The organism is Kribbella sp. NPDC023855 (assembly GCF_040639475.1).
GTDB lineage: Bacteria > Actinomycetota > Actinomycetes > Propionibacteriales > Kribbellaceae > Kribbella.
This window is the reverse complement of sequence record NZ_JBFAAA010000014.1, coordinates 1-57,671: the sequence shown is the minus strand read 5'-3', so window position 1 is coordinate 57,671 and position 57,671 is coordinate 1. Positions and strand designations below refer to the sequence as shown.

Below are 57,671 nucleotides of genomic sequence, written 5' to 3'. Positions count from 1 at the left end.
CCTACCGCTGGATCACGGCGAATTGGCTCAGCTCCGAGACCGGCCGCGTCCTCGACGCCGGCTGCGGCGAGGGGTACGGCGCGGACCTGCTCCGCCAGGCCGGGGCTGGGCAGGTTTTCGGTCTCGACTATGAAAGTACGACGCTTCGGCACGTGGCCAAGGCTTATCCACAGACCAATCTGGTCCAGGGCAATCTCGTCCAGACCGGGTTCGCGGACGACGCGTTCGGCCTGCTGGTCTCCTTGCAGACGATCGAGCACCTGTGGGAGCAGCCGCGGTTCATCGCCGAGTGCGCGCGGATCGCCGAGCCGGGCGCGATCGTGGTGCTGACAACGCCCAACCGACTCACATTTCCGAGCGGCAACTGGTACCACACGAAGGAGCTGACGGCGGCCGAGTTCACCGAGCTGGTCGAAGCCGATCTCGAGATCGTGGAAACGCTCGGGCTCTGGCACGGCGAGAAGCTGGCGGCGTGGGAGCAGCAGCACGGATCCTGTGTGGACGCGCAACTGGCGACGGATCACACCCGATGGTCTGCTGAGCTGGTCCAGCTGGTGACGGAGACCAGCCATGAGGACTTCGTGATCCGGGCGGGCGACCTGGACGACAGCCTCGACCTCGTCGTCGTCGCCCGCGCCCGGCTCAGATAGTACCGGCGAGATCGCGCCGGCCCCGGCGCACGTCGTACCGGGGAGGTCGGGCCGGGCACGGCTCACGTAGTACCTCGAGACCGGGCCGGCTTGCGACCGCTGCGGGTCAGGGGCGGATGAAGCGTTCGGCGATTTTGCCGATGATCAGGTAGACCAGGGCGGCGATGCCCCAGTTGACCAGCAGGGTGTTCTTCGCCGTTTCCAGCCGGAACAGGTCCTTGAACGGGCCGACCAGATCGTGGCCGCGCTCCAGCACCCACTTGACGATCTCGTTGCTCTGGTTCGCCTGGTCCAGGGCGGTGAAAAGGGCGCCCAGGGCAAGCACCGCGGCGGCGATCACGGCGACCAGCCAGACCAGCGACGCCACCAGGTTCCGGAAGCGCTTGACGCCCGAACCCACGGCGGACAAGGCGGATTTGCCCTTGTCGCTCGATGACGACACCACGGTCTTCTTCACCACGGCCGGCTTCGGCTTGGCCCCGTTGGCGCTCGAAACGGCCGGCGCGCTGGGCGAGGCCGGCTGGCGGGTGACGGGCTTGGTGACCGTCGTATCGTCCTGCGGCGCCTCGGCCGCTGCCTTCTCGCGGGCGCGCTGCTCGGCGACGATCTCCGCCGCCGTCTTCGGTTTCGCGGCCTTCGTCGCGGTCGTGGTCGCACCGCGGCCGGACGACGCCCCGGTCGCAGGCGTCTCCTCAGCCGCCGCGTCCGATGTCACCGCCTTCTCGGCATCGGCGGTCTTCGCCGCCTTCTCGGGTTGAGTACCCACGTCGTCCATCTCCTCAGCCGGGATCGGTTCCTCGTCCGTCGCCAGTGCCGGCACCGGCGGTTTCCTGCGTCGGTTGCCCGGGACCGGGCGCGGCGACAGTTTGCGCCGCACCCTCCAGATCGGGGCCGACGGCACTCCGTCCACTGTGTCCAACGTAGCCAGATCCGCACCATCAGTCACATCGACCGCCACGATCGGAACCGGATCGACCGCTCGGTGGCGCGCGTCGGTGAGCGAGCGGTCGGTCGCCGCCTGCCCCAGGGCCGACGGCTCGGTGGCCGGCAGGACGGACCGTACGGCGTCCGCGCCGGTCTGATCAGCCACGCTGCGTCTCCTCTTCGACGACTCCGGGGACATAGTGCCCGACTGGTGAGTAACTTGAGAACCCCCTGGTCGGATCTTCGTCGTCACCAGCTCTCTGTACCCCGTCGCGCGGGCTGGTGTCGGCGTCCTCAGTTGCTGGGTCTGCGGGGGTTGAGGTCCGCTGGATCGCGGCGGGATCCGCCGCGGTGGTTGAGCGCCGCTGCGGCGCAGAAGTAATTGGAGGTGCCGCGGGAGCAGGGGTGGGGAGGTGGCCGGATTGGAGGGTGGTGGTGGTTTGGGCGTTTGTTTCGGCTAGGTCGGCTAGGTAGGCGCGGCGGGGGGCGGCTGCTTCGTAGCGGGTTCTGCGGTCGGCTACTACGCGGGCGGGGATGCCGGCCGCGATCGAGTACGCCGGGATGTTGCCTCGGGCAACGCTGTTGGCGCCGATCACGGTGCCGCGGCCGATGTCGGTGCCGCGGGTGACGGTGACCTTGGTGGCCAGCCAGCAGTCGGGGCCGATGCGGACCGGGGACTTGACCAGGCCCTGGTCCTTGATCGGCAGGTCGAGGTCTTCGGTCTGGTGGTCGAAGTCGCAGATGTACGTCGTGTCCGCGATCAACGTCGAAGCGCCGATCTCGATGTCCAGGTAGCAGTTCACCGTCACGTCGCGGGCGAACACCACCTTGTCGCCGATCCGCAGCGTCCCCTCGTGCGCGCGCAGCCGCGTCTCGTCGCCGAGATGCACCCACTTGCCCAGGATCAGCCGACCGTGCCCCGGCCGCGCGACGATCTCCAGCTTCTTGCCGAGGAAGACGAATCCCTCGGTGATCACCTGCGGATGCCGCAGCTTGAACCAGGCGAACCGCCAGTACCGCTTCAGGTAGTACGGCGTCCACGCCCGGTGGCGCACCACCCAGCGCAGATTCGCCGCCGTCAGCAACCGCATCCGTCCAGTATGTACACCGCTACGGAGCGACACCTGTGATCGACACGTTGTAGTAGAGCTCATCAGGCACGACCTGAGACAGAACCTTGTCGACCTTCGACAGCTGCAGCCACGACTTGTACGCGAACATCCGCCACCCGAACCCGAGCTTCTCCTCCGGTACTGCGGCCTCGAACGTCCGGATCGGCCAGCCAACCCAAGCAGCCAGCAACTCTTCAGTGACAGTCCGTACGTCGACAGCTCCAGCGCGCAACGCCATCCGGGCCAGCGTGTCCGGGTCGAACGTGTGCAGGTCGACCACAGCCTCCAGCGCAGCGGCCCGGGACGACTCGTCGAGCTCGGACTGCGGCCGGCGCCAGTGCGACAAGGCGGGCAGCTTGGTGATGTTCGTGGTCGCCCACCAGGTCAGCCGGGACAGCCGTCGCGCCACGAAGTCGCCGTACCGAGTGGGCTCGCCGCAGATGACGAAGCGCCCGCCTGGCTTCAGGACGCGCAGCATCTCGCGGAACGCCAGCTCGACGTCCGGGATGTGATGGATCACCGCATGCCCGATCACCAGGTCGAACGTGTCGTCGTCGTACGGGAGCTTCTCCGCGTCGGCGACCTTGCCCTCGATCGCGAAGCCGAGCGTGTCCGCGTTGCGCTTGGCCGCTTCGACCATGCCCGGCGACAGGTCGGTGACGTGCGCCTCGGCCAGTACGCCGGCCAGCTTCAGGTTCAGCGTGAAGAAACCGGTACCGGCGCCGATCTCGAGCGACTTGCCGTACGGCCAGCCCTCGGAGCCGGCCACGTCGACGAACCGGTCGCGGGCGTACTCGACGCAGCGTTCGTCGTACGAGATCGACCACTTCTCGTCATAGGTCGACGCTTCCCAGTCGTGGTAGAGAACCTGGGCAAGCTTGTTGTCGTTCCACGCCGCCTCGACCTCTTCGGCGGTGGCAGCGGGCTTCGATGCTGACGTGGTCATTCAGATTCCCTTGAACTCGGCCTTGCCGGGGCCGTTCTCGACAAAAGACTTCATCCCGATGGACCGGTCCTCGGTGGCGAAGAGCGCGGCGAACTGCTGCCGCTCGATCTCCAGCCCAGTGTGCAGGTCGACCCCGAGCCCGGCGTCGATCGCCTCCTTGGCCGCCCGCAACGCAAGCGCGGCGCCACGGGAGAACTGCGACGCCCAGGCGACGGCCGCCTCATAAACCTCGGCCGACGGCACGACCTTGTCGACGAGCCCGATCTGCAGCGACTCGGCCGCGTCGACGAACCGGCCGGTGTAGATCAGGTCCTTGGCCTTGGACGGGCCGACCAGCCGGGACAGCCGCTGCGTGCCGCCCGCGCCGGGGATGATGCCGAGCAGGATCTCCGGCTGGCCGAGCTTGGCGTCGTCGGCCGCGATCCGGTAGTCGGCGCACAGCGCGAGCTCGCAGCCGCCGCCGAGGGCGTAGCCGGTGATCGCCGCGACGGTCGGCTTCGGGATCGCGGCGACCGCGGAGAGCGACGCCTGCAGCGGACCGGAGCGGCGGACCATGTCGGCGTACGACATGTCCGCCATCTCCTTGATGTCCGCGCCGGCCGCGAAGACCCGCTCGCCGCCGTAGATCACCACGGCGCGCACGTCGTCGTTCGCGGTCGCCTCCAGCGCGGCCGCCTTGATCTCGTCCTGGACCTGGACGTTGAGCGCGTTCATCTTCGGCCGGTCCAGCCGGATCGTGCCGACTCCGTCGGCCACCGTCAGGTTGACGAACTCGCCCATCACCAGCTCCTCGTGTCGTGTACTACCCGCGGGTCACATCCCCGGCACGGTACCGGACCAGTGCCCGCGCTTGTACTACGGGGAGGCCGGTCACACGTCGACGGGTTGGCCTGAAGCCACTGAGCGGCGAGCCGCGTCCACGATGCGAAGGGTGCGGAGACCCACCGCTCCGTCGGGCTGCGGGACGACCGCGGGCGCAGTACCGGGAACTGCCGGACCAGAGGCCCGTACTGCGGTGAGGAACTCGGCAAGCATCATCGCGTCGAGATCACCCCCGACCGGCAGGAACACCTCGCCCGACGCGTCGGTGCCCCCGACATGCGACTGGAACGGCGCGATCTCCACCGAACCGTTCGTCCCCGTCACCTGCAGTGTCACGCCACCCCACGTCGGCCCGTTGTCCGGCACACTCCAGGAGCAGTCGATCGTTGCCAACAGCCCGTTTTTGTAGGTGATCGTGACGAGCCCGCCGGTCTCCACCGTCACACCCTTGTCCTGGTGCAACACGTGGTTGGCGACGGCGTGCACGCGCGCAGCCTCCACCCCACCGGTCAGCCCGTCGATGAGGTCCGCACAGTGCACCGTGTGGTCAACCAGCGCTCCCCCGCCGGCCAGCGAAGCGTCGGTGAACCACTGCCGCTGCGCGTAAGGGATCTTCCCGTTATTCGTCCCGAGTACGGCGAAAACATCCCCGAGCCGCCCCGCGTCGACCGACGCCCGCAGCCGCCCGTACGACGGCGCGAAGCGCACCGGGTACGCCGTCATGAGGATCACCCCGGCCGCCTCGCAAGCAGCGAGCATCGCCTCGCCGTCAGCCACCTCGGTCGCCAGCGGCTTCTCGCACAGCACGTGAGCCCCGACCGCGGCGGCCCGTTCCACGAGTCCACGGTGCAGGGCGTTCTCCGAGGTCACGACCACAGCGTCGGGACCCCAGGCAAACAACTCGTCGTAAGAGTTGACATATGGCACACCGACAGCCGCGGCGAAGTCGGCGCCGCGCGGGCCGGCGTCAGGCGCCGCGGCACCGTCCGGATCCGACGACATCACCTCGATGTCAGGCATCGAGCCGAGCAGCCGCGCGTACGACGCAGCGTGGGTGTGGGCGAACGACGCCAGAGCTACCTTCAGAGTCATTTCGCCACTCCCGCCGGATTGAAAACACTCATGTCCACAGCCAGGCCGGTTTCCATCGACTCCCGCGCGGCCTCGGCCAGGTAGACGGCAGCCGCGCCATCGGCAGCGACGACCCGCGGCTCCGGACCACCCCTCAACGCAGCGGCGAGTTCACGCAACTGGGTCAGATATGGGCTCTCGTAGAGCGTCGACGACGGGATGAGCAGGTCTCCCCCAGCCGATCCCGCCTGCAGCTCCTCGGAGTACCCGGTGTCCTTGTCGGAGGTGTACTCGAGCACGCCCTCGGAGCCCGCGATCGAGAAGCCGGTCTTGAACGGCGTACCGACCGCGCCCCAGGTCGCTCGCAAGTGGCTGATCGCGCCACCCTCGTGCGTCAGCGTCACATGAGCCGCCACGTTGACCGGGCTGATTCCGTCCACGGTCGGCGGGCTCTGTACGGCGTACACGCTGGTCACCTCGCCGCAGAGCCAGCGGGCCTGGTCCAGGTCGTGCACCATCAGGTCCATGATCACGCCGCCCGAGCGCGCGACCTCGCGGTACCAGCCTGCGCCGGCCGGTGACGACGCCTGACGGAAGAACCGCGCGACGGCGACCTTGCCGATCTTCCCGGCGACCACAGCGGAGTGCGCTGCGACGTACTCCGGGAAGTACCGCACCACGTGCGCCGGATAGATCCGTACGCCGGCAGCGGCCGCCGCTGCGGACAGCTCGTGAGCGTCGGCGGCGACCAGCGCGAGCGGCTTCTCGCAGATGACGTCGCGGCCGGCCTTGATCGCGGCGAGCGCGATCTCCTTGTGCGTCGCGGACGGCGTGACGATGTCGACGAAGTCCACCGCGGCCAGCAGGCCGTCGAGGGTCGGCGCCACCTCCAGCCCGTACTGCGCCGCGAGTTCCGCGGCGCCCGCGGCCGAGTGCACCAGCACCCGCGCGCCCAGCGCCTTCCAGGCCGCGACGTGAACGTGCGCGATGTTGCCCGCGCCGATCAGCCCGACCGTCAGGTCAGAGTCAGACATGACTGTCCTTTACTTGAGTCCGGAGAAGGCTATGCCTTCGACGACGCGACGCTGCAGAACGACGAAGAGGATCAGGATCGGCAGCATGGCCATCAGCGCCGCTGCCATCATCACGCCCGGCGAGATGCTGCCCTGATATCCACTCAGGGTGGCGAGCCCGACCGCAAGGGGCATCTCATTCGGGGACGAGGTGACCACGAGCGGCCAGAGCAGATCGGCCCACGACGCCAGCACGGTGATGATCGCCAGCGAGATGAGCCCGGGCTTGGCCACCGGCAGGACGACCTTCCAGAAGGTCTGCCACGGGTTGCAGCCGTCCAGCCGCGCGGCCTCCTCCAGCTCGGCCGGGATCGACTTGAAGAACTGCATCATCAAGAAGGTGCCGAACGCGCTGAAGACGCCCGGCGCGATGATGCCCTGGATCGTGTTCAGCCAGCCGAGCTGCTGCACGATCTGGTACTGCGGGATCAGGTACACCTGGCTGGGCACCATCAGGATGGACAGGATCAGTCCGAGCATCAGGCCCTTGAACCGGAACGACATCCGGGCGAACGCGTAGCCGGCCATCGAGCACAGCACCAGCTGCCCGACCGTCCGGCCGACCGTGACCGCGACCGACACCCAGAACTGGTCCAGGAACGGCAGCCGGTCGAACACCTCGGTGAAGTTGCTCCACTCCAGGCCCTTCGGCAGCAGGTCCGGTGGCACCGCCTGGATCTCCGCGTTGCTGGAGAACGCCAGCTTCACCTGCCACAGGAACGGAAACATCATCACCAGGCTGCCGAGGACCAGGACCACGTGGGCCAGCCGGTTGCTGCCCAGCCGCTGCTGGTCGGCGCGCTTAGTCATAGGTCACCCACCTGCGCTGGAAACGGAACTGGAACAGGGTCAGCAGACCGACCACCAAGAGGATCAGTACTGCGACCGCGGCGGCGTACCCGCGATCGTTGCCGACGAACGCGGCGTCGTAGAACAGGAACACCAGCGACTGCGTCTTCGGCATCACCGGGTTGGTCGGCCCGAGCAGTGCGAACAGCTGGTCGAACAGCTGGAACCCGGCGATCGTGGTGATCACTGACAGGAAGAAGATCGACGGCGTCAGCAGCGGCACGGTGATGGACCGGAACTGCTGGGCCGAGCCGGCGCCGTCCAGCGACGCCGCCTCGTACAGCTCGGGCGGGATGCCCTTCAGCCCGGCCGACAACACGATCATGTTGAAGCCGATCGACATCCACAGCCCGAGCAGCGCGACCGCGATCAACGCGAACCACGGCTCGGTGATCCAGGACGGCCCGTCGACCCCGAACACGCCGAGCGCCTGGTTCAGGACGCCGTACTCGCCGTTGTAGATGATCCGCCAGACCAGTGAGATGGCCGTCGGCATCGCGACGTACGGGAGGAAGAAGAGGGTCCGGTAGACCATCGCGCCCTTCAGTCCCGGCCGGTTCAGCAGGCTCGCGAACAGCACCGCGAGCGGGATGCCGAGCAGGACGATCGCCGTGTAGACGACGGTGTTGACGATCGCCCGGTAGACCTCGGCGTCACCGACCAGCGTGCTGTAGTTCGCCGCACCGACCCAGGTCGCGCCACCGAACGGGCCGGTCTCGGTGAAGCTGTCGTACAGCGTCTTCACCAAGGGCCACAGGTAGAAGACCAGCACACCCAGGAAGGTCGGCAGGACGAAGAGCCACGGCCACTTACCGTCGGCCGAACGCGCCTTGCTCACTTCTTCTCTTTGCCCAGTGCCTCGTCCATCTTGGTCGCGATCTGCGGGGCGACCTCGGACATCGGCTTGTCACCACCGAACGCCGGTACCAGCTCGTCGGTCTCGAGCTTGTTCCAGACACCGGTGTCCTTCGAGACCGGGTACGGCTCGGCGTACTGCTCGGCGGCCTCGATGTAGGTCTTCAGGTTGTACTGCGGGGCGCTGTTGACGAAGTCGGTCTGCGTTCCCGTGTACGCCGGGTTCGCGGCGCCGGCCTTGGCCTGGATCAGAGCCGCGTCCTTGCCACCGAGGAAGGCCAGGAAGGCGGCTGCCGCCTCGGGGTTCTTCGACTTCGCGCTCATCACGTTGGCGATGCCGTGGATGACGGTCTTGCGGCCGCCGCTCGGTGCCTTCGGCAGCGGTACCACGGTGAAGTCGTTCTTGTGCGGCGACTTGAGCGCGGCCGAGACGACCCAGTTGCCGTTCCACATCATCGCGGCCTTGCCGTCGAAGAACCGGTCCTGGCTCTTCGTCTCGGCGTTCTGCGCCGCGTTCGGGGTGAAGCCGCCCTTGACCAGGTCGGACCAGAACTGCAGCGCCTCGATCGACTTCGGGTCGGAGTATCCGGACTTGCCGTCCTTGATCACGTACCCGCCGTTGCTCAGCATCGCCGGGTAGAAGTCGGACTGGTTGCCGAGCGTGTCACCGGTGGCCCAGATGCCCTTCGGCCCGAGCGCGGCCTTCAGCTTCACCGCGGCGGCCTTGTAGTCGTTCCAGGTCCACTCGGCAGTGGGCGGAGCGACCTTGGCGTCGGCGAACAACTTCTTGTTGTACCAAAGCGCGATCGTGTCGAAATCCTTCGGTACGCCGTACTGCTTGCCGTCGAGCGTGTAGAGCTCGTTCAGCGCCTTCGGGTAGTTGGCCGGATCGACCTGCTTGGCCTCGACCAGCCCGTCGAGGGTGGCGAGCTGCTTGTTCGAGGCGAACAGCTGGAAGTTCGGGCCGTTCATCCAGAACACGTCGGGCAGGTTGTCCGACGAGCCCTGCGTCTTCAGCTTGGTGAAGTACTGGTCGAAGGTGGCCAGCGAGATCGACACCTTCACGTCCGGGTACTTCTGGTTGAACGCCTTGACGATCTCCTGCATCGCGGGCTGCTGGTTGACGTCCCAGATCGCGTAGGTGAGGTCGCCCTTCACCTTGGCCGGGTCGTCGGGGACCTTGGCGGCTCCCTCGCTGCCGGAGTTGCCTCCGCAGGCGGTCAGGGCCAGCGCGGCGAGCGCGACCCCGGCTACGACGGACGAAATTCGCATACTGTCTCCTCGGGAAACCTGTTACCGAGCCGGTCCACATCACGTAATTTAGTAACGTTCCTACGTTTGTATCAGTGCGCGTCGGTGTTCGCAAGGCGCATCTCATGAACATAATCGTCATCGTTACGCTCATGTTGCGACTCCCCTGCGGCGTGTTTGACCTGTCATGGGCACAATGTGCCGGTGACCGAAGCCACCGCCGCCCCGAACGCGCTCGGCCCCACTCCCGATCCGGACTACCGGTTGGGCGCGGTGGTCCAGCCCGATGGCACGACGTTCACCGTCTGGGCACCCGCCGCCGAGCGGGTCGAGCTGACGCTGCTCGGCGATGACGGGAGCCAGCGCAACCTGGATCTCACCCACACCGGCGAGTACTGGACCGGGTTCGTGGGCGGAGTCGGGCACGGCCAGCGGTACGGGTACCGGGTGCACGGGCCGTTCGACCCGACCCACGGACTGCGGTTCAACCCGGCGAAGCTGCTGCTCGACCCCTACGCTCGCGCGGTCGACGGGTCGCTCGACTTCGGCAGCCCACTGATCTACGACTCCTCCCAAGGCGACTCGGCCGGGCACGTGCCGGTCGGTGTGGTCGTCGCCGACTCCGAGCCGCCGCCCCCGATCAGCCGGCCGGTCCCCTGGACCGAGACGGTGATCTACGAGCTCCACGTCAAGGGCTTCACCAAGCTGCACCCCGACGTACCGGAGCACCAGCGCGGCACGTACGCCGGTCTGGCGCACCCGTCCGTGATCAACTATCTGACCGACCTGGGGATCACCTCGGTCGAGTTGCTGCCGATCCACCACTTCCTGACCGAGCCGGCGATCGCCGCGCGCGGGCTGCCCAACTACTGGGGCTACAACTCGCTCAACTACTTCGCGCCGCACGCGCCGTACTCGTCGGCAGGGTCGTTGGGCGAGCAGGTGGCGGAGTTCAAGGCGATGGTGGCCGCGTTCCACGCCGCGGGCATCGAGGTGATCCTCGACGTCGTCTACAACCACACGGCCGAGGGCGGTTTCGACGGGCCGAGCCTGAGCTTCCGCGGGCTCGACAACCGGGCGTACTACCGGTTGACGCAGGGTGGCGCCATGTACGACGTCACCGGTACCGGCAACTCGGTCGACACGTCGCACCCGCAGGTCCGCCGGCTGGTGATGGACTCGCTGCGGTACTGGGTCGAGGAGATGGGCGTCGACGGGTTCCGGTTCGACCTGGCCGTGACGCTGATCCGCAACGAGCGGCACGAGGTCGACACGGTCAACCATCCCTTCCTCGCCGAGGTCGCGGCCGACCCGGTGCTCGGCCGGGTCAAGCTGATCTCCGAACCGTGGGACGTCGGCAATTTCGGCTATCAGGTCGGCAACTTCGGCATCCCGTGGTCGGAGTGGAACGGCAAGTACCGCGACTCGGTGCGCGACATCTGGCGCACCTCGTCGTACGGCGTACAGGACCTCGCCTACCGGCTGTCCGGCTCGAGCGACCTGTACGGCGACGACGGCCGGTACCCGTACGCGTCGATCAACTTCGTCACGGCGCACGACGGTTTCACCCTGCGCGACCTGGTCTCCTACAACCACAAGCACAACGAGCTGAACCGCGAGGACAATCGCGACGGCACCGACGACAACCGGTCCTGGAACTGCGGGGTCGAGGGCGAGACCGACGATCCCGCGGTGATCGCCTTGCGCAAACGCCAGATGGCGAACCTGATGGCGACGCTGGTGCTGTCGACCGGCGTACCGATGATCACCGCCGGCGACGAGTGCGGGCGGACGCAGCACGGCAACAACAACGCGTACTGCCAGGACAACGAGACATCGTGGTTCGACTGGTCGCTGCCTGCTGCCTGGCCGGATCAGCTGGCTCTGACGAAGAAGCTCTTGGCCCTGCGTGCCGCGCACCCAGCTTTGCGGCAGTGGCACTACTTCTCGGGTCAGCCCGTGGTTCCCGGTGGTCGCAAGGACCTGTCCTGGATCGCACCGCACGGCGGCGAGATGACCGAGGCCGACTGGCACGACGGCAACCTGCGCACCATCGGCATGTTCCTGGCCGGTGACGCGCTCCGCGGAACTGATGCCGAGGGCAACGTTCCGGTCGACAACTCGTTCCTGCTCGCCCTCAACGCAACGGCCGAGACCCGCGACGTCGTCGTACCGGACGCGTCGTGGGCACCGGCGTACGAGGTCGTCCTCGACACCAGCGGGAGCGGAGCGACCGAGGTCGAAGCCAACGCCGTCGTCCCGCTCGCCCCACGCTGCCTGGTGCTGCTGCGCGCGCTCTGATGGGTGATCGGATGCCGACGGAACTGGATCAGGTGGACCGGAAGATCCTCCGGCTGGTCGCCGCGCGCGGGCGGATCAGTCACGAGGAGATCGCGCGGACGGTGCACGTCTCCCGGCCTGCCGTTCATGAACGGGTCAAGCGGCTGGAGCAGCAGGGTGTCATCAAGGGGTATCGGGCGATCGTGGACTGGGCCGCTCTGGGGCTCGGCTTGTGCGCCTTCGTCTCGGTCCAGGCTGATCACGCGCGGCTGACCACGATCATCGGCCGGCTGTTCGAGGTGTCCACGCCGAACGCCATGGTGGAGGAATGCCATCGGGTGACCGGCCAGTGGTGCGCCTTGCTGAAGGTCCGCGCGGCGTCGACGCTGGAGCTGCAGCAGTTGCTCGACGCAATCATGTCCGTGGACGGCGTCCAGGAGGTCGTCACCACCATCGTGCTCAGCTCGGCCGAGGCGACCGGCTGACGATTCGTCGGCTTGCGGGTGGCGGCCAGGCACTTGCGTCCGGCAACAACCGACGAAACGTAGGAGTTCGGCCGAGCGGCCCCGCGCGGGCACCGGATCCACCTACAGTCCCATCTCGTGACGATGCCCTGGTCCGCAGAGCTGCGCGGACGATTCGACCAGGCCGTGATCGACAGCGTGTTGCTGCGCGGCAATCCGCTCGGCGATCCCCACCAGCGGCCGCTGCTCGTGTACTTGCCACCCGGCTACGACGAGGACCGCGGCCGACGGTACCCGGTCATCTATGTCACGCCGGGATACAGCGGGCATGCCGGCATGTGGTTCAACCGGACGCCCTTCCGGCAGCCGTTTCCCGAACTCGTCGACGCCTTGTTCACCGGCGACGACGTACCGCCCGCGATCGTGGTCTTCGCCGACGGCTGGACGGCGTACGGCGGGAGCCAGTTCCTGGACTCGCCCGGCACTGGCCGCTACCACTCCTATCTGTGCGACGAGATCGTGCCCTGGGTCGATGCGCGCTACCGCACTCTTGCGGACCGCGATCACCGAGCACTGGCCGGCAAGAGCACCGGCGGCTACTGCGCGATGGTCACCTCGATGCTGCGACCGGACTTGTTCGGCGCGCTCGCCAGCCACGCGGGCGACGCCCTGTTCGACGTCGGCTACCGCGCCGAGCTGATCCGCCGGTCCCGCCTGCTGCGCGACCTGTACGACGGCTCGTACGTGCGCTTTCTCGCCGACTTCCGGGCCCGCTCTGCAGCCAGGTCCGTCATCAGGCCGGCTGATCTCGAACTGATCGAGGTCTACGCCTACGCGTCGGCGTACTCCGCTGACGAGGACGGCACCGTGCGGATTCCCTTCGACGACACCGGCGCGATGGTGCCCGCGATCTGGGATCGCTGGCTGGCCTGGGATCCGGTGGTGATGGCGGGCCAACCCGTCTACAGCGAGGCCCTGCGATCGCTCCGCGCGATCTGGATCGACGCGGGCGACAAGGACGAGTACTACCTCGACCTCGGTGCTACCGCGTTCCGGCGCGCGCTCGCCACCGCCGGCGTACCGGATGATCGCATCCACTTCGAACTCTTCGACGGCGGCCACGGCGGCATCGACTACCGCTATCCGCTCGCCCTGACCTGGCTCCTCGAACGGATCGCCTAGTTCGGGATGGTGCTCGGCGGCGAGCGGGGCTGGTGAGTCTCGTCACCAGGTCTGTTCACCTTGTGCCTGTACCTTCGCTCGTCACCAACTGTTCACGTCCGGGTCACCTCTGGTGCTCCGGCACTGGGGTGATGTCTGGAGGGGCCTGGATGGCTTTACTGGGAGCGGCCGAACGGCACTACGAACGCAGCGAGCACGACCACACGACGCCGATCGGTGTCCTGCATCAGCTGGTGGTGCGGTGGGGTGATGCCGAGCGGACGACGTCCCGGCGGGCCTTTCGGCGGTGGTGTGACGGCGTCGCATTTGTTGACGTCCAGGCCCGGACTTATGCCGAATTCTGGACTCGGCAGAACGAGACCGCTCGCGTTGGCGACGGCCCGCTCTGGGTGGTGCTCGGCGACTCGACAGCTCAAGGCCTCGGTGCGAGTTCACCGCTTCACGGGTATGTCGGCCAGGCTTTGGAGCTCTTGAACGGCCGCTCCGAACGGCCGTGGCGCGTGCTCAACCTCTCCCGCGCCGGTGCTCAGGCCGCTCACGTCCTGCACGACCAACTACCTCTCCTCGACAAGCTGGACGCTGAACCAGCACTGGTGACCTGCGGCATCGGCAGCAACGACATCCTGGGCACCGCACCGAAGAAGGTGCACAGCAACCTGCGCGACTTGATCCGTCGTCTGCCGTCCTCCTCGGTGATGATGGACCTGCTGCTGCCGGATCGCTTCTGGGCAGTCGGCGGTCTCTGCAGCCCATACGTCGCGAGCATCAACCGGACGATCCACTCCACGGCCAGAGAACGCGGCCTGCCGGTCGCCGAGGTCTCCCGCCACGTCCGCCCGCCGTGGCGCGGCAAGCTCGCCCCCGACCTGTTCCACCCAAACGACGCCGGCTACCGCTACCAGTCCAACGCCTTACTGGCCGCCCTCCCGACAACGCTGACGCGTAGTACTAGTCCTGCTTTGTGATGGAGAAGGTCATCGCGCTGTAGTCGAAGGTGATGGCGTATGGCTTGAAGAACTCGTGGCTGAAGTTGCCGATGCTCTCGAAGCCGAACAGCTGTCGCCACGGCCAGGGACCGGCGAGGCCGGGAAGGTTGCGGCCGACGACGCGACCGGGACTGACCCGAGCGGGTTTGATCGGATAGAAGCCAGGAAAGGCCGGGTGCTCGTAGTCGATCTCGATGCCGGCTCGTTGCGCACTCTGCTCCGTTGCCAGGATGCCGAGTCCGATGCCGCCGGTGTCGAGGGAGACGACCCGCGGGCCGTAGTCGTTCAGGCTGCCGAGGGTGGCGGGGATGTGGTCGGAGACCAGCCAGAGCGGCAGGCGTTCGGCGGGTCGATGCGGCAGCCGTTCGGTCTTGCGGCGAAGGATCAGTGCCTGGTTGCGATAGTCCATCGTGGCGAGGAAGTGATAGAGCAGGGTGGTGCCGATGACACCGGCAGGCTTGGTGCCGTCGGGCAGCAGCGGCACCCGCAGGTCGTACCAGACGACGGGCACGTTCCGCATCACGATGTCGCCGACCCGGAACGACTCCATCACGCCGTGGTACGTCGTCAGCGTCTGGCCGGCCGGGTGACTGATGCTGGTCGCCACTGCTCGAAGACCAGCCCGCTCGGCAGTCTCCATTGTCAGCGCGAGGGTCGCGCCGGTGTCGATCAGGAAGTTGCCCTTGGCGCCATTCGCGGTGGCCGGTACGGTCGGCAGCGGGTCGAGACAGACGAACGGAACGCGAGACTGCCGCGCACCGCTGAGCTGATAAGAAGCCCCGGTCATGCTCCCGTACTGCGTCGCCAACGCGGCGTCGAACTGGTCGCCAGTACTCCGCAGCAACGGCTCGGCACGGGCAACCTGATCCTGCCGGACAAAGCAGTCCGCCAGGTCCCGCTTCGTGCTCACTTCGCCGGGCGCGAGCTGGATCGCCCGGCTCAGGAAGCGCTCAGCAGCCACGAACCTGTTGGAGAACAACGCAATCCGCCCACGCTGCCCCAACGCATGTGCATCCCGAGGGCTCGGCCGAAGTACGGCTGCGAACGCGCGGTCAGCCTCAGCAAACCACCCCGCCACGAACAACTCATCCGCATCCGCTGAAGGGCTGTTGTTGGAGCTGGGACCTGCGGTCGCAGCAGCCGGGCGGTCCCCGAGGTTGAGGGCCGCGCCGACGGTGACCACACCTGTAGTGCGCAAGAAGTTCCGACGATCGAAGCTGTCCATGTCGCCTACTCAAGCGGGCGACTTGTTTCTCCTCTGTTTGCTCAGAGCCTTGCGGCCAGGCGGTCGAGTGATTTGGTGCTTTCGCGGCGTACTCCGATGGGGACGATTGCGGCTCGGCCGGGGACGCGTACTCCTCCGGTGAGGGCTACCCGGGTGCGGCCGTCTGGTTCTGGCGCGGCTGCCATGCCGATCAGGAGGAAGCGGCTCTGGAGCCAGCACCAGCCGGGGCGGACTGTGCCTTCCAGGCGGGCTTTCATGCCGTAGCGGCTGCGGACCAGCATGCGCACCCGGTCTTCCGCCTGTTCGAGCATCTCGATCTCCTGCATGTCAGGCTGGATCTCGATCAGCGCGCTGCCATCACCCCACATCACGTCCCAGGCGTGGGCCGGGGTCGTGTCGAAGACGCGTTCGGTCACCGCGGCACCTGGGATCGCCGCCGCGAGGGCGCGCAACCGGCGTACGGTGTCGAGGCTGAAGTCCGGCCACTCGGGGTCCGGCCAGTTGTCGGTCATGATGCCCACGCCTTCCGGAAACTCTCCCGGGCCCGATGGAGCCGGGATTTCGCTGTTCCTGCCGGTACTTCGAGCAGCGCTGCCGCGTCCCGCTCGTCCAGGCCTTCCAGGTCGCGCAGGACGAGCAGCGCCCGATGCTCGGGAGACAACCTCGCCAAGGTGTCCCGGATGTCGACTGCCAGCTGTGGGTCATCACGAGCCGGCAGGTCGGCCAGATCCGCGACGACCTGCCGCTGGTCCTGCCGGGCCACCCGGATCGCCTCCCGGATCGCGATCGCCCGGACCCAGCCGAACAGTGCGGCTGGGTCCTTGAGCGTCCGCAGCGATCTGAAGACCGCGACCAGCGCTTCCTGGGCGGCGTCCGGGCCGTTGCTCAAGGCGATCGGCGCGCAGATCCGGCCGACGTACGGCGCGAGCTGGTCGAGCAACTGGCTCATCGCGAGGGTGTCACCACCCTGCGCCGCCCGTACGAGATGCTCCGGATCTTCGATCACGCCGCGAACTCTTCCAGACCGGTTCTCCGCGCCCGAATCAAACCGACGTCGATCGTCAGGAGTGCCAGGCATGCGGGTGTGTAGAGCAAGAGGTTGAGCCAGTAGAACGCAGTACTGGTGTCGCCGAAGGCCCACACCAGGCCCAGCGCCGCTCGGGCGGTCAAGCCGGCGACCAGGCCGGCCACGACGAGTCTCGCTAGCGAGGACCTTCCGGATCGGAGTACTGCGAAGGCGAGCAGCAGATGCAGTGCTGCCAAGGGCAGTACGACCGCTGGAGCGAAGGACACTTCGCGGCCTAGAACGGCTAGCGAGAGTGATCGTTCGTCAGCGGCGGGCCAAGTCGCGCCCGTTGCCCAGTAGAGATGTACAGCCGCGAGCAGGATGTGTGCGCCCGCAGCGAGTTTTCGAGTTCCCATCCCGACCCCTCCTCAGATGTGGGTGGACATCGGGGAAGAGGAGCCGTTCTGCCGAAACGTTCCCTGGTGTGACGCAGGTCTCAGGCTTCGGGAGTCTGCGGGCCGTCGGCCAGCAGGAGGTAGATCGAGCGGCGGGCGTCCGCCAGGATCTTGGCGGCGGCTGCGCGCTGCTCTTCCGAGCCGCTGCGGCCGACCTGCCGGGTTGCGCCGTGCAGTTCCTCGAGCAGTCCGCGCAGATCAGTGGCGGGCTCGGCGCTCGCGAAACCGGCGAACGGGTCGGTCGACGTCTCGCGACGCCCTTCGACGTACTCGCGACCGGCGTCGGTCAGGGTGACGAGCTTGCGGCCGGCCTCGGCGGTCACGCTGACCAGGCCCTCGTCTTCCAGTTGGTTGATGGTCGGGTAGATGGCACCGGGGCTGGGGGTCCAGCGCCCGCCGCTGCGGTCGGCGATCGCCTGCATCAGTTGGTAACCGTGCATCGGCTCGTCGGCAAGCAGCATCAGCACGGCCGTTCGGACATCACCGCGCGGGGCTCGGCCACGGCCTGAGCCACGTCCGGGGCCTCGCCCACCGCGTCCGCGGTGCATCGGCATGCCTTCGCCCATCCGCGGTCCACCGCGGCGGGGGTGATGGTGGCCGCGTCGGCCGCGGCCTCTGAGTTCGTTGGGGGTGTTCATGGAATCCTCCTCGATATTCTTCATGACACTAACGATATATCGCTAGTGTCATGAACGCAAGCCCTCCTCCAGAACTTCACCTTGCCCCTGGGGCAGGGTGTTCACTGAGGTCCATGACGGCGCCACGAGACACCGAGGACGAGCTGACGATCAGCGAGTTCGGCCGCCGGGCCGGTCTGTCGCACAAAGCGCTCCGCCTGTACGACGTGTCGGGGCTGCTCGCCCCGGTCCGGGTCGACCCGGTCAACGGCTATCGCCGGTACGCCGTCAGCCAGCTCGAACGCGCCCGCCGGATCAGCGTGATGCGCCAGCTCGACATGCCGCTGAGCACGATCGCCGAAGTACTGGCCGGCACTGACGCCGAGGGGCTCATCCGGTTGGACCGGTGGTGGGCGGCCGAGCAGGCGACCAACGAGGCGCGCAAGGCGACGCTGGAGTACCTGCGTGATCGGTTGCTCCGGCAGGCCGGTCCTGGGTTGCCGGAGCGACCGGTACTGACTCGCGAAGTACTGGAGACCAAGGTGGCGTCCATCCGGGCCGACACGGACCAGCAGTCGCTGATCGGCGTCATCGTCTCGTCGACGATGCAAATCCTCGCGCATCTCGGCCAGGCCGGCGCTGACCTGCCCGGCACCTCCTGGGTGATCTACCACGGAGCGGTGACGCCGGAGAGCGAGGCCACTGTCGAGGTGTGCGTGCCGTTCACCGGACTGGTGGACCCGGCCGGGCCGATCGCGATCCGGGTCGAGCCGGCGCATAGCGAGGCGTACTGCACGATCACCAAGGACGAGTGCGCCTACCCGCGGATCATGCTCGCCTACGACCTGGTCGAGGACTGGGTCCGGCGCTCCGGCCGGCCGACAACCGGCCCTCCCCGCGAGGTCTACCACCCAGGCTTCCAGCACCTCCCCGGCTCCGCGCCAGCCGTCGACATCGCCCAACCGATCGAAGGACAACCTTGATGGACTACTCGGCCCAGACCCCCTACAGCGATCCAGGCATCCACGCTGCCCTGTTCGACGCGCTGCCGTCGGACATACCCGGCCTGACCGCCGTGATCCGCAACCTGGTCATCCACTACCGCGGCGGCGGCATCGAGTTCACCGGTGATCGCTACGAGGAGATCAACCACCGCTGGGTGGAGGCGATGCTGACCACCGACCAGAAACGCAACGGTACGCCGCTGGCCACGCCCCGCGAACCCGTCGACCGGATCGTCGGGTGCTGCCGCGACTACACCCTGCTGACCGTCTCGGCCCTGCGCCACAAGGGCATCCCGGCCCGCAGCCGGATCGGGTTCTCGAACTACTTCGCCGAGGGGTTCAACCACGACCACGTCGTCACGGAGTACTGGAACGGCGAGCGCTGGGTGATGGTGGACGCGCAGCTCGAGCCTGGTCCGCCCTGGAAGTTCGACCCGGAGGACATGAAGCCAGGCTTCTTCAGGTCGGCGGCCGAGGTGTGGCTCGGGTACCGGTCCGGCGAGCTGGATGGCGATGCCTTCGGCGTGGACCCGGCTTTGCCGATCCGTGGCGGTTGGTTCATCCGCAACTACGTCTTCTTCCAGTTGGCTCATCTGCAGGGTGATGAACTGCTGCTCTGGGACAGCTGGGGCGCGATGTCGGACAACCTGGATGGCGACCTCGACCTGACCGACCAGATCGCTACCCTGCTTGTTGCCTTTGACAACGGAGACGCCGCGGCCGCCGACGAGCTGGCGGGGCGCTACGCCACCGACCCTAACCTGCACCCGGCCGGGCAGGTGCTGCAACTCTCCCCCGCCGGCCACCCACCGGTGACGATCGACCTCAAGACCCGGACGACAGCCGGCTGAACCTGCCCCACGCCGGCGGCTCGCTCGCTCTGCGTCGCTCACGCCACTAGCTCCCGCCCGACCCACGGCGCGCGGGCTCCTCCGTCGCCTGCTTGGTAGAAGCAGTCGGATCGCGCAGGAGCCTGGGCGGCACGGCAACCGCAGACGGCGGACGGCGGGCGGCGGGCGGCGGGCGGCGGACGGCGGACGGCGGACGGCGGACGATGTGCTGCGTGGGGAACTGCCCCACGCCGGCGGCGCGGGCGGGGTGATGGTCTGCGCGGGGATTGGCCCCACGACGGTGGAACCGAAGTGGCGGGCTTTCCATCGACTCCTTGTCCGGACGGTCGGCCAGCCTGGGTGGATTGAGGAGCCACTTCACAGTGGTCGCCATTGGGGTGATTCTCTCCGCAGGATTGGCCGCCTGGGCCGGACAGTGGTCATCATCAGCACCAGGTTGCGGGCGGGCATGGGTCTGGGCGCGCGGGGTGAACGCGCGCTTGGGGGGTGGGTGTTTTCCCCCGGCGGGTGCGGCACCGTCGGCGGGCGCGGGGGGGCTACGGGCCGGCGGAGGGAGTGCCGCTGTCGCCCCAGGGGTCGAGGAGTGCGGTGGCTTCTGGGGTGAGCCAGGACAGGTCTCCGGTACCGGCTTGTACCTTGGGGCGCGAGTCGGGCCGCGGGCTGGATTGTCCGGTGAGGCTCGTGGCGGTTGATGGCCGGTCGGAGTGTTCGGACTGCAGGCTGACGTTGGTCTGCGCTGGGGATGGCGGGTTGAAGTACCTGGACAGGTCGGTCAGGTTCGCTAGGTCGGCGGGACTGATGGCGCCTGCGGTGGTCCAGGTCGGGCGGCCTACTTCGACCACGCCGTGGGTGATCGTGATGGTCCACCGCCCAGCGTGGACGGCGCGGTGGTGGGCGGCGCAGAGCAGGACGAGATTCGTGATCGAGGTCGGGCCGCCGTCGATCCAGTGGATCAGGTGGTGGGCGTGGCATTGCCACGGCGGGGCCTTGCAGACCACGCAGCCTTTGTCGCGCTTGGCCAAAGCCCGCCGGATCGGCCGGGTGACGAAGCGCTGTTCGGTGCCGACGTCCAGCGGCTGGGAGTCTGAGCCGAGCACGATCGGCAAGATCGCAGCGTCACACGCCAGTCGCCGTACGGCGGAGGCGGACAGGTTGTCGCCGTACACCAACTCCCCCACGGCTGGGCCGGTGGCAGTGCGGAGGTCGTCGAAATCGATCGTGATGGTGATGTGCGGAACGCCCGGCCCACCCGACGTGCCAGGGCCGGCGTCGGTGCGGGGTGTGTTGGCGGCGGCGAGGTCCAGAATCAAACTCAAGGCGTCGGCCTGGCGCTTGTCATGCGGGCGGTCCTTCTCACCGTCATCGGTGCGGTGGGGCTTCGACAACCGATTGATCTGGGTGCGGAACTGCTCCGCGTTCTCGCCCGCGAGGTAGCCGGTGAACTTCACGCCGCCGTCGGCCCGGCGCAGGGTAAGAGTTTCCTTGGCGGCGGCGTCGTGTTCAGCGGGTTCGGGGCCGTCGGTGTCCAGCCTGGCCAAGACTTCGCGGCCGAAGTCCAGCAGGTCGTCGGGAGTGAGCAGCTGGGCGGCTTCGATCATCTGCTCCTCGGCGACCCGCAAGAGCTCGTCCGGGACGGACGCCGGGGCTTTGTCCAAGGTGGTGACGATCGCTTCGGCCTGGGCCAGGTTCAACTCCGTAGTACCGGCAGCGTGGGTGGTTTGGCTGGCGGGGTTGGGGAGGGCGGCGGTGATGGCGGCGTAGTTCGGGAGGGCTTTGGCCGTCTTGAGGTCTCGGCGGATCTCGCGGCGGTTGCGGTGGTGACGCAGCGACACGAACTCGACGGTGTCGTGGGCACCGTGTTCGGTTGCCAGGCCGCGCTGATCGAAGTCGGCGACCAACCGCAGACGGTACGTGATCAGAGTGGAGAGGGCAGCGTCGACGGCGTCGAGGGTGGACAGCAGGTCACCGTCACCGAGCCTCGACGGTGGGAGTAGCTGCGTGGTCTCCATGCAGCAAACTCTAGACGCCGCCTCCGACAGTTTCTGTGCTCAGACCGCCTTGTTTACAAGGGGAATCGAGGTTGGCAGGAACTGGCCAAGTTGTGCACAGGGAACCCGAAGCTGTGTACAAAGCGACGGCGGAGACGTGGATGCTGGGGTTTGTCCGGCACCGGCAATTGGGGGCCTGTCCAGCGCAGGCAGCTGTCTGCGCCGGTGACCCACTTACTCCGCTCGCTCATGTCGTACTGCTGCTTGTCGCCCGGCCTTGCCTGACACCGTTGGGTGTGAGGATTTGCGGATGTCGATGATTTGGGAAGGGCGCAGTCTGACTGCTGCGGAGGCGGACGGGCTCAAGGCGGATCCGGAGTTGCTCGAAGAACTCGTCGAGGAGGAGGGGGAAGCGCCGCTTGTCGCCGACCTCGACAAGGCTTGGCACGGACTGCACTGGGTGCTGACGGGAGCCGCCTGGCGCACCGAAGCTCCGCTTGCGCAGGCGATCATGGGTGGCGAGGAATTCGGTGAGGACTGGGGTTACGGCCGGCCGAGATTGCTCGACCCGACCGGAGTGGCTGCGGTCGCGACGGCACTCGGTTCGATCGAGGCGGACGACCTTCGCGCCCGGTTCGATCCCGACGCGATGTCGGCGGCAGAGCTCTACCCCGATGTCTGGGACGAAGAGGGCATTTTCGACAGCTACCTGCTGCCGTACTTCGAAGAGCTGAAGGCGTTGTACGCCCACGCCGCGGCCGAGGGTCGCTGGATGCTGCAAACGCTGACCTGATCACCGGCGTACTCGGTAGCGCAGGTGGGTGGCCTCGGGGGTGTCTACTACGCGGACGACGTCCAACTCGATGCGCCTTGGCAGTACGTCGAAGAGCCGGCGGCCGCTGCCGAAGAGCACGGGGATCTGGTGGATCTGGAGTTCGTCGAGGACTCCGGCTTCTAGGGCAGTCTGGGCGGTGTACGCGCCGTGGACCAGCACGTGTCGATCCCCGGCCGCTTCCTTCGCCTGAGCCATCGCGCTGGCGATTCCGTCGTTGACGTAGGTGACCTTCGGGTACTTCGCGACCGACGGACCCGGCGGCCGGTGACTGGGAACGAAGATCCGTACGCCGTGCCGCTCCCCACCCCAGTGGTCGACCTGCTCGACGGTGTTGCGACCGGCGACGATCGCGCCGTACTGCTCCATCTCGTCGTACACCTCCCCCGCCACCCCGCCCGGACGGCCGAACTCCCCCTCAGGCGTCACGAACCAGGCGTGCAACCGCATGAACTCGTCGCCGCCCGGGTTGTCCGGATTGTCGTTCGGGCCCGCGATGAACCCGTCGAGTGACATCGACATGTAGAGAACAGAGCTGGCCATCGGTCTTCTCCTCGGTGTCTCCGGCGCGGCCGATCCGCGTTCGCACCCTCCATACGAAGAGCGGGTGCCGATATCGACAACAACCCGTCCGGGGTCGGCGACGAGTTTTTGGCCGCAGTACTGCGGGTGAGTGGTTGTGGTCGTCTCTGATCGAATGCTTTCGATCTCTTGTTGCTGTCGCTCGGGGCGGACGACCTTGGTCTCTGCGCCTCTCGTCCGGAACCGGTGAGAGGACCTGGGCAACTCGGCAGTGGGAGGCAGCATGCTTGGCAGCAACCGGTGGCGACGGGCGGCGTCCGTGGCGTTGGTAGTCACGTCAATCTGGGCCAGTGCGCCGTACGTCGCCGCGTCGGTGGGTGACGCCGATCTGCCGGGCAAGGCTCCCGGGCTGACCTTCGGGGACGACACCACCGCGTGGAGCGACATCGTCGTCGACGGCGACGACGTGGAGCGAGACTCGGCCGGCGAGGCGTACAACGTTTTCGGCGGCTTCGGGTCGGTCTCTTGCAACAACACGTCGCGGCTGCTGCTCGACTACCGCGAGGAGAACCCAGCGGCGTACTGGCGGATCCTCAACCTGCTGTTCAACAAGCGGACCGGCGCGGGTCTCAACCACATCAAGGTCGAGCTCGGTTCGGACACCGACACCTCGTCGGGCGCCGAGCCCGCGACGAAGCGCAGCGCGGACGAGCCAGCCAACGTACTGCGGGGTGCGGGCTTCCGGCTGATCGCGGATGCCAAGAAGATCAACCCGCATCTCAAGGTCGAGGCCCTGCGCTGGGGTGAGCCGTCCTGGACGGGGACCCGGCCCGCCGATCGGTACCGGTGGTACAAGGAGACGATCGACGCGGCGTACGACACTTACGGCGTCAAGTTCGACTACCTCAGCCCATCGCAGAACGAGCTGAACATGAACCAGCTCGGCTCCGAACTCGGCTGGGTGGTCGACGTCGCGCAACGACTCGAAGCGGACGCGCGGGCCGGCGACGCCCGCTACGACTACTCCAAGATCAAGGTCGTCGCGATGGACTCCTACCGCAACGGCGAGACAGTGGCCGCGGCCATCCTGAAGAGTCCCGACGCGCTCGCCCAGATCGATGCCATCGGCATCCATTACACGATCGGCGGCGGACCGAACCTCACCCGGCTCAACAAGGAGTACGGCAAAGAGGTCATCTACTCCGAAGGCGTCGCGCCGATGATCGACCCGGAGTACCGGATCAACGCCCAGCCCGAGCGGGGCGGGATCGGCGGAACGGTCGGTGCGGTCGACATCGCGGACCGGTTCATCAACGCGTACCGGTGGTCGGGCTCCGGTGACAACCCGGCTCACATGACGTCGTTCTTGTTCCAGCCCGCGGTGAGCGCGCTGTACGAAGGATCGTCGTACTCGCCGAAGCACCTGATCCGCGCCTCCGACCCGTGGTCCGGGTACTACGAGGGCGGCGTGGGGATCACCCTCGTGCGGCACTTCATGCAGTTCATCGACGAGGGGTGGGAGTACCTCGAGGGCGCCAGCTTCGGAGACGGGACGTTCGCCGACGGCGGCACCGCGGTCGACTCGAGCACCCGGACGTACCTGACGCTGCGGGAGCCGGCCAAGCTGGGCGATGGCCCGGGCACCGACTTCACCCAGGTCCACGCCAACAACACCAACAAGGCCCGGTACTTCGAGGTCAAGTTGACCGATCTCGGTACCAAGGCGTCGACACCGCTTCACCTCTGGCAGACCAAGGGACCGGACGACGCCGCCAAGCAACCGGTCGACGTGAACCACTTCCAGAACCTCGGGTTCGTCACACCGGTCCGCGTTGAGGCTGGCGCCAACGGCAGCAAGTACTTCGTGTACCGCATCAAGGTCGAGCCGTACTCGATCCTCACCCTGTCGTCGCTGGCCCGCGGGGTACACCGCTCGGCGACGGACCACTCCCCCGGCGAGTACGCACCGGCCGCTGCGAACTCACCGCTTGCACTTCCGTACTCCGACGATTTCGAGTACGCCGGTTATCCGAGCGAGAACGTCAACGGCGTTGACATGACTTATCTCCAGCGGCGTGGTGGAACTCCGCGCTACACGGCTGATCAGAACGGTGCTTTCGAAGTCATCGAGTCTGGCGACGGTCATGTTCTCCAGCAACGTATTCACGCGGACAATCGCGGCTACACCTGGAACTCTTGGGGCGACGGGTCGCAAAACCGTCTCTCGACGGCCACCCCGGCGACGATCCTGGGTGACCACACGTGGGCGAACTATCGCGCGTCGATCGATGTGCGTTTCGATCGCAATGTCCGCAACCCTGCGCTGGCCAACTTCGCCGGACTTGGCGTGCGGCAAGTGGTGTCCCAAGGGGCTAATCTCGCGGCCTATTCGCTGCGACTGTCCCCGGCCGGCGGCTGGGAACTGCGCAAACTGGAGACGGTCGTTGCTTCAGGCACCATCGCCGGTTTTGATCCGGACTCCTGGCACCGCATTTCGCTGGAGGCCAAGGAGAATCAGCTCACTCCGGCGGTTGATGGCACCGCGCTGACGACTTGGACCGACACGGCGCCTAACACGGTCATGGCGGGGCGCATTGCTTTGACGTCGGGCTTCTACGAGAACAGCTGGGACAACCTTTCCGTCGTACCGGTCGAGGGGCATGCCTGGCGCTCGAACAAGCTGGACGACACTGCATCTGTTGTTGGGTACAGCGGTCCGGCGCAGTTCCAGCAGGTCGGCTTTGCGAACTACAACCGGACATTCCACGTGCTCAGCCCGGGCGCATCGGCTTCCGTGCCGTTCCAGGGCTCGGGACTCAACGTCTTCGGAGCAACCGCCCGCGCCACGCTAGACGTCTCGATCGACGGCGCCCCGGCTCAACGGATCACAGTCGGCTCGACGGGCACCCGCCAAACGTCGTACTGGCTCCGGGGACTGGCAGCGACGAATCCCCACACACTGAAGATCACCGTCGTGACCGGCACGTTCACCATCGACGGCATCGACATCCTGGGGTAAAGCCCCCACGCCGGCGCCTCGCTCGCTCCTCCGTCGCTCACACGGCACTAGCTCCCACCCACCCGGGGGCGCGGGCTCCTCCGTCGCCCGCTCAGTGAAAGCAAACTGATCGCGCCGGCGGCCTACCGAGCGGGCGACTGCAGACAGGGACGTTGGGGCGATGTCCGGCGTGGGGAACTACCCCACGCCGGCGCCTCGCTCGCTCCTACGTCGCTCACACGGCGCTGGCTCCCACCCACCCCGGGGCGCGGGCTCCTCCGTCGCCCGCTTGGTGAGAACAACTGGTTGGGGCTGGCGCTTACTGGAGGGTGACTGCAGACAGCCTGGGCGTCCGGGCGATGTCCGGTGTGAGGGACTCCCCACACCGGCAACTTGCCGCAGGGGCAATCGCCGACACGTGGACGGCGTGGGAATGTCGCGCAAGCCGAAGAGGCTTTGCGGGAAGCCTACCTAGCATCTACCTTTGAGGTATGGCCGAGATGCAGGAAGTGACGTTCACCGATCTGTTGCAGCGTCCGACCGAGACTGTCGAGAAGCTGAAGTCCAGCAGCCGCCGGGCGCTGCGGGTGCACCGTCGCGGCTCCGAGGACGATCTCGTCCTGACAACCGCCTCTCGTTCGGCCCAGGATGACCAGTTGGTGGAGGTCGCGACCCGCCTCCTGCGGGCGATCATGAGTGACCCCGTCGTGCGATCGAGTCATCTCTTGGATCTGCTACCTCAGGTGTTCCCGTGGCTACGGTTCCTCCCCACCGGCGACCGGATCGAATTCGTTCGAGAACTCATCGCAGTGTGGGATGCCAGCCACGACATCGACTCCCCGGTTCCGGTCCTCCAGTTGATCGCCGAGTGGAGAAACACTGCACAGGTGTACGCCGACCCCGAACTGCTGAAGGTCCTACGTTCGGACGTCATCGAGGACGCCGGACCGGTCCCAACTCCCGACGCAGTGTCGTGAGTCCCGGCAAGAAGAACGATCGGGTCGCGCCACCGGCGGAACCTGGTTGTTGGCTCCTGAAGTTCGGAACCACCGAAGCCGCCAAGGGCTGGGAAGATCTGGTCCGCCAGGCCGGCGCCAACCTGTGGACGGCGTACGAGACGATCCGGAAGGACCCGACGCCGTTTCCGACCACTACCCGGCAGCATCGGCTGAAGGGCAGCCTCGGCACGGTCGGCGGGCTCGAGCAGTGGCAGTACGAAGTGACCGCGGGCGGGCGAATCTGGTACGTGGTTGATCCCGGCAACAAGACGGTATGGATCAGATGGGCAGGCACAGGACACCCGAAGTCCACGGACTAGCATCCTGGCCGGGTCGAGCTAGTTGGCGGAGGTAGCGCCAGACTCGGCCGGTGTCGCGAGTTGAGTTCCACCCCGACCAACTCCCGAGATCCATCGCTTGGTGCGCGTGGGATTCTCTCGATGGCCCGGCGAGCAAACAAGAGCCTGCCGCACTGTATCCAGACAACACGGTCCACAGGTGGACACCATTCATCGACAACGCCTGCATCGGCTTCCGCTGGAACTGGTGACGTCCACTCGGCACCCAAGCCAGCGGCTTCGACGTCAAGCACCTCAGGAGCGAAGGGGGCACTCGTGTGGGAGATGCAGTCGTCCTTCGCCGACACGGCCCGGGGTGGGTGGGAGCCAAGTGCCGTGTGAGCGACATAGGAGCGAGCGAGGCGCCAGCGTGGGGAAGACCCCACGACGGCGAACCCCGCGACCACGCCGCTTTCACTCAAGCGGGCGACGGAGGAACACGCGCTCCTGGGCGGGTGGGAGCCAGCGCCGTAGTGAGCGACGCAGGAGCGAGCGCAGGCACCAGCGTGGGGAACACTCAGCGCCGGAGCACCCCGATCGGTTTCACCAAGCGGGCGACGCAGGAGCCCGCGCACCAGGGCGGGCGGGAGCCAGCGCCGTAGTGAGCGACGGAGGAGCGAGCGCAGGCGCCAGCGTGGGGAGGAAACAAACCGCGGGCCCCGCCTAGTGAGGTAGGCGGGGCCCGCGAGCGTTCAGTGGCTCAGAACTCCGAGCCGGCCGGGAGGTCCGGGGTTTCCGGGTCTTCCGGATCCGACGGCCCAGCAGCCAACCCCAGCTCGGCCGGGCTGGCCAGCATCGGGTGGTTGGGGAGGACTCGGACCGTGTAGCCGAACGGCCCGGTGCGGTCGAGTTTCAGTTCGCCTTCGAAGCGGTGGCGGTTGCCTTCGTAGGTTTCCGCCAGCGACAGCGACACCCGGACCGGATCGGTGATCTCGTCTTCCGAGTTCACCCGGCCGTGCAGCGCCTCGACGTCGATGTCGCCTGGCGTCAGATCCCCCAGCGTCACAAACGCCCGGATGCCGACCGTGGTACCAAGCTGCGGCACATCCCCCAGCCCCTGCAGCTCCACGTGGTCGACGCGGATCTGGGACCAAGCTGCCCGCACCTGCTTCTTCCACGAAGCGAGCTGACGGGCGCCGTCGTACGTCGAGTTGAGCTGACGCGACGAGCGGGCGGCCGGGACGTAGAGCTGCTCGACGTAGTCCCGGACCATCCGGGTGGCGAGCACCTTCGGGCCGAGTTCCTTGATCGTGTGCCGGAGCATCTCGATCCAGCGGCCGGGGACGTCACCGTCGTAGAAGCGCGGCGCGACCTGCTTCTCGATCAGGTCGTAGAGAGCGTGTGCCTCGAGGTCGTCACGGCGATCCGTGTCCTCGATCCCTTCGGCGGACGGGATGGCCCAGCCGAACTCGTCGTCGTACCACTCGTCCCACCAGCCGTCGCGGATGGACAGGTTGAGCGCACCGTTCAGCGCCGCCTTCATGCCGGACGTGCCGCATGCCTCGTACGGGCGGAGCGGGTTGTTCAGCCAGACGTCGCAGCCCGGGTACATCGGCTGCGCAAGCGCGATGTCGTAGTCGGGCACGAAGACGATGCGGTGCCGGATCTCGGGGTCGTCGGCGAACCGGACCATCTCCTGGATCAGCTTCTTGCCGCCCTCGTCGGCGGGGTGCGCCTTGCCGGCGATGACGATCTGGACCGGCCGGGTCGGGTGCAGCAGCATCGCCTTCAGCCGGGCGGGGTCGCGCAGCATCAGGGTGAGTCGCTTGTACGACGGTACGCGGCGGGCGAAGCCCATCGTCAGCACGTCCGGGTCGAGGATCGAGTCGACCCAGCCCAGTTCGGCCTCCGAAGCGCCCCGGTTGACCCAGGAGGCGCGGACCCGGGCGCGGGTGTCGTCGATGAAGCGCTGCCGCAGCATCCGCTTCGTCTCCCACAGCTGCGCGTCGGTGGTCTTGTCCAGACCCTCGAACATGTTCTCGGAGTCGCCCTGGTCGGCGGCCGCGTAGGTCAGCGCGGAGATCTCGCGCGCCACCCAGGTCGGCGCGTGCACGCCGTTGGTGATCGAGGTGATCGGTACGTCGGACGGGTCGAAGCTCGGCCACAGGCCGGCGAACATCCCGCGGCTGACGACACCGTGCAGCTTGGACACGCCGTTGGCGCGCTGGGCCAGGCGCAGGCCCATGATCGCCATGTTGAAGACGGCCGGGTCGCCGCCCTCGAAGTCCTCGGCGCCGAGCGCGAGGATCCGGTCGACCGGTACGCCGTCGCCGAACACGTCGGGCGAGAAGTGCTGCTGGATCAGCTCGACCGGGAAGCGGTCGATGCCGGCCGGGACCGGGGTGTGGGTGGTGAAGACGGTGCCGCCGCGGGCCACCTCGAGCGCGGTGTCGAAGTCGAGGTTCTGGCCGGAGGCCAGTTCGCGGATCCGCTCGATGCCCAGGAAGCCGGCGTGACCCTCGTTGGTGTGGAACACCTCGGGCGCCGGGTGACCGGTGACCCGGCAGAACTCGCGGACGGCGCGGACGCCGCCGACACCCAGCAGGAGCTCCTGGAGCAGCCGGTGCTCGGTCGTTCCGCCGTACAGGCGGTCGGTGACGTCACGCTCGGCGAGCTCGTTGGCTTCGGTGTCGGCGTCGAGCATCAGCAGCGGCACCCGGCCGACCTGGGCGACCCAGATCTGCGCGCACAGCTTGCGGTCACCCGGCAGGGTCACCTCGATGGTGGCCGGGGTGTCGCCGTCGCGGAGCAGGCTGATCGGCAGACCGTCGGGGTCCACCAGCGGGTAGCGCTCCTGCTGCCAGCCTTCGCGGTTCAGCGACTGACCGAAGTACCCGTGCCGGTAGAGCAGGCCGACGCCGATCAGCGGTACGCCGAGGTCGCTCGCGGCCTTCAGGTGGTCACCGGCCAGGATGCCGAGACCACCGGAGTACTGCGGCAGGACGTGGGTGATGCCGAATTCCGGGGAGAAGTAGGCCACCGAGCTGACCGGGGAACCGGCCTCGGCCTGGAACCACCGGTCGTCGGTCACGTACCCCTGGAGGTCGGTGACAGCCAGTTCCAGTCGCCGCAGGAAGGCTTGGTCGTTCGCCAGCTCGTCGAGCCGGGCCGCCGGTACCTCACCGAGAAGCCTGACCGGGTCACCACCGGTACTGCGCCACAGTTGCGGGTCGACGGCCTCGAAGACGTCTTGCGTCTCCGGGTGCCAGACCCAGCGCAGGTTGTTCACCAGGGTGCCGAGACCGGTCAGGGGCTCGGGCAGGACAGGGCGGACGGAGAATCGTCGTATCGCTCGCACCGGGACACCGTACCGGCCCCGGGAGCCGACGGCACGTTCGGTATGCATCGATCTTGCAACGCGAGCAAGATCTTGCAGGACCAGACCAGTACCACCGCAGGACCAGTCTGTACCAGTCAGTGAACCAGCGATCCGCAGTTCGGACGACCCGGCGGGGCGGCGATCCAGAGTCTGGACCGAACCGTGACACCTGCATGGCGTGGCGCGGTACTGGGAACCGATACCGTCAGTGCTGTACTTCTCTGTCCCCGCTAGTCGGAAAGCGAAGGTTCGTTAACTCCATGACTGGGCGCATCCCGATCACCGACGTCACCCCGACCGTCGACGCCGGAGCGTATCCGGCCAAGTCGACGGTGGGTGAGACCTTCACCATCGCGGCCACCGTGTTCCGCGAAGGACACGACGCGGTGAACGCGAACGTCGTACTGACGTCGCCAACGGGACAGACCAGACGGATGCTGATGACCCCGGTCGGCCAGGGCACCGACCGCTGGACCGTCGACGTCACGCTGCAGGAGCAGGGTGCGTGGACGTTCGCGATCGAGGGCTGGAGCGACCCGTACGGGACTTGGCGGCACAACGCCGAGATCAAGATCCCGGCCGGCATCGACGTCGAGCTGATGTTCGCCGAAGGGGCGGCCTTCTTCGATCGCGCCGCCGCCGGCGTACCGCCCGCAGTACGGGTTGATCGGGCGACGCTGAGCGACGCGGCGCAGGCGCTGGCCAACGGCGCGCTGCCTGCCGAGGCGCGACTCGCCGCGGGCATCTCGCCGCAGGTGCGCTCGGCATTGGGCCGCTACCCGGTGCGCGAGCTGATCACCTCGTCCGAGACCTACCCAGTGTGGGTGGATCGGCAGCTCGCGCTCTACGGCAGCTGGTACGAGTTCTTCCCGCGCTCCGAGGGCGCGGAGTACGACGAAGACAAGCAGGAGTGGAAGTCCGGCACCTTCCGAACTGCGGCCAAGCGGCTCGACGCCGTCGCCGCGATGGGCTTCGACGTTCTGTACGTCCCGCCGGTGCACCCGATCGGCAAGTCGTACCGCAAGGGCCCGAACAACACCCTCGACCCGAAGCCCGGCGACCCCGGCTCACCGTGGGCGATCGGCTCGGAAGACGGCGGTCACGATGCGATCCACCCCGAGCTGGGCACCTTCGAGGACTTCGACTACTTCGTCGGCCGGGCCCGCGAACTCGGCCTCGAGGTCGCCATCGACCTGGCGTTGCAGGCCTCGCCCGACCACCCCTGGGTGACTGAGCACCCGAAGTGGTTCAGCGTCCGCGCCGACGGCTCGATCGCGTACGCCGAGAACCCGCCGAAGAAGTACCAGGACATCTACCCGATCAACTTCGACAACGATCCCGAAGGCATCTACGCCGAGGTACTGCGGATCGTGAAGCTGTGGATTTCGCACGGCGTCACCGTGTTCCGGGTCGACAACCCGCACACCAAGCCGGTCAACTTCTGGGAGTGGCTGCTCGGCGAGGTCCGCAAGACCGACCCGGACGTGGTCTTCCTGTCCGAGGCGTTCACCCGCCGGCCGATGATGCGCGAGCTCGCCAAGGTCGGGTTCCACCAGTCGTACACCTACTTCACCTGGCGCAACGAGAAGTGGGAGCTGGAGGAGTACCTGCAGGAGCTGACCAAGGAGACCGGCCATTTCCTGCGGCCGAACTTCTTCGTCAACACGCCCGACATTCTCACCGCGTACCTGCAGTACGGCGGTCCGGGCGCGTTCAAGATCCGCGCCGCGATCGCGGCCACCTCGTCACCGGCGTGGGGTGTCTACGCGGGCTTCGAGCTGTTCGAGCACGTCGCGCTGCGGCCGGGCTCCGAGGAGTACCTGGACACCGAGAAGTTCCAGCTCCGCCCGCGTGACTGGGATGCGGCGGCAGCGGAGAACCGCACGCTGGCGCCGTACCTGACGCTGCTGAACAACATCCGCCGCCGGCACCCCGCGTTGCAGCAGTTGCGCAACCTGAGCCTGCACAAGGTCGACGACGACGCGATCATGTGCTTCTCCAAGCGGGTCCTCGGTCCCGACGGTCACAGCGACACCGTCATCGTCGTGGTGAACACCGACCCGCACGCGGTCCGCGAGTCCCTCGTCCACCTCGACATGGCCGCGCTCGGCATGCGTCCCGAGGACACCTTCACCGTGTACGACGAGATCACCGGCTCGACCTGGCGCTGGGGACAGCAGAACTACGTGAAGCTCGACCCGAACGGCGACCCGGCCCACATCCTCGCAGTACGCCGCGGCCAGGCCTGACCACCTGCCATCATTGCCCCCACACGAGCGACGTGGGGGCGATGATGTCGGTACGGGAGAAAGTGCCATCGCAGGTCCGTAGCAGGGGATGGCTACTGCCCGTGGCAGCCTCTACCGCGCTGACCATCTACCTGCCGGAGGACGGCGAGCTGATCGCGCGGTCGGAGCAGCTCTGGCTCGGCGGTCTCGGTCTGGCGGGGATCGCGATCGGGTTGTTCTGGCAATGGTTCAGTCCGCGGGAGCTGGCTCCCCGGCTCGCTCTTGCTGCCGGCGGCTTTGTCGCCTTGACGATTTTCACGTTGTTGCCGATCGGTCACGAGATGTATCAGAGCAATCGGCAACTGTTCCTCGGCCTGGGGGTGGTCTCCGGGTTGGTTATCGCCAACTGGTGGAAATGGCTGCACACGCCTGGGGACGACTAGAGCGGGACGGTTTCTGGGTATTTCAAGCCCGTGCCGGTGTTGAGGGCAACTACCTGGTCGTCGGCGGTGATCCAGCCGGAGGCTCGTAGTTGCTGGATGGCGGCGAAGTTGGCGGCGCCTTCGGGGCAGATGAAGGTGCCTTCCAGTTCGGCGACCCGGCGTTGGGCGGCCAGGATGTCTTCGTCGTCGACGGCAACGGCACAACCATCGGTCTCCGCAATCGCTTGCAGGACGAGGAAATCGCCCAGCGCCTTCGGCACGGTGATGCCAAAGGCAACAGTCTTCGCATCCGGCCAGGGCTCACTCTCGAGCAGACCCTCCTCCCACGCCTTCACGATCGGCGCGCACCCGCTCGCCTGTACTGCGACCAGCCGCGGCATCGGCCCGTCGACCCAGCCGAGCGACGCCAGCTCCGCGAGCGCCTTCCAGATGCCGATCAACCCGACTCCCCCACCGGTCGGATAGAGGATCACGTCGGGCAACCGCCACCCGAGTTGCTCCGCGATCTCCAGCCCCATCGTCTTCTTGCCCTCGATCCGGTACGGCTCTTTCAGCGTCGAGACATCCTGGTACCCGTCCCGCACGGCCAGCTCCGACCGCACCCACGCTCCCGCATCGCCGATCAGCCCATCGATCAGCTTCAGCTCCGCGCCGACCACCGTCACCTCCCGCCGGCAGATCTCCGGTGCCGCGACCGGCATCGCGATCAATGCCTCCATCCCCGCCCGGGCCGCGTACGTCGCCCACGCCGACCCGGCGTTCCCGTTCGTCGGCATCGCGATCTTCCGTACGCCGACCTCCCGCGCCCGCGACACCCCGACCGCCGCGCCCCGCGCCTTGAACGTCCCGGTCGGGATCAGCCCTTCGTCCTTCATCAGCAGCCGCTCGACCCCCAACTCCCGCCCGTACGCCGGCAGTGCGAGCAGCGGCGTCATCCCCTCCCCCAGGCTGACCACGTTCTCGGCGGCCCGCACCGGCAGCAGTTCGTGGTACCGCCAGAGGTCGGCTGGGCGCGACGCCACCTCCACCTTGCTCAACCCGGCGCGCACCTCGTCGAGGTCGTACCGGGCGAGCAGCGGCGAGCCGCAGGCGCACAGCCCGATCACCTGATCAGCGTCGTGACTGAGGCCGCACTTGGGACAGTCGAGGTGACTCAAGCTGGAGAAGCGCACAGCTTCAGACACTACCCGGGAGTGGGTGAGGTCCAGTCTGCTGTCACTTGCCCGATGCGGACGCGTTGCGGATGGTCGCCGACGGCAACTGTTGCGATCTTCAAGCCGGTGCTGAAGTCGATCGCGGTCACCGCGTCGGCGCCGCTTTCGGAGATCACGCAGGCCTTTCCGTCACCGCTCACGGTCGCCCAGTATGGCTTCGAAGCCGGTACGACGGGTCGCTCCTGCAAGGTGGCGCGGTCGACGATCGTCGCGTAGTCGTCCATCGTGCCCGCCACGCAGAGCTTGTCGCCGGCCGGGTTCATCGACAGGCCGTGGTGTCGCGAGTCGTTGATCCAGGTGGTCCGGTCCTCGCTGGTGTTCGGGTTCTTCGGCAGGGTCTTCACCCGGGTGATCTTGTCGGCGGCCACGTCGTACTCGAGGAAGCCGTGGAAGAACGACACCTGGAAGTAGAGCTTCGACTCGTCCGGGGTGAACGCGACCGGCCGTACTGCGTCTGACAGGTCGCGGCGCCCGATCGCGTCGAGGCGCTGACGCATGTCGATCACCTTGACCGGCGCGAACGTCTTGGCTTCGACGACCGTGATCAGACGATTGCCTTTGGTCCAGTCGAGGCCGGGATCGTCGAGGGCCGTGGTCACGTCGCCGATCGCCATGTTCCACAAGTACCGGCCGTTGCCGGTGAAGACGTTCTCGTGGGGTTTGTCGCCGGTGGCGAACGAACCGACCTGCGCTCCGGTGGTCATGTCCAGGACGTGCACAGTGTTCGAGGTCGACGCGGAGACAGCAACGCGGGTGTTGTCCGGCGACACCGCCATGTGGTCGGAGCGGAAACCGGAGACCGGGAATCGCCAGTTGAGTTGTCCGGTGGCCAGGTCGATCGAGACCACGTCGGCGAAGCTCGGACGCGAGACCACCACCGACTTGCCGTCGGAGGTCGTGTAGAGATCGTCGACCAGTTGGTCGTGTCCCTCGCCGACACCGTGCCGGATGCCCAGGAAGTAGGCCAGCTTGACCGGGTTGAGGTAGATCTCGGCCAGCCGCGCGGCCTTGTCCGGTACGACGTTGATCCGCCCGATCTTCGCGTAGTCGCCGGTGGACTTGATGACGTCGGCAGTCCCATCCCAGTTGTTGCCGACGAACAGCACCTGCCGCAGCGGCGCTGCCTCACCAGCCGCGGTCGCAGGCGAAGCGCACAGCGCGGCGACCGTCACCCCCGCGGCGAGCAGACCGAGATATCGGCGAAGACGGTGTGACGCCGGGTTCTTCATGAGGCAACACCTTTCGGGCGGAGGGCTGCTACTTTCAGTCGCTCACAGAAAAGCAACCTGTCGCGCACGGACGGTAGGGGCCGGTCGTCAACGCCCGCGCGCTTCGTTGTGGCCGGGCGACAACGCGGCTGGGAGAGGGAATGGTCGTGGCGGAGAACCGGCGGCTGGCCGAGGTACTGACGGCCATGGCGAGCGACACCGGCGCGATCGACGAAGTGGTCGCGGCGGCCCGGACCGAGTCGCCCGAAGTCTCCCGGCTTCCCGAGGCCGAGACGCGGCGGCATGTCGAGATCATGCTCGTCGCAGGCTTGGCCGCGTTCACCCGGGCACCGGCACCGGACGAGCAGGACTTCGCCGCAGCGGCACGGCTCGGCGCGGACCGGGCTGCACAGGGCATTCCGCTCGACGCGTTGCTGCGCGGAGTACAGGCTGGTCGTTCCCGGGCTGTTGAGATCGCTGTCGGCCGTGCCCAGTCTGCAGGGGTGCCAGCTGACGTACTGCTCGCCGCACTCGTGGACTTCGGGTATTTCGCAGGCAGCCTTGAGCGGCACGTGATCAGCGGCTACCACGCGGCAGAGCTGGAGTTGTCGCGAACAGCCCGCGATCTCCAGGTACACCTGCTCCGGCTTGTACTGCGGGAGGACGCGGGCGACCTGACCGCCGCAGAGCTCGCGCGAGCCGGCCTGAACCCGGACGGGCTCTACCACTGCCTAGCGAGCGACGTAGCCGACCCGCGCCTCGCAAGGGCGCTAGAGCGATGGCTGTCACCTGCTGCCCTCTTCGGCTCGGTCGACGGACGGTGGGCCGCAGTAGTGCCGCGCCTTCCTACCAACGCTCTCGATGCGGCAGTGCTCGTAGTGGCCTCCCCCGCTGTTCCCCTGGCCGAGTTGGGTCCGCTGCACTCACTCTGCCGAGCAGCGGCGACTGCAGGCACGCCCACTGGCTTGCACGGACTACACCCGCTGACCGAGCTAGCCGGTGACATTGCCTTGGCAGCACAGCCGTTGCTGGCTGAACTGCTTGCAGCCGAGCTACTAGGCACACTCGACCCGGCTGACGACTTCCACCGTCAACTGGTGTCCACAGCGTTGGCCTACCTCGACCACGGGCAGCGGCTGGACCAGACGGGCGGGGCGCTGCACGTCCACGCCAACACCGTCCGGTACCGGCTAACCCGATTGCAGGAGCTCACGGACAGCTGGCAAGCCGACGAACGGCGTACCGTCCCGCAGACCCTCCGTTGGTGGTGGGCCTTGCGGACATGGCTCAACCAGCACGCAGCCCGGTGATCGACGGGTTCTGGTGGTCGGTCAACCGGAAGCCGGTACCGCGCACCGCGTCGATGGTGACAGTGGTGCCCAGCTCGTCGAGTTTGCGGCGTACCCGCTTGACCAGCGAGTGGACGTCCGCAGTACCGCGCAGGTGCCGGTCTCGCCAGACCGCCTGGTGCAGCGCCTCGTAGGTCCAGACCCGCAACGGCTCGGTCATCAGCCAAGTGAGCAGGTCGTGCTCGAGATCGGTCAACGGAACCTCCCGGTCCCGCCACTGCGCCACCGATCGAGCAGAGTCGATCGCCAACACCTCGGCCCGCCCGGTACGCCGGTCCGGCACCGTGCGGGCCGGCGGTTCGGTCACCGACTCAGGTTCCGGCGGCTCGGGGTTCTCCGGCGGGACCGGCGGCGGCGACTGGGCCGGAGTGAGCAGCCTGCGCAGCTCGTCCAGGCTGGAGACGAGCAGCAGCGGTGCGACGTCGTCGACGAGTTCGGCGAGGCGGACGCGTTCCTCCAGCGACGCCGCGACCGCGATCAGCAACGGGAACGGCTGCTGGGCGGAAGCGGTCAGATCGAGGGCGCCGTCGTTCGGGGCGGGGACACGGGCGGTGACCATCCGATTACGATGTCAACCTTTGCCTTTAATCGTCAACGCGTTGACAAATATTGCCGGTTTTTGCCTCGAACCAGTCCGACCGAGCGTCACATCTTGCTTACCAAGTGTGCTTGTTAAGACCTTTCCGTGACACATAGGGTCCTCGGCAGGCGCTCGGCGTAACACGTCGCGACCTGGGGGGCACGGAGAGTTCGCGGGACCGGTTCGCGATGCGCTGACCGGACCTGCCGCAAAACCCTGCACCTCCGCACCAAATGACTCGGGGGAGTCGATTCGGGGTCGTACAAGTGAGGGGCTGCAGAGATGTCTCATCAACGGAAGAGGGGCCTGGCCAGATCGCTGGTCAGTGCCCTGGCGGCGGTGGCCGTCATCACCACCGGGCTGGCTGCCTCCGGCCTGGCCCAAGCGGCACCACCCAGCAAGGCCGGCGCGACGCCCACGTCCGCGGCCGACAAGATCAAGCCTGACCTGCGGGCGAAGCTGGAAGGCAAGGACGCCAAGGAGGCGACCGACTTCTGGGTGCGGTTCAGCGAGAAGGCCGACCTGAGCAAGGCCTCCGCCATCACCGACTGGAACGAGCGCGGTACGGCCGTCGCCGCCGCGCTGCGCAAGACCGCCGCGGAGAGCCAGGCCAAGGTCAAGGCCGAGCTGGACGGTCAGCGCGCGCAGTACAAGTCCTACTGGGCCACCAACGCGATCGTGGTCAAGGGCGGCTCGCTCGAGATGGTCCAGAGCATCGCCAACCACGCCGAGGTCGAGGGGATCTACAACCCGGTCCAGTACGACGTGCCCGAGGTCACCCAGGGCACCCAGCAGAACGAGATCAACGCCGTCGAGTGGGGGATCGCCAACGTCAAGGCCGACCAGGTCTGGGCGCAGTACGGCGACAAGGGCGCCGGCATCACGGTGGCCAACATCGACACCGGCGTCCAGTACGACCACCCGGCGCTGGTGAACCAGTACCGCGGCAAGCAGGCGAACGGCACGTTCGACCACAACTACAACTGGTTCGACGCCGCCGGCACCTGCTCGGGCGCACCGTGTGACACCAACGGCCACGGCACCCACACGATGGGCACCATGGCCGGTGACGACGGCGCCGCCAACCAGGTCGGGGTCGCACCGGCGGTCAAGTGGATCGCCGCGAACGGCTGCTGCCCGAGCGACGCTGCGCTGATCGAATCCGGTCAGTGGATGCTGGAGCCGACCAACCTCGCCGGGACCAACCCGGACGCGAGCAAGCGGCCCAACGTCATCAACAACTCGTGGGGCAGCCGGCTGCCGTCCAACGACCCGTTCATGGAGGACGTCACCCTCGCCTGGACCGCGTCCGGCATCTTCGGGGTGTTCTCGAACGGCAACAGCGGCTCCGCCTGTAACACCAGCGGCTCCCCCGGCAGCTCGACCAGCAACTACTCGGTCGGCGCCTACGACATCAACAACACCATCGCCTCGTTCTCCGGCCGTGGTGCCGGCCAGAACGGCACGATCAAGCCGAACATCTCGGCCCCGGGCGTCAACGTCCGCTCCAGCGTTCCGGGCAACGGCTACTCGAGCTTCAACGGCACCTCGATGTCTGCCCCGCACCTCGCGGGCGTCATCGCGCTGCTGTGGTCGGGCGCACCGAGCCTGAAGGGCGACGTCACGGCCACCCGCGCACTGCTCAACGGCACCGCGATCGACACCCCGAACGCGCAGTGTGGCGGCACCGACGCCAACAACAACGTGTTCGGCCAGGGCCGGCTCGACGCCCTCGCCCTGCTGAACGCGGCACCCGTCGGCGAGACCGGCACCCTGTCCGGCAAGGTCACCGCCACCGGCGGCGCAGCCATCGCCGGCGCCTCGGTCACGGTCAAGCAGACCGGTACGCCGGACAAGGCTCTGACCACCTCGGCAGACGGCAGCTACTCGGCCGTCCTCCCCGCCGGTGACTACTCACTCGTCGTGTCGGCCTTCGGCTACGTCGGTCAGACCGGTACGGCGACTGTCGCGCTGAACACCACCACGACGAAGAACTTCGTCCTGGCGGCCGCTCCGACCGTGAGCGTCGGCGGCACCATCACGGACGGCTCCGGCCACGGCTGGCCGCTGTACGCGAAGGTGAGCGTCGAGGGTCCCGGTGGGGTGTTCGACTACACCACCCCGATCAACGGCCGGTACTCCTTCAAGGTGCCTTCCAGCGCGTCGTACACGCTGAAGGTGGAGACCCAGCTGCCCGGTTACCAGACTGTCAGCCAGCCGATCACCGTCGGCACGGGCAACCTGACCAAGAACGTGGCGGTGCCGGTCCGGGCCGACGCGTGCAGCACCGCACCGGGGTACAAGTTCGGCTCCGACGGTGTCTACGAGACCTTCGACGCGAAGGCCGTACCGAGCGGCTGGACCGTGGTGGACAACAAGAACAACGGCCAGGTCTGGAAGTTCGAGGACGTCGGCAACCGCGGCAACCTGACCGGCGCGGCCGGCGGCTTCGCGATCGTCGACAGCGACAAGTACGGCTCCGGCGGCGCGCAGGACACCTCGCTGGTCAGCCCGGTCGTGGACCTGAGCGCGGTCACCGCCCCGGTGATCAAGTTCAACCAGGACTTCAACTACCTCAGCGGTGAGAAGGCCGAGGTCGACCTGTCCGTCGACGGCGGAACCACCTGGACCACCGTGCTCACCCAGTCCGCGGACGCCCGCGGCGTCAAGGAGATCGCGATCCCGCAGGCGGCCGGCAAGTCGGCGGTCCAGGTTCGCTTCCACTACTCCCTCGCCTCGTACGAGTGGTGGTGGGAGGTCGACAGCGTGCTGATCGGCAGCCAGATCAACTGTGTCGCCACCGGCGGCGGGCTGGTCGTCGGCAACGTGAAGGACGCCAACACCGGTGGGTACCTCAACGGAGCCGTCGTCACCCGTGACGACAAGCCCAGCGAGACCGCCACCACCGTCGCGACGCCCGAGGACACCGGCCTGGCCGACGGCTTCTACTGGCTGTACTCCGCGGACGACGGCCCGCACGGCTACACCGCCAAGGCCGGCAACTACGTCAGCTCGCAGCAGACGGTGAACGTCGAGGCCGACTGGGTCACGGCGGCCGACTTCACCCTGGCGGCGGGCCGGATCTCCGTCGTACCGGGCGCGATCGAGGCCAACCTGCGGCTGCCCGGCGGCAAGGTCACCAAGTCGTTCACCGTCACCAACACCGGTGGCGCGAACGTCGACCTGAAGTTCGGTGAGCGCGACGGCGGCTTCACCCTGCAGAACGCGAACGGCACCAAGACCACCAAGTCGCAGATCATGAGCAGCACCGGTGCTCCGCTGCAGCGGCTGCAGGTCGAGACCTCGTTCGGCAGCAAGCAGGCCGGCAAGATGGCCGGTACGCCGGCCACCCGGAACCCGCTCGCGGCTCCGTGGGTCGACATCGCCAACTACCCGGCGACCGTGATGGACAACCGGGTCGTCAACCTCGACGGCAAGATCTACTCGATTGCCGGTGGCAACGGTAGCGCCTCGACCGCCAACAACTACGTCTACGACCCGGCCACCCTGGCCTGGACCGCGATCGCCCCGCTGCCGGGTGCTCGCAACGCAGTCACGGTCGGTGCGGTCAACGGCAAGATCATCGCCAGCTCCGGCTGGGGCCCGGCCGGTCCGGACGCGGCTACGTGGGCCTACGACCCGGCCGCCAACGCCTGGTCCGCAGTAGCAGCCAACCCGGCTCCGCGTGCGGCCGCCGGACAGGCTGTCCTCGACGGCAAGCTGTACGCCGTCGGCGGCTGCACCACCGCCAGCTGTACTCCGATGTCGAACTCCGTCGTCGCCTACGACGCGGCGTCGAACAGCTGGTCCACCCTGGCGAACTACCCGAAGTCGGTAGCCTTCGCTTCCTGCGGCGCCATCGACGGCAAGCTCTACTGCTCCGGCGGTAACGACGGCACAGTGGCGCAGAAGGCCGGCTACGTCTACGACCCGGGAGCGAACTCCTGGGCCGCGATCGCCGACTCCCCGGCCGACCACTGGGCGGCGTCCTTCGCCGTCGCCGGTGGCAAGCTGATGGTCGTCGGCGGTGTCCAGACCGGCGCCGTCACCAACGCCGGCTTCGCCTTCGACCCGGCCGCCGGCACCTGGTCCGCGCTGCCGAACGCCAACCAGCCCCGCTACCGCGGTGGCGCGGCCTGCGGCTTCTACAAGGTCGGTGGGTCGTCCGGTGGCTTCACCGCGACCACCAGCAGCGAGGCGCTGCCCGGCCTGGAGAACTGCTCCGAGTCGTCGGCCGACGTCCCGTGGATGGCGCTTGACCGCACCGAAGCCACCCTGGCTCCGGGCGAGCAGGTCGTCGTCAAGGTGGCGCTCAACGCCGCGGTCGACCAGCCCGGTACCTACACCGGTTCGGTCGCCATCGGCGAGAACACGCCGTACAGCGTGGCCCCGGTCGACGTGAAGCTCAACGTCTCGCCGCCGACCACCTGGAGCAAGATCATGGGCACGGTCACCGGAGTAGCCGTCTCTGGTACCACCGCTCCCCTGCCGGGCGCCACCGTCGAGGTCGACTCGTGGGCCCAGCAGTACACCTTCATCACCGACAAGAACGGCGGTTACGCCTACTGGCTGGACCGTCGCAACAACCCGCTCACCCTGATCGCGGCCAAGGACGGCTACCGTCCGCAGACCAGGACGAGCAAGCTGATCGCCGGCGAGATCCTCGTCGAGGACTTCGCCCTGAAGGCAACCCGCTAAATAACTGAACAGCCCGGCCCCGGACAGGTGATCCTGTCCGGGGCCGGTGCCGTTGGTGGAACCTCACGCGACGGGCAGGAGATGGAATCCGACCCCTCGTACTGCGTGGATGGTGACGGTGGCACCCAGAGTGGCCAGCTTTTGGCGGAGGCGCTTGACCACTGAGTGGATGTGCGAGCCGTGGCCCAAGTGCTCGTTGCCCCAGACCGCGTGGTGCAGGCGTTGGTAGGTCCACACCTTGCCCGGTTCTTTGACCAGGCAGTTCAGGAAGTCGTGCTCCAACCGCGTCAGCCGCATCTCGCGGTCCTTCCAGCGGACCACTCGGCGCTCCACGTCCAGCTTCAGAGCCGCGGCGGGGGTGATGGCGAGCGGAGCAGGCGCAGGCACCGGTGCCTCGATCTGGGCAGGCTCACTGACATTGGGCAGGACGGCAGGCGTCAGTACTACGGGCGCCGACTCCGCCGTCGACGTCAACTCCAGGAACTCCCGTGCCTGCTCCGCGCTCGACACGAGCAACAGCGCATCGGCACCACCCAGCAGCCGGGCGAGTTGAACTCGCTCGGCGGTCGACGTGGCCACGCCGATGATCAACGACGAATCCGGCAGCCTCTCCATGGAGCCCCTCCTTCAACGCATGCCGGGGTCAGACGCAGGCACCAGTACGGCGAACCGCGGGGGTTAAGTCAAGGGATATCCTCCGCCGCCGGATGGCACATATGCGACCTGTCCGAGACCGGACACGAACGGACACGAATGGTCTACAGAGCGCCACGGAATGGGCCTTCCGTGGTTGCTCTGAGTCGCAAGCGCCAGAACGGAGTACCGGGGCGAAGAACAGCGTCCGGGGCCTCCGCAGGGACGGTGCGGAGGGCCCGGACGCCGGGAATCGCCTGCCGAATCAGGCGATGGTCAGAGTCAGCCTTCACTCGAGCTCAACTGGCGCCTGAGGTCAGCCGATGGTCTTGACGGCCGTGACCAAGGCGCCGGCGGTGGTGTCGCCGGAGAGTTCCCAGAAGAACGCACCGCCGAGGCCCTGGTTGTTGGCGTAGACCATCTTGTTGCGGATCGTCGCGGGCGTGTCATATCCCCACCACTGACCGTTGCAGAATGCGTACGCCGTACCGCCGACTGTTCCGGTGGAGGGGCAACGGGTCGAGATCAGCTTGTAGTCCTCGATGCCTGCCTCGTACTTGCCGGGCGCGGCCCCGGTTGCGCGACCACCCGGCGCAGCTTGGGTGACTCCGGTCCAGCCCCGGCCGTAGAAGCCGATGCCGAGCAGGATCTTCGCAGCCGGGATGCCCTTGCTCTTGAGCTTCTGGATCGCCGCGTCGCTGTGGAAGCCGGCCTGCGGGATTCCGGCGTACGACGTCAGCGGCGAGTGCGGCGCGGTCGGGCCCTGGGCGTTGAACGCGCCGAAGTAGTCGTACGTCATCGGCATGATCCAGTCGAGCTTCTGCGCCGCCACGGCGTAGTTGGTCGCATCGATCTTGCCGCCGTTGGTGCCGTCGGCCGTGATCGCCGCGGTGACCAGCGCGGACGAACCGAACCGGGTGCGGAGCGCGCTGATGACGTTGTTGAAGGCGTTCGGGCCGGAGGCGTCGCAGCTCAGGCCGCAGGCGTTCGGGTACTCCCAGTCGATGTCGATGCCGTCGAAGACATCGGCCCAGCGCGGGTCTTCGACCAGGCTGTAGCAGGAGTTCGCGAACGCCGTCGGGTTCTTGGCCGCGTCGGTGAAGCCGCCGGACCAGGTCCAGCCGCCGAACGACCAGACCACCTTGATGTTCGGGTACTGCTTCTTCAGCTTGCGCAACTGGTTGAAGTTGCCGCGCAGCGCGCCGGTGTCCCAGGTGTCGGCGACGCCGTCGACCGAGCCGGCCGCGTCGTAGAACTTGTCGGTGGCCGCGTACGCGTCCCCCATCGCGCAGCGGCCGCCGGTGGTGTTGCCGAAGGCGTAGACGATGTTGGTCAGCTTGGCCGCCGACCCGCTGGTCTTGATGTTCTTCACGTGGTAGTTCCGGTCGTAGACACCCCACTCGGTGAAGTAGCCGACAACTCTCTTGCCGGCGGCAACCACCCGGGAGTCTGCCGGCGGGGCGGCCACCGCGGCCGGTACGACGCCGGCGGTGAGCAGCGCCAGCGCGGCGAGCAGAGTGGGCAGGGCTCGAGGCTTCATCTGTTCCTCCAAGGGGGGCGGAGAGGGACTGAGCGCACCCTACCGAGTACTGGCAGTTAAGAAAAGAAGGAAGCCAAATAAATGTGCCCATGCGATCACGTAAAGCTTTCGGGGGTGGTATACAACGCGGGCGCGGTACGGAGTAGTGTCCTCGCGCACGGTCACCTATGACCGCTCTTGACGGAGGAACAGTGCCCGGATCCTCGGACGACTCCCGGTCCGATCCCACCGCGGCAGCCGCGACGAGTTCGGGACTCGTTCGGCGGCGGCCCGGTTTTGTCTGGCTGCTCGCAGCCGTGCTCGTTCCCGTGCTGCTCACCGCGCTGGTGATCGGCCTCAAGGCGGGGCCGACCGAGGACGACTTACGCCAGCGGTCACTGGCCGCACTGGACGCCCGCGGCATCACCGGAGTACAGGTCGATTTCTCCGGGCGGGACGCGAAGCTCGTCGTACCGGCGGGTGCTGACGCGTCCGAGGCGAAGCAGGTGGTCGAGGCGGTGGATGGCGTTCGCGCCGCTCACACCAACGGCGGCACCGCGCAGGAGGCTCCGACCAGCGCACCGGCGACCAGCGCGCCCGCGACCGAGGCACCTTCGACGGAGGTGCCTTCGACGGAGGCGCCGTCGACCGAGGCGCCTTCGACCGGGCCGGCCGAGGAAACGGCCGGTACGCCGACCGGCACACCCGCGACCCCGCCTTCCGACGTCGAGGTCGCTCCGTTCGAGTTGAGCCGGACCGACCACTCGATCACCGTCCAAGCCGTCGTGCACGACCAGGCCGCGAAGGACAAGGTCGTCGCCGAGGTCCAGGCATTGCTGCCCGAAGGCACCGAGTTCGTCGACAAGCTCACCATCGACGAGCAGACCGCCCTGCCGAACCCGGCCGCGTTGTCCGCCCTGCTGCACGCGTTGTCGACGGCAACCGGTGATGCGTCGATCAAGTTCGACGGTGCCAAGGTGACGCTGAGCGGCAAGGTGGCCGACCAGGCGACCAAAGCGACCGCCGCACGCGCGGCAGCGGCCGCAGTACCGGGTGCCGTGATCGCCAACGAGCTCCAGGTGCCGGTGATTGCGAAGCCGCCGGTCAGCGAGGCGTGCCGGACGTTCGAGGCGCGGCTGAGCCGGCTGGCCGCGGAGAACAAGATCGTCTTCCTGTCCGGCACCGCCATCGTGAACGACGCCTCCAAGGTGTCGGTGGTCCGGGCCGCGGAACTGCTCAAGAGCTGCGACAGCTACGACGTCGAGGTGGCCGGTCACACCGACAACCTCGGCAATCCCGCCACCAGCCTGCCGCTGTCCCAGCGGCGCGCGGACGCCGTCAAGGCGGCACTCGTCAAGCTCGGCGTACCCGCCGGGCGGATCACCAGCCGCGGCTACGGGGAGACTCGTCCGGTGGCGCCGAACACCACGTCCGCCGGCCGGGTCGCGAACCGCCGGGTCGAGATCCGAGTCCTTTAGAGTTCCAGGGGAATTTCATGAGTTGGCTGATCGCCCAGGTCTGGTTCCTGCTGCTGGTCGCGTTCGTACTCGGCAGCGCAGCAGCCTGGCTGCTGCACCGGCTACTACCCACCGCGTCGAAGGGTGCTCGCTGATGGCTTGGCTGTTCCGCCACAACTGGCCGTGGAGCTTGTTGGCCTTCGCAGCCGGCGCCATCATCACCTGGCTCCTCCTCAACCGCCGCGACCAGTCCCCCGCGGCTGTCCCGGCCGAGCAGGAAGAACCAGCCGAAGAGAAAACCCTCGTCGCAGCCGGCGTAGCAACGGCCGGTACGACGACCGCTCCCCCATCTCGCCGCTTCGAAGAACCGATCGACCCCTTCGACCAAACAGCCGACGAACCTCCGCAGCCCAAGCCAGCTCCAAAGCCGGAACCTGAGCAAGAGCCGGAACCCGAGCGCGCGCCGGAGCCGCAGCCGGAGCCGGCCGCGGTGAATCCGGTGTTCTCCCAGCGGATGGACGCCGGCGAGCCGACCCTCTTCGACGACACCGCGCCCGCGGACGAAGTACAGGTCAAATCCGCGGCGGTTCCCGTCGGCAGATACGGCGAAGGCTCGGCCGACGCGGTCGCCCACCAGGGCCCGCCCGACGGCTTCACCATCAAAGGCAACGCGCAATCGATGCTGTTCCACACTCCGGACTCGCCGTACTACGGCCGCACCAAACCCGAAGTCTGGTTCCGCACCGAAGCCGACGCCGAACGAGCCGGCTTCACCAAGTACACCCGCAAACCCCGCAAGTCCCCCCGCCCCACCGACTGACCCCACAACGAGCACCTCGACAGCTTCCACCAGTTGAGACGCCACCCATGCGCACCACGCCTACCAACAAACGCGGCCGGTGTGGGGAGATCGCTGCAAATGTTGGGGAAAGTAACGACTGGCGGGGTGGAAAGCAACGGGGTTCAGGTCACGGTTCGTCGGCGGAATAGCGCGATGAGGCCCCCATTTGCTTGTACTGGCAAAGGGCCGTCAGACTGTGCTGAACGTCGGCCAGGACCGCCCATCCCACGGCCTCGTAGCACATCACCGGACACCCCCGGCGGCCTGGCCGTCCCTTTTGGAAAGCCCGTCACCGGGTAAGGGAAACCAGTGCACGCCGAAAAAAGTGTCCACCCGCGCGTCGCCGGATCGACCCGGCGACGCACCCCTGTTGTAGCGCTAGGTTTGGACCAAGGGGATGACACCCGATGGAGGTGAGCGTGACCGACATGCTGCCGGAGCAGCACCACGGACTGACGAAGAGTGACCCGCTGTGGTTCAAGCGGGCCGTCTTCTACGAAGTCCTCGTGCGGTCCTTCAAGGACTCGAACGCCGACGGCATCGGCGACCTGCAAGGCTTGACCGAGAAACTCGACTATCTCGAGTGGCTCGGCGTGGACTGTCTCTGGTTACCGCCGTTCTACCCCTCACCTCTGCGTGACGGCGGTTACGACATCTCCGACTACACCAACGTGATGCCCGAGGTCGGCACGATCGCCGACTTCGCCGCGTTCATGGAGGCGGCGCACGCGCGCGGCATCCGGATCATCGTCGACTTCGTGATGAACCACACCTCGGACCAGCACCCCTGGTTCCAGGAGTCCCGCAACAACCCCGACGGCCCGTACGGCGACTTCTACGTCTGGTCGGACACCGACACGGCGTACTCGGACGCCCGGATCATCTTCGTCGACACCGAGGTGTCCAACTGGACCTGGGACCCGGTCCGGGGCCAGTACTTCTGGCACCGGTTCTACTCCAACCAACCGGACCTGAACTTCGAGAACCCGGCCGTCGGCGACGCGATGATCGAGGCGCTGAAGTTCTGGCTCGATCTCGGCGTGGACGGTTTCCGGCTGGACGCGGTGCCGTACCTGTTCGAGGAAGAGGGCACCAACTGCGAGAACCTGCCCAGGACGCACGAGTTCCTGCGCCGGGTCCGCAAGGAGGTGGACGCGAACTACTCCGACCGCGTCCTGCTGTGTGAGGCCAACCAGTGGCCGGCCGACGTGGTCGAGTACTTCGGCGACCGCGAGTCCGGTGGCGACGAGTGCCAGATGGCCTTCCACTTCCCGGTGATGCCGCGGATCTTCATGGGCGTGCGGCGCGAGTCGCGGTTCCCGATCTCGGAGATCCTGGCCCAGACCCCGCAGATCCCCGACACCTGTCAGTGGGGCATCTTCCTGCGCAACCACGACGAGCTGACGCTCGAGATGGTGACCGACGAAGAGCGCGACTACATGTGGGGCGAGTACGCCCAGGACCCGCGGATGAAGGCCAACATCGGTATCCGCCGCCGGCTCGCGCCGTTGCTCGACAACGACGTGAACCGGATGGAACTGTTCACCGCGATGCTGCTGTCGCTGCCCGGTTCGCCGATCCTGTACTACGGCGACGAGATCGGCATGGGCGACAACATCTGGCTCGGTGACCGCGACGGCGTCCGTACGCCGATGCAGTGGTCCCCGGACCGCAACGCGTCGTTCTCGACCGCTACGCCCGGCAAGCTCAGCCTGCCGGTCATCATGGACCCGGTCTACGGATTCCAGGCGGTCAACGTCGAGGCGGAGATGGAGAACGCGTCGTCGCTGCTGCACTGGACCCGGCGGATGATCCAAACCCGCAAGCAGCACCCATGTTTCGGGATGGGTACTTTCACTGACCTAGGCGGTTCCAACCCGAGCGTGCTGTCGTACGTCCGTGAGTTCGGTGACGACGTGGTGCTGTGCGTCAACAACCTGTCACGGTTCCCGCAGCCGATCGAGCTGGATCTGCGGCAGTGGCAGGGCGTGGAACCGATCGAGCTGCTCGGCGGGGTGCACTTCCCGACCATCGGCGAGCTGCCCTACCTGCTCACCCTCGGTGCGCACGGTTTCTACTGGTTCCGTTTGCCGGTCAACAAGGCTGCTGATCGTGAGGAGAGCTCTTCGTGACTTCCCATCTGGACCAGGTCCAGTCCTTCTGCGCCAACCAGCGATGGTTCGGTGAGAAGGGACATGACGTCCACGTCGACGCGATGGCCACCTCGGTGTGGCTGTCGGACGAGGGCGTCTGGCCCGCGGTCCGGATCGGATTCGTGTACTGCGCCGGCCCGCCCGGCGCGGAGAACGCGATCCGGGTTTACCAGCTGCCGCTCAGCTACCACCGGGAGCCGGTCGACAACCTCGGCCATGCCCTGGTTGGTGACTGGGCGGAGCAGGACCTCGACGACACGAGGGTCTGGGTGTACGACGCGCTGCACGACAAGGAGGCGACGCCGTACTGGCTGGACGCCCTCACCCATGGGCGGCGGCTGGACGGGCTGGAGTTCCACCCGGTGCACGCGCCGGAGCGGGCCACCGTCGTACCGGAGGACGCGCAGTCGCTCGTCCTCACTGTCGAACAGAGCAACACGTCGCTGGTCTTCGGCGACACCGCGCTGCTGAAGGTGTTCCGCCGGCTCGAGCCCGGGAGCAATCCCGGGGTCGAGATCGAGTCGGCGCTCACCGAGGCGGGCTCGGAGCTGGTTCCCGAGGTGCTGGGTTCGGCGCGTGGCTCGTGGCCGCGCGCCGGCGGCGGCACCGACTCGGGTGAGCTGGCGATGATGACGGCGTTCCAGAAGAACGCGACCGACGGCTGGTCGTACGCGACCACCTCGGTCCGGGACCTGTATGCCGAGGCCGACCTGCACGCCGAAGAGGTCGGTGGCGACTTCGCCGGTGAGTCGCACCGGTTGGGTGCGGCCACCGCGCAGGTGCACGCCGAGCTCGCGAAAGCGCTCGGTACGGATGTCTGGGAGCCGTCCCAGATGGTCGAGCACGCCGACGCGATGCGACGCCGGCTGGACAAGGCGGTTGCCGCGGTGCCCGAGCTCGGTGAGTTCGCGCCAGGGTTGGCGCGGGCCTTCGACGCGCTGGCGGAGTCCGGCGTACCGGTGCCCGTGCAGCGGATCCACGGCGACTTCCATCTTGGTCAGGTGCTGCGCACGATCGAGGGCTGGAAGCTGATCGACTTCGAGGGTGAGCCGGCCAAATCGCTGGTGGAGCGGCGCGCGCTGGACACCCCGATCAAGGACATCGCCGGGATGCTCCGGTCGTTCGACTACGCGGCCCGCTCGCTGCTGTCCGAGCACCAGGGCGACCAGCAGATCGCGTACCGCGCGGCCGAATGGTCCAACCGCAACCGCCGCGCCTTCTGCGACGGCTACGCGGAGGTCGCGGGCACCGACCCGCGCGACCAGGGTGTCCTGCTGAGTGCGTTCCTGGCCGACAAGGTCATCTACGAAACCCTGTACGAGGCCCGCAACCGCCCAACCTGGCTACCCATCCCGCTAGCCGCAGCCGCCCAACTGAGCGCCTCGTAACGCGCGTCTCCTCCGGGCTCTCGGTCCTCGGCTGAGCAGCACTTGCCTGGGGTCGCTGTGTACGCCTGGACCAGACGGGTACGGGGTGCAGTAGTTCGACTTTCGATCGGGCAGGATGGGGTGTATGGACTCGAGCAAGAGCGACCAGGTGACGACGCCGATCTCCGAGGCGATGACCGAGCCGGAACCGGCGGCTGTGCCAGTGGACGACGCGGTACCAGGAAGCCTGCTGGACAAGGCGGTTCCGGTCGATCGAGGAGTGCTCGAGCGGATCGTCGCCGGCACGTACCACGATCCGCACCAGGTACTCGGGCCGCATCTCGGCGACGGGATGGTGACGCTGCGAGTCCTGCGTCCGTTCGCCAGCACGGTGACCGCGCACTTCGAGAACTCCAGTGTCGAGCTGCAGCACGAGTTCGAGGGCATCTGGGTCGGCGTACTCGATGTCGACAAGGTGCCCGACTATCGGCTCGAGGTGACCTACACCGACGGCCCGCCGCTGGAGCTCGACGACCCGTACCGCTACCTGCCGTCGCTCGGCGAGGTGGACTTGCACCTGATCGGTGAAGGCCGGCACGAGCAGCTGTGGACCGTGCTCGGTGCCCACGTCCGCCGTTACGACGGACCGAACGGCACAGTCACCGGTACTTCGTTCGCCGTCTGGGCGCCCAACGCGCAAGGCATCCGGCTGACCGCCGACTTCAACTTCTGGGACGGCCGCGCGCACCCGATGCGCACGATGGGTTCGTCCGGTGTCTGGGAACTGTTCGTGCCGGGCGTCGGCCCAGGTACGCGGTACAAGTTCGACATCTGTGGCCGCGACGGCGTCTGGCGGCAGAAGGCCGACCCGATGGCGAACCTGGCCGAGACTCCCCCGGCGAACGCGTCGGTCGTGCACGAGTCGACGTACGAGTGGAAGGACGCGGAGTGGCTCGACCACCGCGCCGCTTCGCAGGCCCACGCCGAGCCGATGAGCGTGTACGAGGTGCATCTCGGCTCGTGGCGCAAGGGCAAGTCGTACCGCGATCTCGCCGACGAACTGGTCGGCTACGTCACCGAGATGGGCTTCACGCACGTCGAGCTGATGCCGGTGATGGAGCACCCGTTCGGCGGCTCCTGGGGCTACCAGGTCACCTCGTACTTCGCGCCGACCTCCCGCTTCGGTGACCCGGACGACTTCCGGTACCTGGTCGATTCGTTGCACCAGGCAAACATCGGCGTGATCGTCGACTGGGTGCCGGCACACTTCCCGAAGGACGCCTGGGCGCTGGCCCGGTTCGACGGCACCCCGCTGTACGAGCACCCGGACCCGCGGCGCGGCGAGCAGCCCGACTGGGGCACGTTGGTCTTCGACTTCGGCCGGCCGCAGGTGCGCAACTTCCTGGTCGCGAACGCGGTCTACTGGGCCGAGGAGTTCCACATCGACGGCCTGCGGGTCGACGCGGTCGCCTCGATGCTCTACCTGGACTACTCCCGCGAGGAAGGCCAGTGGGTCCCGAACCAGTACGGCGGCCGCGAGAACCTCGAGGCGGTCTCGTTCCTGCAGGAGATGAACGCGACGCTGTACCGGCGCGTGCCCGGCGTGATCACGGTCGCCGAGGAGTCGACGTCCTGGCCGGGCGTCACCCGCGCCACCCATCTGGGCGGCCTCGGGTTCGGCTTCAAGTGGAACATGGGCTGGATGAACGACTCGCTCCGCTACCTGGAGCACGAGCCGATCTACCGGCAGTACCACCACCACGAGCTGACCTTCTCGATGATGTACGCCTACTCCGAGAACTTCGTCCTGCCGCTGTCGCACGACGAGGTCGTGCACGGCAAGGGCTCGCTGCTGCGCAAGATGCCGGGCGACCGCTGGCAGCAGCTGGCCAACCTGCGCGCCTACCTCGCGATGATGTGGGCGCACCCGGGCAAGCAGCTGCTGTTCATGGGCTGCGAGTTCGGCCAGGAGTCGGAGTGGTCCGAGAAGGGCGAGCTCGACTGGTGGCTGCTGGACCACAGCGACCACCGCGGTCTGCAGCAGCTGGTCAAGGACCTGAACGGGAACTACAAGGACACCCGGGCGCTCTGGGGCAACGACCACCTGCCCGACCGGTTCTCCTGGATCGACGCGAACGACGCCGGCAACAACGTCTTCTCCTTCGTCCGGTACGGCGAGGAGGGCCAGCCGACGCTCGCCTGCGTCGCCAACTTCTCGGCGATCCCGCACCACGGCTACCGGCTCGGCCTGCCGTACTCCGGGCACTGGCGGGAGGTCGTCAACACCGACGCTCACCTCTACGGCGGCTCGGGCGTCGGCAACTTCGGCGGCTTCGAGGCGAACGGACCGGGCTGGCACGGAATGGAGACCAGCGCGGACATCTCGGTACCACCACTGGGCACGATCTGGCTCCGGTACGACGGTCAGTAATTGCGTCGGCGGGTGAGGTCGCGTCCGCCCCGACGCGACCTCACCCGCCTTCACACAGATAGACGCACAAGAGGCCGGAAAAGTTAGCATCCGGGCGAAGAATTTTTTACCGATTCCTGGAAGACCCGCGCGAGGCCGCGACCGCCGGTTGTCCGGGGGCGGTTTGCGGGTAGCGTTCGCGGGGTGACTGGCGTACCTCCTCAACCGACCCTGACCGACGGTGAGTTGACCCTGCGGCCGTGGCGGGACGACGACATCGACGTCGCGCACGGGCTGGCCGACGACGAGATGGTGCGCTGGTTCGACTTCCCCGGCCTCCCGCCCCGCTCCGGGCTGGTGGAGGCCGTCGAGAACTGGCGGCGGCAGTACGCCGACGATCGCGCGGTGGTGAACTTCGTCATCGAGCTCGCGGGCGAGTCCGGGCCGGTCGGCAACGTGGCGGTCCGCCGCACGTCTCCTGGCGTCGGGAGCATCTCTTGGACGACGTACAAGCCGTACCGCGGCCGGCGGGTCGCGCAGCGCGCAGTACGGATGCTGGTGGTCTATGCCTTCGGTGAGCTCGGGCTGGAGCGGCTGCAGGTCGAGGTGGACCCTGAGAACCGGGCGTCCGCCCGCATAGCCATCCGGTCGGGCTTCCGGCGAGAGGGACTGCTTCGGGGCGGGGCTGTGCTGCAGGGCGAGCGTCGCGACGTCGCTGTCTACGGCCTGCGGCGTGACGACCCGCGTGCGGACAGTCTGCACGGGTGGACCGCGCTGATGGATTCCGTGCTGCCGAAGAAGCGGGTCATCGCCCACATCGTGGTCCGGGACACCGGCGGCCGGGTGCTGCTCTGCCAGGTCAGCTACAAGCGAGACCTCGAACTCCCCGGCGGTGTGGTCGAGCCCGACGAGGACCCGGCGACCGGCGCCCTGCGCGAGATGCAGGAGGAGCTCGGATTCGAACTGCCGCTGGTCGGCGTACTGGCCATCGACTGGCTCCCCCGCTGGCAGGGCTGGGGCGACGCCATCGAGATCCTGTACGACGGCGGCGTCCACGACCCGTCGCTGCTGGAGTCGCTCACTCCGGACGGCCGCGAGATCCTCGGCGTCTCCTGGTACTCCGCGACCGAGCTGGCCGGACTGGTGTCACCACTCAACGCCCGTCGGCTGCCGCTCCTCCTGGCCGCGCCGAACGTTCTTCACAACCTGCGCGACGGGCAGCCGATCACAGGGCAGCCCGAAGATCCTTCCGCGTGAGGTTGCCGACGCACCAGACGTAGTGGCCGTCAGCGGCGGGGCTGTAGATGGTTGCTGTCGCAATGGCGTAGGCGGCGCGGTAGAGGTACATGCGGTCGCGGGAGTGACCTAGTTGTTCGAACCGGTCCAGGAGCTGGTCGTCGAAGTCGCACGCGGCCGGGCTGTACATGTCGTAGAAGCCCGCCGCGGTGGCGGCGTCGAAGGTGTTGTCTCCTGCGGTCGTGAAGAAGCCCCAGTCGAGCAGCGCTGCCCGTGCGCTGCTGCCTTCGGTTACCAGGACGTTGGGGGTACAGATGTCGCCGTGGACTATCTGTGGCTTGTCCAGGCTGAGCGCGGAGAGTTTGGCGAGGACGCGCTCCAGCAGCTCGTCGAAGTCGTCGACATCAGCCGACAGATACTGGTACGACGCACTGGCGCGCCGGCGAACCAGCTCCGCAAGCCCGTCGCCCCACTCGCCTTCCAATGCCGTCTGCCCGAGCAGCGGGAGAGCCTTGCTTGCCGGCCCAGCCGTCGTGGTGCCCAACGCGGTGACCATCTCAACGAAGAGGTCGAGCCCTTCCTGCTGGGTCATTGCCCCGCTTGCGAGTACTTCGCTGAGCGGCGTACCGGTCAGCCTTCGTTCGATGCTGACCGCTTGACCATCCACGCTGTCGACGACGGTGATGTCCGGAGTACGGAACGGCAGGTCTTGCTGGTTGAGCTCAGCGAGGAACGCCTGGAGTGGCAGCACATCGGCAGCCGTCCGGTCGAACCACGCCTTGCCGACGAGCCCACCGCCGAGATCGTAGACAACACCTTCCATCCCTTGCCCCAACAGAGTCACTGGCCCTGTTGCGTGCTGTTCGAAGTACGCAATGACTGTGGCCGAAGGCAAGCTCATGCGGATCAGTCAAACACGGCGTCCGCTCCCCTGGCTCCCGAATTCCGATCGCTGGGAAGGCCGGTTGCGATGATGGAAGCATGGTGACGATCGAGGAGCAGGTGATCGCGGCGGCGGAGGGCCGAGCAGCTGCGTTGGCCGCCAATGATGCGGAGTCCTTGCGGGGTTTGTTGCATCCGGCGTTCCGCTGGACCTCGCACACCGGCGCCGGCTTCAACCGGGATTCGTATGTGTCTGCCAACACCAGTGGATCGCTGCGGTGGAACGCACAGCACCTGACAGAGGTCGAGGTGGTGGTCGCGGGCGACACCGCCGTACTTCGCTGCGTGGTGACCGATGAGGTGGATAACGGTCAGGGTGCGGAGGAGTTCCGCATGCCCATGACTCAGACCTGGATCCGCGAGAACAACCGCTGGCAATGCCTAGCCGGCCATGCGGGACCACGACTGACAACTGGTGGGTGACCGCCTGACCCGATGCGCATGCTGCCGGTCCAGCGGCCGCATCCCTTTGGCGGCTGCGGCTGCGTCGGTCGCATCCCTTGGCGGCTGCGGCTGCGTGGGCCGGCCGGCCTCGCTGGGCACCCAGACCACACTCTGATTCCTCCTCGAGCGGTCCCGCTGGACGAGCTGATCAGCGGCACCGCGGTCGGCGCCGCACCGAGCTGACCCGATCACCCAACGGTTCTTGCGCAAGGCGCTGGCCGATGGCGACAAAGTGACGCAACCGGTGGCCGTACTTCGCCGCGTGGGATGCGGTTGGGGTGAATCAGAGGAGGGCGGATCGGCGGCGTTGGAGGGAGCGGCGTTCGGTGTCGTTGGCGGTGAGGGTGATCGCTTCGTCGTACGCCTTGATTGCTTCTTCGGGGCGGTTGAGGCGGGTGAGGACGTCGGCTCGGGTGGCGGGGAGGTAGGCGTAGGTCTTGAGGGCCGGTTCCTTGCTGAGGGCATCTAGTTCGTCGAGAACCGCCGCGAGGTCGGCGCCCGGGACGAAGCTGTGTGCGGCCGCACGGTTGAGGGCGACGATCGGCGACGGCCAACTGAGCAGCATCGCGTCGTACATCCGCACCACTTGCTGCCAGTCGGTCTTCTCCCACGACGGCGCAGTGACATGCAGCCCAGCAATAGCCGCCTGAAGCACAAACCGCCCACCACCCGGTGTCGCCGGTGAACGAACAGCCGTGTGGTCGAGAGGCTCGACCCCGCCGCTGCCCGGCGTCGCCGGTGATCGCGGAACACCCGTGCGGTGGAGAGGCTCGACCCCGCCGCTGCCGGGCGTTGTCGGTGACGGCGGAACGGTGGTGGGGTGGGGAGGCTCGACGCGGAGGCTGCCTGGGGGTGTCGGGGACGGCGGAACGGCGGTGGGGTGGAGGGGCTCGACGCGGGCGGTGGCTGGGGGTGTCGGGGATGGCGGAACGGGGGTGGGGTGGAGAGGCTCGGTGGGGGCGCTGGCTGGTGGTGTCGGGGATGGGGGGACGGGGGTGGGGTGGAGGGGTTTGGCGGGGGTGGCGGTTAGGGCTGTGGAGCGTTGGAGGGCGGCGGTGGCGCGGGAGACGCCTTCGGCTAGTAGCTTTGCGTTCCAGCGGGTTCGATCCTGGTCTGCGAGGAGAACGAGTTCGCCGTCTTCGCTGAGTCTGGCGTCACCGCGTGCCTGTGTCATTTGCAGCAGGGCGAGCAGCGCTTCTGGCTCTGGCTCCTCCGGCATCAGACGGACCAGGAGGTGCGCCAGCTCCAATGCGCGGCCGGTGAGGTCGGTGCGGGTCAGCTCCGGGCCGGCCGCAACGTGGCCGGCTGTGTAGACGAGTTGCACGACGGTCAGTACGACGTCCAGCCGCTCGGCGAGCTCGTGGTCAGCGGGGATCCGGTAGGGGATGCTGGCGGCCGCGATCTTCTTCTTCGCTCGAGTGATCCGGGCCGCCGCCGTCGCCTCGCTGATCAGCAACCCGGCCGCGACCTCTCGTGTGGTGAGGCCGCAGATGAGCCGCAACGTGAGGGCGATCTGCGATTCCCTGGCGAGCGCCGGGTGACAGCAGGTGAACACGAGCCGCAACGGATCGGTCGGCTGCTCGCGATCATTCGGCGGCACGGCTTCCTCGACCAGCAACGGCAACTTCCGCCGAAGCGTCGTCTCCCGCCGCAACCGATCCAGCGCCAACCGCCGCGCAACCGTCGTCAACCACCCCGCCGGATTCGACGGCACCCCCTCGGGCCACGTCCGCAACGCTTGCACGAACGCGTCCTGCGTACAGTCCTCCGCCAAATCCAAATCCCGCGTCAACCGCACAGTCGAAGCCAGCACAGTCGACCAACAAGCCCGATGCGCCTCCTCCACCACCCCCGCAACCTCATCCCCAGAAACCGTCACCACCGCTCACCCCCTTCCCTCTCCAACCACACTCCCCCACCACCTTCCCACTCCCCACCCCCAACCACCCGCAGGCGGAGGCAGAAGCCCAGCGCAGTACAAGTCGCAGCCCAGGCACGGTGGAGCGCGGGCCCGGGCGCGGGTGCGGGTGCAGCGCGGGTGCGGTGGTGCGCGGATGTGGAGCGGAGCGCGGGTGCAGGACGAGTGTGCATCTCAGGTGGGGTGGAATGCGGGGTGCAACGGGTGGGCGGGCTTAGGTGCAAGGGGAGGTGGTGGGGGTGGGTGGTTGGGGCGCCACAGTGTGCGGAGGGTTGGGCGCGCCCTGGATGGAGGCTGGACGCGCCGCCGTGGGTGGGGGCGGGCGCGCCGAGGGGTTAGTTCGTAGCCGGTTTCCAGGCTGTAGGTGAGGCCTAGGTTTTTGAGTTTGCGGACGTCGAGCTTGAAGTTCGCCG

At 67.5% G+C, this 57,671-nt stretch carries 47 protein-coding genes (1 of these 47 running past the window's edge); 22 read left to right on the top strand and 25 right to left on the bottom strand.

Annotation, left to right across the window (positions count from 1 at the left end; translation table 11 throughout):
- On the top strand, nt 1–650 hold the 3' portion of the coding sequence (locus tag AB0F51_RS34025) for a class I SAM-dependent methyltransferase (RefSeq protein WP_360286661.1). It extends 85 nt beyond the left edge of the window; the window shows 650 of its 735 coding nt (coding positions 86–735); its start codon lies beyond the left edge, outside the window; the stop codon is at nt 648–650.
- 106 nt (nt 651–756) lie between these two features.
- Here the strand turns inward: AB0F51_RS34025 and AB0F51_RS34020 are convergent, their stop codons facing one another.
- The 9 genes from AB0F51_RS34020 to AB0F51_RS33980 form a co-directional block, all read right to left on the bottom strand.
- Nucleotides 757–1,740, bottom strand: a complete 984-nt coding sequence (locus tag AB0F51_RS34020) for a hypothetical protein (RefSeq protein ID WP_360286658.1) — start codon at nt 1,738–1,740, stop codon at nt 757–759.
- Nucleotides 1,733–2,665 carry an acyltransferase gene (locus tag AB0F51_RS34015; protein WP_360286655.1) on the bottom strand — a complete coding sequence of 311 codons (933 nt, stop codon included), beginning with the start codon at nt 2,663–2,665 and terminating at the stop codon, nt 1,733–1,735. Before AB0F51_RS34015 ends, AB0F51_RS34020 begins: the two co-directional genes overlap by 8 nt.
- Nucleotides 2,666–2,684: 19 nt before the next feature.
- A complete protein-coding gene (locus tag AB0F51_RS34010; protein WP_360286652.1) occupies nt 2,685–3,632 on the bottom strand; it encodes a methyltransferase domain-containing protein in 948 nt (315 codons plus the stop codon).
- Nucleotides 3,633–4,412 (bottom strand): enoyl-CoA hydratase-related protein, encoded by a 780-nt coding sequence (locus tag AB0F51_RS34005; protein WP_360286649.1) that lies wholly within the window; start codon nt 4,410–4,412, stop codon nt 3,633–3,635. It lies immediately after the preceding gene.
- Between the two features lie 90 nt (nt 4,413–4,502).
- The gene (locus AB0F51_RS34000; RefSeq protein WP_360286646.1) at nt 4,503–5,546 is read right to left on the bottom strand and encodes a Gfo/Idh/MocA family oxidoreductase; all 1,044 of its coding nucleotides are present in this window, start codon (nt 5,544–5,546) and stop codon (nt 4,503–4,505) included.
- Complete coding sequence (locus AB0F51_RS33995) at nt 5,543–6,559, bottom strand: Gfo/Idh/MocA family oxidoreductase (protein ID WP_360286643.1); 1,017 nt, start codon at nt 6,557–6,559, stop codon at nt 5,543–5,545. Before AB0F51_RS33995 ends, AB0F51_RS34000 begins: the two co-directional genes overlap by 4 nt.
- A 9-nt stretch (nt 6,560–6,568) precedes the next feature.
- A complete protein-coding gene (locus tag AB0F51_RS33990; RefSeq protein ID WP_360286640.1) occupies nt 6,569–7,408 on the bottom strand; it encodes a carbohydrate ABC transporter permease in 840 nt (279 codons plus the stop codon).
- Nucleotides 7,401–8,285, bottom strand: a complete 885-nt coding sequence (locus tag AB0F51_RS33985; protein WP_360286637.1) for a sugar ABC transporter permease — start codon at nt 8,283–8,285, stop codon at nt 7,401–7,403. The genes AB0F51_RS33990 and AB0F51_RS33985 overlap by 8 nt, the downstream gene beginning before the upstream one ends.
- On the bottom strand, nt 8,282–9,574 hold the full coding sequence (locus AB0F51_RS33980; RefSeq protein WP_360286634.1) for a sugar ABC transporter substrate-binding protein: 1,293 nt from the start codon (nt 9,572–9,574) through the stop codon (nt 8,282–8,284). Before AB0F51_RS33980 ends, AB0F51_RS33985 begins: the two co-directional genes overlap by 4 nt.
- Before the next feature lie 243 nt (nt 9,575–9,817).
- Between AB0F51_RS33980 and glgX the strand changes: the two genes are divergently transcribed.
- The 4 genes from glgX (at nt 9,818) to AB0F51_RS33960 (ending at nt 14,444) form a co-directional block, all read left to right on the top strand.
- On the top strand, nt 9,818–11,854 hold the full coding sequence (gene glgX / locus AB0F51_RS33975) for a glycogen debranching protein GlgX (protein ID WP_360287023.1): 2,037 nt from the start codon (nt 9,818–9,820) through the stop codon (nt 11,852–11,854).
- Nucleotides 11,855–11,865: 11 nt separating this feature from the next.
- Entirely contained in the window at nt 11,866–12,318 is a 453-nt protein-coding gene (locus AB0F51_RS33970; protein WP_360286631.1) for an Lrp/AsnC family transcriptional regulator, read from the top strand.
- A 123-nt stretch (nt 12,319–12,441) separates the two neighbouring features.
- Nucleotides 12,442–13,479, top strand: coding sequence for an alpha/beta hydrolase-fold protein (locus AB0F51_RS33965; RefSeq protein WP_360287021.1), 1,038 nt, complete (start codon nt 12,442–12,444; stop codon nt 13,477–13,479).
- 149 nt (nt 13,480–13,628) lie between these two features.
- Nucleotides 13,629–14,444 carry an SGNH/GDSL hydrolase family protein gene (locus AB0F51_RS33960; RefSeq protein WP_360286628.1) on the top strand — a complete coding sequence of 272 codons (816 nt, stop codon included), beginning with the start codon at nt 13,629–13,631 and terminating at the stop codon, nt 14,442–14,444.
- Here the strand turns inward: AB0F51_RS33960 and AB0F51_RS33955 are convergent.
- From AB0F51_RS33955 to AB0F51_RS33935, 5 genes are all read right to left on the bottom strand, one after another.
- A complete protein-coding gene (locus tag AB0F51_RS33955) occupies nt 14,428–15,690 on the bottom strand; it encodes an aspartyl protease family protein (protein ID WP_360286625.1) in 1,263 nt (420 codons plus the stop codon). The genes AB0F51_RS33960 and AB0F51_RS33955 overlap by 17 nt on opposite strands.
- A 41-nt stretch (nt 15,691–15,731) precedes the next feature.
- A complete protein-coding gene (locus tag AB0F51_RS33950) occupies nt 15,732–16,202 on the bottom strand; it encodes a hypothetical protein (protein WP_360286622.1) in 471 nt (156 codons plus the stop codon).
- Nucleotides 16,199–16,696: an RNA polymerase sigma factor gene (locus AB0F51_RS33945; protein WP_360286619.1), complete on the bottom strand. Its 498-nt coding sequence runs from the start codon at nt 16,694–16,696 to the stop codon at nt 16,199–16,201. The genes AB0F51_RS33950 and AB0F51_RS33945 overlap by 4 nt, the downstream gene beginning before the upstream one ends.
- Nucleotides 16,693–17,112 (bottom strand): DUF3995 domain-containing protein, encoded by a 420-nt coding sequence (locus tag AB0F51_RS33940; protein WP_360286616.1) that lies wholly within the window; start codon nt 17,110–17,112, stop codon nt 16,693–16,695. Before AB0F51_RS33940 ends, AB0F51_RS33945 begins: the two co-directional genes overlap by 4 nt.
- Nucleotides 17,113–17,192: 80 nt before the next feature.
- Nucleotides 17,193–17,813, bottom strand: a complete 621-nt coding sequence (locus AB0F51_RS33935; protein ID WP_360286613.1) for a PadR family transcriptional regulator — start codon at nt 17,811–17,813, stop codon at nt 17,193–17,195.
- An 89-nt stretch (nt 17,814–17,902) separates the two neighbouring features.
- Here AB0F51_RS33935 and AB0F51_RS33930 point away from each other — a divergent pair, with 89 nt between their 5' ends.
- Nucleotides 17,903–18,751 carry a MerR family transcriptional regulator gene (locus tag AB0F51_RS33930; RefSeq protein ID WP_360286610.1) on the top strand — a complete coding sequence of 283 codons (849 nt, stop codon included), beginning with the start codon at nt 17,903–17,905 and terminating at the stop codon, nt 18,749–18,751.
- The gene (locus tag AB0F51_RS33925) at nt 18,751–19,623 is read left to right on the top strand and encodes a transglutaminase domain-containing protein (protein WP_360286607.1); all 873 of its coding nucleotides are present in this window, start codon (nt 18,751–18,753) and stop codon (nt 19,621–19,623) included. Before AB0F51_RS33930 ends, AB0F51_RS33925 begins: the two co-directional genes overlap by 1 nt.
- Nucleotides 19,624–19,669: 46 nt before the next feature.
- On the opposite strand, the gene AB0F51_RS33920 is transcribed toward AB0F51_RS33925, so the two are convergent.
- Together AB0F51_RS33920 and AB0F51_RS33915 are read right to left on the bottom strand one after the other, a co-directional pair.
- Nucleotides 19,670–19,996, bottom strand: coding sequence for a hypothetical protein (locus AB0F51_RS33920; protein WP_360286604.1), 327 nt, complete (start codon nt 19,994–19,996; stop codon nt 19,670–19,672).
- 163 nt (nt 19,997–20,159) lie between these two features.
- Nucleotides 20,160–21,632 (bottom strand): DUF222 domain-containing protein, encoded by a 1,473-nt coding sequence (locus AB0F51_RS33915; protein ID WP_360286601.1) that lies wholly within the window; start codon nt 21,630–21,632, stop codon nt 20,160–20,162.
- Between the two features lie 289 nt (nt 21,633–21,921).
- On the opposite strand from AB0F51_RS33915, the gene AB0F51_RS33910 reads away from it, so the two are divergent.
- Nucleotides 21,922–22,404, top strand: a complete 483-nt coding sequence (locus AB0F51_RS33910; RefSeq protein WP_360286598.1) for a YfbM family protein — start codon at nt 21,922–21,924, stop codon at nt 22,402–22,404.
- Here AB0F51_RS33910 and AB0F51_RS33905 read toward each other — a convergent pair whose 3' ends face one another.
- The gene (locus AB0F51_RS33905) at nt 22,405–22,986 is read right to left on the bottom strand and encodes a dihydrofolate reductase family protein (protein WP_360286595.1); all 582 of its coding nucleotides are present in this window, start codon (nt 22,984–22,986) and stop codon (nt 22,405–22,407) included.
- Between the two features lie 262 nt (nt 22,987–23,248).
- Here AB0F51_RS33905 and AB0F51_RS33900 point away from each other — a divergent pair, with 262 nt between their 5' ends.
- The 3 genes from AB0F51_RS33900 to AB0F51_RS33890 all read left to right on the top strand — a co-directional run bounded on the left by AB0F51_RS33900 (nt 23,249) and on the right by AB0F51_RS33890 (nt 27,281).
- Complete coding sequence (locus tag AB0F51_RS33900; RefSeq protein ID WP_360286592.1) at nt 23,249–25,984, top strand: hypothetical protein; 2,736 nt, start codon at nt 23,249–23,251, stop codon at nt 25,982–25,984.
- 470 nt (nt 25,985–26,454) lie between these two features.
- Nucleotides 26,455–26,940 carry a hypothetical protein gene (locus AB0F51_RS33895; protein ID WP_360286589.1) on the top strand — a complete coding sequence of 162 codons (486 nt, stop codon included), beginning with the start codon at nt 26,455–26,457 and terminating at the stop codon, nt 26,938–26,940.
- Complete coding sequence (locus AB0F51_RS33890) at nt 26,937–27,281, top strand: hypothetical protein (RefSeq protein ID WP_360286586.1); 345 nt, start codon at nt 26,937–26,939, stop codon at nt 27,279–27,281. Before AB0F51_RS33895 ends, AB0F51_RS33890 begins: the two co-directional genes overlap by 4 nt.
- Before the next feature lie 718 nt (nt 27,282–27,999).
- Here the strand turns inward: AB0F51_RS33890 and glgP are convergent.
- Nucleotides 28,000–30,597, bottom strand: a complete 2,598-nt coding sequence (glgP, locus tag AB0F51_RS33885) for an alpha-glucan family phosphorylase (protein ID WP_360286583.1) — start codon at nt 30,595–30,597, stop codon at nt 28,000–28,002.
- A 281-nt stretch (nt 30,598–30,878) separates the two neighbouring features.
- On the opposite strand from glgP, the gene AB0F51_RS33880 reads away from it, so the two are divergent.
- Together AB0F51_RS33880 and AB0F51_RS33875 are read left to right on the top strand one after the other, a co-directional pair.
- A complete protein-coding gene (locus tag AB0F51_RS33880) occupies nt 30,879–32,867 on the top strand; it encodes an alpha-1,4-glucan--maltose-1-phosphate maltosyltransferase (protein WP_360286580.1) in 1,989 nt (662 codons plus the stop codon).
- A 101-nt stretch (nt 32,868–32,968) separates the two neighbouring features.
- Nucleotides 32,969–33,289, top strand: a complete 321-nt coding sequence (locus AB0F51_RS33875; RefSeq protein WP_360286577.1) for a hypothetical protein — start codon at nt 32,969–32,971, stop codon at nt 33,287–33,289.
- Here AB0F51_RS33875 and AB0F51_RS33870 read toward each other — a convergent pair.
- Nucleotides 33,286–34,461, bottom strand: coding sequence for a threonine synthase (locus tag AB0F51_RS33870; RefSeq protein WP_360286574.1), 1,176 nt, complete (start codon nt 34,459–34,461; stop codon nt 33,286–33,288). The genes AB0F51_RS33875 and AB0F51_RS33870 overlap by 4 nt on opposite strands.
- Before the next feature lie 11 nt (nt 34,462–34,472).
- Nucleotides 34,473–35,732, bottom strand: coding sequence for a YncE family protein (locus AB0F51_RS33865; RefSeq protein WP_360286571.1), 1,260 nt, complete (start codon nt 35,730–35,732; stop codon nt 34,473–34,475).
- A 146-nt stretch (nt 35,733–35,878) separates the two neighbouring features.
- Here AB0F51_RS33865 and AB0F51_RS33860 point away from each other — a divergent pair, with 146 nt between their 5' ends.
- Nucleotides 35,879–37,021 (top strand): helix-turn-helix domain-containing protein, encoded by a 1,143-nt coding sequence (locus AB0F51_RS33860; protein WP_360286568.1) that lies wholly within the window; start codon nt 35,879–35,881, stop codon nt 37,019–37,021.
- Here the strand turns inward: AB0F51_RS33860 and AB0F51_RS33855 are convergent.
- A complete protein-coding gene (locus tag AB0F51_RS33855; protein WP_360286565.1) occupies nt 36,999–37,619 on the bottom strand; it encodes a winged helix-turn-helix domain-containing protein in 621 nt (206 codons plus the stop codon). The two genes, AB0F51_RS33860 and AB0F51_RS33855, sit on opposite strands and share 23 nt — an antisense overlap.
- A 303-nt stretch (nt 37,620–37,922) precedes the next feature.
- Here AB0F51_RS33855 and AB0F51_RS33850 point away from each other — a divergent pair, with 303 nt between their 5' ends.
- Entirely contained in the window at nt 37,923–42,338 is a 4,416-nt protein-coding gene (locus AB0F51_RS33850; protein WP_360286562.1) for a S8 family serine peptidase, read from the top strand.
- A gap of 63 nt (nt 42,339–42,401) precedes the next feature.
- Here the strand turns inward: AB0F51_RS33850 and AB0F51_RS33845 are convergent, their stop codons facing one another.
- Both AB0F51_RS33845 and AB0F51_RS33840 read right to left on the bottom strand, forming a co-directional pair.
- A complete protein-coding gene (locus AB0F51_RS33845) occupies nt 42,402–42,953 on the bottom strand; it encodes a winged helix-turn-helix domain-containing protein (protein WP_360286559.1) in 552 nt (183 codons plus the stop codon).
- A 334-nt stretch (nt 42,954–43,287) separates the two neighbouring features.
- Nucleotides 43,288–44,511, bottom strand: coding sequence for a glycoside hydrolase family 18 protein (locus AB0F51_RS33840; protein WP_360286556.1), 1,224 nt, complete (start codon nt 44,509–44,511; stop codon nt 43,288–43,290).
- Between the two features lie 191 nt (nt 44,512–44,702).
- Here AB0F51_RS33840 and AB0F51_RS33835 point away from each other — a divergent pair, with 191 nt between their 5' ends.
- The 6 genes from AB0F51_RS33835 to AB0F51_RS33810 all read left to right on the top strand — a co-directional run bounded on the left by AB0F51_RS33835 (nt 44,703) and on the right by AB0F51_RS33810 (nt 53,975).
- Entirely contained in the window at nt 44,703–45,968 is a 1,266-nt protein-coding gene (locus AB0F51_RS33835; RefSeq protein ID WP_360286553.1) for an OmpA family protein, read from the top strand.
- A gap of 133 nt (nt 45,969–46,101) precedes the next feature.
- Nucleotides 46,102–46,767, top strand: coding sequence for a hypothetical protein (locus tag AB0F51_RS33830; RefSeq protein ID WP_360286550.1), 666 nt, complete (start codon nt 46,102–46,104; stop codon nt 46,765–46,767).
- Nucleotides 46,768–47,216: 449 nt separating this feature from the next.
- Nucleotides 47,217–48,920: a maltose alpha-D-glucosyltransferase gene (gene treS, locus AB0F51_RS33825; RefSeq protein WP_360287019.1), complete on the top strand. Its 1,704-nt coding sequence runs from the start codon at nt 47,217–47,219 to the stop codon at nt 48,918–48,920.
- Entirely contained in the window at nt 48,917–50,329 is a 1,413-nt protein-coding gene (locus AB0F51_RS33820) for an aminoglycoside phosphotransferase (protein WP_360286547.1), read from the top strand. The genes treS and AB0F51_RS33820 overlap by 4 nt, the downstream gene beginning before the upstream one ends.
- A 124-nt stretch (nt 50,330–50,453) precedes the next feature.
- On the top strand, nt 50,454–52,739 hold the full coding sequence (gene glgB, locus AB0F51_RS33815) for a 1,4-alpha-glucan branching protein GlgB (RefSeq protein ID WP_360286544.1): 2,286 nt from the start codon (nt 50,454–50,456) through the stop codon (nt 52,737–52,739).
- A 183-nt stretch (nt 52,740–52,922) separates the two neighbouring features.
- On the top strand, nt 52,923–53,975 hold the full coding sequence (locus tag AB0F51_RS33810; RefSeq protein ID WP_360286541.1) for a GNAT family N-acetyltransferase: 1,053 nt from the start codon (nt 52,923–52,925) through the stop codon (nt 53,973–53,975).
- On the opposite strand, the gene AB0F51_RS33805 is transcribed toward AB0F51_RS33810, so the two are convergent.
- Nucleotides 53,944–54,777: an aminoglycoside phosphotransferase family protein gene (locus AB0F51_RS33805; protein ID WP_360286538.1), complete on the bottom strand. Its 834-nt coding sequence runs from the start codon at nt 54,775–54,777 to the stop codon at nt 53,944–53,946. The genes AB0F51_RS33810 and AB0F51_RS33805 overlap by 32 nt on opposite strands.
- 158 nt (nt 54,778–54,935) lie before the next feature.
- Between AB0F51_RS33805 and AB0F51_RS33800 the strand changes: the two genes are divergently transcribed.
- Complete coding sequence (locus AB0F51_RS33800) at nt 54,936–55,319, top strand: nuclear transport factor 2 family protein (protein ID WP_360286535.1); 384 nt, start codon at nt 54,936–54,938, stop codon at nt 55,317–55,319.
- 304 nt (nt 55,320–55,623) lie between these two features.
- Here AB0F51_RS33800 and AB0F51_RS33795 read toward each other — a convergent pair whose 3' ends face one another.
- Nucleotides 55,624–57,186 (bottom strand): sigma-70 family RNA polymerase sigma factor, encoded by a 1,563-nt coding sequence (locus tag AB0F51_RS33795; protein WP_360287017.1) that lies wholly within the window; start codon nt 57,184–57,186, stop codon nt 55,624–55,626.
- Between the last annotated feature and the right edge of the window lie 485 nt (nt 57,187–57,671).

What these genes read in the sequence shown, in the direction of transcription:
- AB0F51_RS34015 (WP_360286655.1), bottom strand. Translation starts at nt 2,665, where the DNA reads ATGCGGTTGCTGACGGCGGCGAATCTGCGCTGGGTGGTGCGCCACCGG.
- AB0F51_RS34010 (WP_360286652.1), bottom strand. Translation starts at nt 3,632, where the DNA reads ATGACCACGTCAGCATCGAAGCCCGCTGCCACCGCCGAAGAGGTCGAG.
- AB0F51_RS34005 (WP_360286649.1), bottom strand. Translation starts at nt 4,412, where the DNA reads ATGGGCGAGTTCGTCAACCTGACGGTGGCCGACGGAGTCGGCACGATC.
- AB0F51_RS34000 (WP_360286646.1), bottom strand. Translation starts at nt 5,546, where the DNA reads ATGACTCTGAAGGTAGCTCTGGCGTCGTTCGCCCACACCCACGCTGCG.
- AB0F51_RS33995 (WP_360286643.1), bottom strand. Translation starts at nt 6,559, where the DNA reads ATGTCTGACTCTGACCTGACGGTCGGGCTGATCGGCGCGGGCAACATC.
- AB0F51_RS33990 (WP_360286640.1), bottom strand. Translation starts at nt 7,408, where the DNA reads ATGACTAAGCGCGCCGACCAGCAGCGGCTGGGCAGCAACCGGCTGGCC.
- AB0F51_RS33980 (WP_360286634.1), bottom strand. Translation starts at nt 9,574, where the DNA reads ATGCGAATTTCGTCCGTCGTAGCCGGGGTCGCGCTCGCCGCGCTGGCC.
- AB0F51_RS33970 (WP_360286631.1), top strand. Translation starts at nt 11,866, where the DNA reads ATGCCGACGGAACTGGATCAGGTGGACCGGAAGATCCTCCGGCTGGTC.
- AB0F51_RS33965 (WP_360287021.1), top strand. Translation starts at nt 12,442, where the DNA reads ATGCCCTGGTCCGCAGAGCTGCGCGGACGATTCGACCAGGCCGTGATC.
- AB0F51_RS33960 (WP_360286628.1), top strand. Translation starts at nt 13,629, where the DNA reads ATGGCTTTACTGGGAGCGGCCGAACGGCACTACGAACGCAGCGAGCAC.
- AB0F51_RS33955 (WP_360286625.1), bottom strand. Translation starts at nt 15,690, where the DNA reads ATGGACAGCTTCGATCGTCGGAACTTCTTGCGCACTACAGGTGTGGTC.
- AB0F51_RS33950 (WP_360286622.1), bottom strand. Translation starts at nt 16,202, where the DNA reads ATGACCGACAACTGGCCGGACCCCGAGTGGCCGGACTTCAGCCTCGAC.
- AB0F51_RS33940 (WP_360286616.1), bottom strand. Translation starts at nt 17,112, where the DNA reads ATGGGAACTCGAAAACTCGCTGCGGGCGCACACATCCTGCTCGCGGCT.
- AB0F51_RS33935 (WP_360286613.1), bottom strand. Translation starts at nt 17,813, where the DNA reads ATGAAGAATATCGAGGAGGATTCCATGAACACCCCCAACGAACTCAGA.
- AB0F51_RS33930 (WP_360286610.1), top strand. Translation starts at nt 17,903, where the DNA reads ATGACGGCGCCACGAGACACCGAGGACGAGCTGACGATCAGCGAGTTC.
- AB0F51_RS33925 (WP_360286607.1), top strand. Translation starts at nt 18,751, where the DNA reads ATGGACTACTCGGCCCAGACCCCCTACAGCGATCCAGGCATCCACGCT.
- AB0F51_RS33920 (WP_360286604.1), bottom strand. Translation starts at nt 19,996, where the DNA reads ATGGCGACCACTGTGAAGTGGCTCCTCAATCCACCCAGGCTGGCCGAC.
- AB0F51_RS33915 (WP_360286601.1), bottom strand. Translation starts at nt 21,632, where the DNA reads ATGGAGACCACGCAGCTACTCCCACCGTCGAGGCTCGGTGACGGTGAC.
- AB0F51_RS33910 (WP_360286598.1), top strand. Translation starts at nt 21,922, where the DNA reads ATGTCGATGATTTGGGAAGGGCGCAGTCTGACTGCTGCGGAGGCGGAC.
- AB0F51_RS33905 (WP_360286595.1), bottom strand. Translation starts at nt 22,986, where the DNA reads ATGGCCAGCTCTGTTCTCTACATGTCGATGTCACTCGACGGGTTCATC.
- AB0F51_RS33900 (WP_360286592.1), top strand. Translation starts at nt 23,249, where the DNA reads ATGCTTGGCAGCAACCGGTGGCGACGGGCGGCGTCCGTGGCGTTGGTA.
- AB0F51_RS33895 (WP_360286589.1), top strand. Translation starts at nt 26,455, where the DNA reads ATGGCCGAGATGCAGGAAGTGACGTTCACCGATCTGTTGCAGCGTCCG.
- AB0F51_RS33880 (WP_360286580.1), top strand. Translation starts at nt 30,879, where the DNA reads ATGACTGGGCGCATCCCGATCACCGACGTCACCCCGACCGTCGACGCC.
- AB0F51_RS33865 (WP_360286571.1), bottom strand. Translation starts at nt 35,732, where the DNA reads ATGAAGAACCCGGCGTCACACCGTCTTCGCCGATATCTCGGTCTGCTC.
- AB0F51_RS33855 (WP_360286565.1), bottom strand. Translation starts at nt 37,619, where the DNA reads ATGGTCACCGCCCGTGTCCCCGCCCCGAACGACGGCGCCCTCGATCTG.
- AB0F51_RS33850 (WP_360286562.1), top strand. Translation starts at nt 37,923, where the DNA reads ATGTCTCATCAACGGAAGAGGGGCCTGGCCAGATCGCTGGTCAGTGCC.
- AB0F51_RS33845 (WP_360286559.1), bottom strand. Translation starts at nt 42,953, where the DNA reads ATGGAGAGGCTGCCGGATTCGTCGTTGATCATCGGCGTGGCCACGTCG.
- AB0F51_RS33840 (WP_360286556.1), bottom strand. Translation starts at nt 44,511, where the DNA reads ATGAAGCCTCGAGCCCTGCCCACTCTGCTCGCCGCGCTGGCGCTGCTC.
- AB0F51_RS33830 (WP_360286550.1), top strand. Translation starts at nt 46,102, where the DNA reads ATGGCTTGGCTGTTCCGCCACAACTGGCCGTGGAGCTTGTTGGCCTTC.
- treS (WP_360287019.1), top strand. Translation starts at nt 47,217, where the DNA reads ATGCTGCCGGAGCAGCACCACGGACTGACGAAGAGTGACCCGCTGTGG.
- glgB (WP_360286544.1), top strand. Translation starts at nt 50,454, where the DNA reads ATGGACTCGAGCAAGAGCGACCAGGTGACGACGCCGATCTCCGAGGCG.
- AB0F51_RS33805 (WP_360286538.1), bottom strand. Translation starts at nt 54,777, where the DNA reads ATGGAAGGTGTTGTCTACGATCTCGGCGGTGGGCTCGTCGGCAAGGCG.
- AB0F51_RS33800 (WP_360286535.1), top strand. Translation starts at nt 54,936, where the DNA reads ATGGTGACGATCGAGGAGCAGGTGATCGCGGCGGCGGAGGGCCGAGCA.